Raw genomic sequence first — 57,671 nt, 5'->3', positions numbered from 1 at the left:
GGATTATCGGGCAGTTTATTACGCCATTGTAAAGTTGCTTTTATAAATGAATCTTGAACGGCGTCTTCTATAGTTTCGATATATGCAAGTCCGAAAAAACGAGTTAAAATAGCGACCATCTTTCCATAATGATGCCTGAAAAGATGGTCGATAATTTTATGCTCCATACATTATTGGTTAAAAACCATTACTTCACGGATTTCAACAGTACCACCTAAATCATAATCTGGATAGTCTTGTGCTATTGCCACAACAGCATCAGCATTTTCTGCGGTAACTATATAATATCCTCCTATTAACTCTTTGCTGTCAGCAAATGGGCCATCAGTTACAGTTCTGTCTTTACCAATAACTCGTTTTACAGTTGGCACCAATGCATCTCCTGCTTTAACAATGCCTTGGGCGGCCATCTTCTCATTCCAGCCAAACCATTTTCCCATTCTTTCTTGTAATTGCTCTGGTGACAACCCTAATTCTTGATAGTCTGCACCGATAAAAATCATCATAAAATCTTTCATGTCTTAAATTTATTAAATGTTATTAATTATTTACCCTTATGACGGTGTCAAAACTAAGAACTGGACATTTTTAGAAAAAAAAATGACATATTTTGCAAATTCGCACTAAAACAAGCAAATAATCGAGAGTTGAATATATTATTTTTTCCTTTCAGATTTTAATTCGTGTTTTCAATGCCTATTTTTGCAATCCGTTTTTAAATAATAGTAATGGCTCAATTTCATTCGCTTAGCGTAAAGCACATAAAACCTTTGACATCTAGTTCTGTGGCAATCACTTTTGAGATTCCCAAAGACTTATTGCAAACCTTCGATTTTATTCCAGGGCAATACATCACCATAAAAAAGGAAATTAAAGGTAAAGAATTGCGTCGTGCATATTCGATTAGCTCTTCTCCTAAAAAAGATTGCTTTACGATAGGAGTGAAAAAAGTAGATAATGGCGGATTTTCAGATTATGCGAATACTAAACTAGCTGCTGGTGATAGCTTGGAAATAATGCCACCAGAAGGACGCTTTGTTTTTAAGCCAAATGCTAACAAAACAAACATCGCCGCTTTTGCTGCAGGTAGTGGAATTACACCTATAATGAGTATTGCTAAAAGCGTTTTAGAGAGCAACCCAAGCAATAAATTTGTTCTTGTATACGGAAACAAATCTAGCAAAGACACTATGTTTTATACGGATTTGGTTAAATTACAACTTGAATATTCCAATCGGTTTTTTATATATTTTACAAACAGCCAATCTCGTGAAGACAATTCACTCTTCGGTCGTATTGATGTTTCTACTGTAAACTATGCCTTAAAAAATAAACATAAGGATATTGATTTTGATGGCTATTATTTATGTGGCCCAGAAGAAATGATAAATTTGGTTTCTGACACCTTAAAGGAAAATGAAGTTGCAGAAGACAAAATTCATTACGAATTGTTTACGACGACAGAAATTTTAGATGATTTACCTGAAAATGTTACGGGTAAAACTGATGTTACCATTATTCTTGACGATGAGGAGTTCAATTTCTCAATGGATAAAAAAGAAATTATTCTTGATGCTGTTCTTAAAGAAAACATAGATGCACCATATTCTTGCCAGGGCGGTGTATGCAGTAGCTGTATCGCAAGAGTAACTGAAGGAAAAGTAGAAATGGTTAAAAACCAAATTTTAACGGATAGTGAAATTGCTGAAGGTTTGATTTTAACTTGCCAAGCGCATGCCACTACACCAGCGGTTAAAATTGATTATGATGATGTTTAACCGCTAAACTTTTCATTTAAAACATTCATTGCATGGTCGTAACCGATATTAAAGGCTCGTTCAATACCCTTTTTATCTAGAACCCCAAAAGATTCCAATTGTTCCGGTTCAAAAATTAGATTGCAATGCTCAAGTTTTGCTTTATACGTGGCATAAATCATTAATGAGGTAACTCTATTCGCCAGTTTTAACGAGGAGTTAATTGCCTTCTTCGGAATTTGCTTAATAGTGGCCACATTACTTCCAATAATAAAATCGCATTCTCCAATTAATGGTTCCACAGGAAAGTTATTCATTATTCCGCCATCAGCATACAATTGCCCTTCAATTTCAATAGGACTAAAAACCGGTGGAAGCGCAGCAGAAGCAAGTAAAGCACTAATTAATTCTCCACTATGAAACAAACGCTGACTGCCCTCCTGTAAATTTGTAGCAGTTATAAAAAGCTTCTTACGTAATGCCTGAAAAGAATCTTCATTAAATCTTTTTAGAAAGAGGGCATGATACTTAACAGTATCTATTAACCCCGGTTTTGCAAAAGTTAGAAAATTATATTTAACCAAAGGCGTTTCTTTAAAAAAGGCTAACATCTGTTCTACGGTGCTGCCATTCGCATAAAGTGCGCCAACTAATGCCCCAGCACTAGAACCTGAAACTACTTCAACAGCTATTCCATATTCATTTAAAGCTTTTAGTAAACCGATATGCGCTATACCTTTTACCCCACCTCCAGAGAGTACTAAGCCAATTTTTTTGGACTGAACATCTTCTAAGCGCATAATTTTATATTTCTACTTCAAAATTAACATGTTTGGTTCTAAATTACCAATCATTAAAATTATTCAGATTAGTAAATATTCTTACATATTAAATAGTATATAACTCTGTTCAAAATCTAATAATGAATTAGTATTCAACCGTATATCTTTGTTTAAAGGCGTTTTAGGATAAAATAATTGGATAAAATAATTTGCACATTGGGCAAAATACAATTACTTATTAAACATAATTTGTCGTATTTTTAGCACAACAACAATCTAATGAGTAAGAATTCTACGCAATCAATAGCCATTTTGATTTTTGCGCAGTCTCCCCTACAAGACGCAAAACAAAAAAACATAATAGGAGGTGAAAAGCTTTTTGAAGCTTTAAACGAGCATTTTATTGAGCTTGTTAAAAATACCGACCTCCCCTATATAATTATAGATGATGAAAATCAAATTGGTGAAACATTTGGAGAACGTTATTCCAACGCCTTACAAAGTGTTTTTGATCAAGGTTTCGAAAAGATAATTTCAATTGGCAACGATACGCCTCGTTTGTCAACAAAAACTCTACTAGATGCGGCTAAAAATTTACAAGATAATAATGCCGTTATGGGACTCTCAGTTGATGGTGGTTTTTATCTCTTAGGTATAAATCGTTCTAATTTTGACCGAGAAAGATTTGTAAAATTATCTTGGCAAACACAGCGAATTGCTCGCGATGTTCAGAAATTATTAGAAGAAAAAGAAAAGAAGTACAAATTGTTCCCAACTTTATTTGATATTGATTGTCTTTATGACCTTAAAATTTTTATAGGTCAGAAGAACGACTGTTCTAAGAAACTTTATTCAATTGCAAAAGACATATTTGATACGACTACCAGCAAATATTTATTTGTTGACATTATTGATGAGCGGCTCCCTATGTTAGTTAGTGAGGAAAAAGAATACTTGAAATCTAAAAACAAGTAGCGTAATTATCATGCATTTAATAAAAACGTACTAATTACAATTAAGTTTGCTTTTTCAAATGCTTGCGGCCAATATTTGTATAAGTGTATGAACCAAGGTCATTGACTTACAGCAATGAAAAGTAGCGACACTTCTACCATCTTCAGTTTTAAGTGCTTAATTACACTGTAGCTATACTAAATCCATTTACATTTTCTATAATCGAGAGATTGTTTTCTTGCCCTTTTACACTTTAACGGTAACATTGACCGACTTGTCGGTTTGTAGTTTTTCAGCACTACCATTATTATAGCTAATTCATACCTTTCAACGACTATTTTGACCACACATCTCTTCATCAACAAAACAGCATCAATTTGAGGGTTTTATATATGACTCATCGGTCGGTTTAACCTAAAAAATAAAATGATGCAGAAAAATATAAAACGCATGGCAACCATGCAAAGAATGCAAGTAACAGGACTCGAACTGTTTTATAAAAATGGATTCTATAATACTAGTATAGACGATATTTTAAAGAAACTTGAGTTATCTAAAGGTGCTTTTTATTACCATTTTGAATCTAAAGAAGATTTCTTTGTTCAAATAATAGAAAATCTTCTAGTTAGAAAAGTATATAGCATGCTAATAGAACCTGTTGAAGGGCATGAAAACACTACAGATCTAATAATGCAATGTTATGACAATGCTTTAGAAACTGCTGTACATAATGAAATGGACTTTGGATTTATATTGGGTAATTTTATCTCTGAATTCAATGGCAGAAACCCTAAAATAATGAAGCACCTAAATGATATTATTAAAATTTGGGAAGTAAATCTTGTTTCAGTAATTCAACGTGGTAAATTCGAAGGCCATATTGATCGACATGCAGACGCTGAAGGAGTAGCTTTGTTTATTATGAGTTCTTTTATGGGTGTTCGCACTTTAATGGTTGAGACAGCTCCAAGTGCACGTAAATATAGATTTATGTCGCAATTAAGATTGTTCTTAAAATCTATTGAAAACAAACAGCCAGCTGCTTAATTCTTTGCAATTAATTTCTGAATGTTTAAAACAACTTCTTCAGAACGTATTGTTGACATTGCATTTTCATAACCTTCAGGCATTTTATTACCATAAATTGAGGTTGGAATCAAAGGATACAGTTCTCGATCAGCCAGTAACGCTTTATTCTTTCCGTAATTAAAAGGAGAAAATCCAGCATAGGGGTGGGTAACACCCCACAAAGTAAGCACAGGCACACCAAATATGGCTGCAAGATGACCATTACCACTGTCCATGGCGACCATAAGTTTTAATTTAGAAATAAGTGCTAACTCATCGGTAAATGAGAGCTTACCTGCACAATTTATAACCTTCTCAAATTTAGATTCAAATTCATTCAGCTTTTTAATTTCTTTAGCTCCTCCGCCAAATAAAAAAATCTGGTAAGCGTTGCTTTTATTAAGTTCGCTAATCACTTGCTCTATTAATTCTATTGGGTACATTTTACCCTTGAATGCTGCAAAAGGAGCAATTCCGATATTAATTATCGAGGTATCTCTTGTTAACTCTTGTACTTTGTCAGAAGAAGATAACCACTTTACTGGTACTGAATTAGACAAGTTAAACGAAAAACCCAATGCACTGAACACATCTACATAGCGCTGATGCGTAGTTTTTAATGGCGTATCAAAAACCTTATTCTTTAAAGCTATTAAAGCCTTCTTCTCAGCTCTTCCTTTGTCAATTTGTTCAAAAGAAATATTTGTAAATGAAAAAAAACGTTTCAATACATTACTTCTTAAAACATTGTGCAAATCGGCAACAACATCAATATTTAAACCTTTAAGCTCCTTATATAAACGCCATAAACCCAGAAAACCTTTATGTTTGCCATTAACATCTGCTCCATATACTGTAACATTTGGAAATTGCTGAAACATCGGTTCGAAAAATGAACGCGTTAAAAACGTTATTTTAACATCAGGATACTTTTTAAAAAATGCAGATAATACAGGCACCGTCATGGCAACATCACCCATAGCCGAAAGGCGAATAACTAATATATGTGTAGATTCTTTACTCACTTTGTGCCACGAAGAACAGGATTTAATTCTTCATCATTATACATTTTCATTTGCTTATAGACTTTCATGTATTTATCACCAGATTCAATATCAGCAAGAAGCTGATCTATTGCTGTAGACAAGTCTTTTTTTTGCTCCAATAGCACGTTTAATTTTTGTGAACACTTTTCTTTGTGAGCAGCATCAGCATCTTTTCGTTCAGCTTCTTCTCGCATATGATATATTTTTAGTGCAAGAATAGACAATCGGTCTATTGCCCAAGCAGGACTCTCAGTATTAATTGTGGCGCCCTTTTTTACTTCTACCGATTGGTATTTTTTAAGAAAATAACTATCAACATATTCCACTAAATCTGTACGATCTTGATTGCTAGCATCAATTTTGCGCTTTAAAACCAAAGCGGCAATAGGGTCTATATTTGGATCTCGAATAATATCTTCATAGTGCCATTGCACTGTATCAATCCAATTTTTACGATAAAGCAAATGATCTATATCTTTATCTTGATATGGGTTATTAAAATCTTGATTTACATCATCAACAACATGATACTTTGCAATACTTTCTTCGAAAATTGAAAATGCGTGTTCGCTAAACATAATTGAATTGTTTTGACAAATATACCCTTATTTAAGAATAAATAAATCTGTAATGAAGACCATAAAGGGCAAGAAAATGGAAATCATTAAAACTATTTCCTTAATATTTTCTTTATTAATTGACTCTACGTAATTGGTTAAAAAAACCACGGCTGGAAAAAATGTCAACATCAGTGGATGCATTTCTGAACCTGACAAAAGTACTTCAAGCACAAGGCCGATAACAAATGCCAAGGCAACTAGCCTTAAGGTAACAATTTTACCGACGCCAACTTTCGATAGTTTTAAAAATGACAGCAAACCAGTTATACAAATTAAAATTATATAGATTACTCTTTTTGCACTTTTAGCAAGGTCCATAAATCGTGAGGACTGAAAATCTAATTGAAAATCATAATACTCCCAAAGAAACTCCTTATTTCCGGCCAAAATGGTAATTGCATAAACAATCATAAAAAACGTAAAGATACTGGCAAATGGAACCATCCAATTTTTAATATTCTTCGGCTCATAAATATAAATAGCTATTAAAACCAAGATAAGGTATAATATAGCCCAGTCGTAACAAAGACTGGCAATCATAACCCATAGAGTAGCATCGAAAATCTTAAGTTTTATGTTTTTTAAAGAACGGATGCTTATCAACCTTCGTAAAGCTAAGAGAATACAAAAACTACAGCCAATTGCATAATTATCTGCTAACGTTTCAGGGAATACAACCATTAACAACACATAAAACAAAATAGCAAAGGAGTTTATGCCTGTCATTTTATTTCTTTTGACAATAAAATTCACCAAAATAAAACTGACCATAAGCACTGCCAAAACAGCAATCTGCAACAAGGTTTGCCCCATATCATAGGTGCCCCGAAACATGTATAATAGCACTAACCAATAAAAAAAGAAGAGAAACGTTAATACAATAATGAAGTTTATTGGCTTAGTTTTCCCAAAAATGCTTTGAATCATCTGAGGATTTTATACTTTTGTGTTCAAATATAGCAATAGACTGGGCTTCTAAAAAAGCTCAAATTCAAATAAAAAATATATGTGGCGTTCTTTTTTCGAAGGTATTGATGATTTATTCGTAAACGTACTGTTTGCTCCTTTTGATTTTTTCAGATTTATGGATAGTTGGTGGGCAGCAAATACAGTAAACTGGATTTTAGCTGTTGTAGGCATGGTAGCATTTGTTTACTGGATGCTTCAGTTAAAGGAATATGCTGCAAGTGGCGAAGAAGATAAAAGTATTACTTCGCATTCTTACCTATAGGTCGAACCCAATATCTTTACGATAATTAATCCTATCAAAATGTAGTTTTTCTATATTTTCATAGGATTTTTTTAGCGCTTCTTTAAAATCTTCCCCATAAGACGTAACTGCTAAAACACGACCGCCATTGGTTACTACCCTTTCGTTTTCCAGTTTAGTGCCTGCATGAAAAACGATAGAATCTTCGATATTCTCGAAACCAGTAATTTCCTTTCCTTTCTCGTATACACCAGGATATCCACCTGAAACAGCCATTACGGTAGTAGCGGTTCTTTCATCTATTTGTAAATCTATCTGGTCTAATTGCTGATTGGCAACAGCTTGAAACACCTCAACCAAATCGTTTTTAATTCTAGGAATAACAACTTCAGTCTCTGGATCTCCCAAACGAACGTTATATTCTATAACATACGGGTCATCATTTACTTTGATTAAACCAATAAAGATAAATCCTTTGTATGGTAATGCATCTTTCTTAAGTCCCTCCACAGTCGGTTTAACGACCCTCTCATGGATTTTATCCATAAATTCAGGGGTAGAGAAAGGAATTGGAGAAATAGCCCCCATACCGCCTGTATTTAAGCCTGTATCTCCTTCACCTATTCTTTTATAATCTTTTGCTGTAGGCAACACCTTATATCCTTTGCCATCGGTTAGAACAAAGACACTCAACTCAATTCCTGCTAAAAACTCCTCTATAACCACGGTAGTACTAGCATTTCCAAATTTTGCATCTGCCAACATCGCATGCAATTCTTGCTTAGCGTCTACTAATTCATTTAGTATTAAAACACCTTTACCGGCGGCCAATCCATCAGCCTTAAGTACATAGGGTGCTTTAAGTTGTTCTAAAAATCGATATCCTTCTTCTAGAGTTTCTACAGTGAAGCTTTGATACGCAGCTGTTGGAATATTATGTCTCACCATAAATTCTTTCGCAAACTCCTTACTACCCTCTAATTCAGCAGCGGCTTTCTGCGGACCAATTACTGGTATATCCTTTAAATTCTCATTACTTAAAAAATAATCATGAACACCATTAACCAATGGGTCTTCTGGGCCTACAACAACCAAATCAATTGCGTTTTCTAAAACTACAGTCTCAATTTTTTCAAAATCGTTTACACCAATCGGAATATTCTTAGCAATTGCTGCAGTTCCGGCATTGCCAGGTGCAACAAATAAATTTTTACATTTTGAGCTTTGATTAAGTTTCCAAGCTATAGCATGTTCACGACCTCCTGAACCTAAAATAAGAATATTCATTTGTAGAAAATTTGCCCAAAAATAATCCTATTATGAACAAATGCGTAAGGGCTACACTATTATTTTAAAAACTTGCCACAATTATTGGAAATAAATACGAAGAAAACCACTAAAAAGCCACTATTCAATCATGTCTACAATCAATGAAATTAAATTCCATCACAAAACCTCACAATTGTAATAAAACGCTGTCAATTCGCCGTTCTACTGCTCTTCAAATAAATCGTATACGATTATATAGCGAATGTTCAACCGTATATTTTATAGTACTTTACTACATATATTTTAGATTTAGGCAAAAAATAAGAGGTTAAGGAATTCAACTTCCCAAACCTCTTAAAAACAATCGAAATTGTACTTTTAATTCTTATTTCTGTCTTTAAAATCTCTGTGTTCTGTCTTTTCTAAATCTTCTTTAGAAAGTGATTTAAAATAATCAAATGTCTTTTTCATTCCTTCTTCTCTACCAACTTTTGGTTCCCAGTCTAAAATACTTTTAGCTTTAGAAATATCTGGTTGACGCTGCATTGGATCATCCTGTGGTAAATCTTTATAAATAACCTTTTGATCAGTACCTGTAAGCTTGATAATTTCTTCCGCAAAATCACTTATTGTTATTTCATGCGGATTTCCAATATTTACTGGATTACTATAATCACTTAATAAAAGCCTGTAAATGCCTTCTATCTCATCATCAACATAACAAAAAGATCGCGTTTGAGAACCATCACCAAACACTGTTAAGTCTTCGCCACGCAAAGCCTGACCCATAAAAGCTGGTATTACACGACCATCATTTAGACGCATTCGCGGTCCGTATGTATTAAAAATACGAACAATACGCGTTTCAACTCCATGAAAACGATGATATGCCATAGTTATTGATTCTTGAAAACGCTTTGCTTCATCATATACGCCTCTAGGCCCTATAGTATTTACATTGCCATAATACTCTTCGGTTTGTGGATGCACCAATGGGTCACCGTAAATTTCTGATGTAGATGCTATTAAAATTCTAGCATTCTTTTCTTTAGCTAAACCTAATAGATTATGCGTACCCAAAGCGCCAACTTTCAACGTTTGAATAGGAATTTTTAAATAATCAATTGGACTTGCAGGTGATGCAAAATGCAAGATATAATCTAAATCTCCTGGTACATGAACAAACTTGGTAACATCGTGATGATAATACTCGAAATTTTCGAGTTTGAACAGATGTTCTATGTTCTTTAAATCTCCTGTGATTAAGTTATCCATCGCAATTACGTGGAATCCTTCTTTTATAAATCGGTCGCAAAGATGGGACCCTAAAAATCCGGCTGCGCCAGTAATTAAAACTTTTTTCATAGTGTAATTAAGCTATAATGGGTTCTTTATTATGTTGGGATAGCAAATGTAGGTTCGAAATAAAATCCTACAAAAAAATACGGTTTAAAAACATAGATATTGGGCAACTTGCAAACAAATGCAATTATTAATAAGTCCTTTCATTTTCAGATTCAACTTTTTCTTCATAGCTGGCTTCATTAATGCTTTCTTTGGTTTTCATCCGGCCATTTTTACCAGCATCACCAACTTTTGTCTTATTCTTTATCTTATCTACTCTTCTTCTAAGCAATATTTTCTGCTTCATAGTAGTAAAATTATAGTTGTACTTAAAAAAGATATAACCTAACAAAATCACTACAGAGACCAACATTATGGCTAGGCCAAAATTTTTGGCTGTGCTACCCAGCACAATAAACAACATTACGAACATCAAATTAAAGCAACCAATGATGAAACTAGCTTGTTTATGACTTAACCCCCAATAATCTATTAAAACATGATGTGTATGATTGCGATCAGGCGAAAATGGCGCTCTTTTATTAGCAATACGTATAGCGAACACCCTTGCGGTATCGAAAAGTGGAACAATAAGAATACTTATAGCTATTAGTGGAGCGTTTTCTAATAAAAATGGGATTTCTGTATAATCCTGAGGTTTAAGCGCCAAGAATTTTAAAGTAAGAATACTTATTACAAAGCCTACCATTAATGACCCAGTATCTCCCATAAATATTTTTTTATCCGAGGAGAGGTTGAAGCCTAAAAATGCCATTAAGCTAGCATTCATTGTTATGGCTAATAAGGCAAAGAAATACTCTTCACTTAAATAGAAAATTGTTGTATAAATTACCATAATTACCATACCAACTACCGAGGCTAATCCATCGATACCATCTATTAAGTTATACGAGTTAATAATGGTCAACATCATAAACCCAGCAATAAATAAGTACAAGTAATAAGGGATTTCATTAATATTTAAAAATCCATTCAACGAGCCTATTACAAAACCTGGGTTGACTAAAATAAATGCTACAGCAAACACCTGAGCCATCAGTTTCGCTCCTGGGGATATAACCACCAAATCATCCTTAAGACCTACAATAAACAAAATTGTAAGTCCTGGTATTATATACATAGCTTCATCAAAGACATCTCGGTCTCTAATGAAAAATAGAGCAAAAATTAAGGTATAATAAAAAGACACCCCACCCAATGTTGGTGTTCTTTTAGCATGAGAACTCCGCCCGTTAGGGTCATCAGTAAGACGCCTAAACTCAACTACATTGATAATTTTTGGTATAGTTAAGTAGGTTAGCATAAATGCGCCTAAAGAGATTAAGATGGCTGTTTCTAGAAAAAACACGTTATAAAATTATTTGTTACGATTATTCTGACAGAAATTTCAAGTTACGCCAAAGTTATGGAAAAGCGGTTCAATTTCAATCTTTTAACCTGATGGAAAAACCATTTCTAGCTTACTTATGATATATATAAATAACAATTTACCCAATAAATTTATATTAAATTTAATGTCTAAATCAGATTAATCTAAGAATTAAAAAGAATACTATATTTCTGGCTTATTATTTTCCAGGTGTACCGCTCAAATGCTAATTCTTTCATGGATTCAGCAATATGCCTCAATTGTGCTTCATCATTTTCTATATTATTAAGAGTTTCGAGCATTTCTTTAACATCTTTAAAATATAATGCTTGATTATCGGTAGTAAATCGGTTATAGTTAACATCGAATGCTATTATGGGTAACCCAAGATACATTGCTTCTACCAAAGAAGGGTTTGTACCACCTGCACTATGTCCATGAATATATAAATGACAATTACTTCGTAATTCGTTTAGCTTTTGTTGGTCGTATATTGGATTTAATAAAATAATGTTCTTAAACGCATTAAAATTAATTTTCAAATTTTTACCATAATCACTGTTTTCCCAATTACCAACAATAACTATGTTTACATCAGACTTACTAAAAGCCTCTAATATTATATGAATATTGTTTTCAGGTTCTATTCGGCAAACTTTAAAAGCATATTTCTTTGGAATTTTCAGAGCTTCTCTAGAGGCTTCATTTATTCGTTCATGAGAGACATGGTCAGCACCATAAGCAATTAATACAGCCTCTTTATCATAGACATCATGAACATGCTCGGCTATTCCTTGGTTATCTACCACAGTATAATGACTTGAACTTACCGCAATTTTTTCTTGTAGTTTTAAATACCTTTTTGCAAAACCATTCCATTTATCTCGCTTCCATTCAAGACCATCAATATTTATAATAATCTTCTTTCTAGAAAAAAAACGCACTAAGGGTATCATAAAAGCACCGCTAACCCCTAATATTAATAAAGAATCTGCGTAAAAAAAAGCATGTATTATAGACCAAACATCATAAAGTATGCTAGACCCGCCATTTGCGCTTAGCGGAAGATATTTGAGCTTGGCTCCCAAGTAGGTTTTCTTTCTATCATTGCCATATTGCGAAGCACTGCAATAAACTGTAAATTCATAACTCTCATGAAGTTCTTTTACTAAATACTCTGCCAAAGTCTCGAATCCACCGTACTTAGCAGGTATACCTACGGTACCTATTATTGCAATTTTCAATTTATATATTTTTTATCACGACTCAATTAAACATAAACATACCAGAAAAAAGCCTTTAAAATTTCTAAGCACTCTCATATTATTAAGCCAATTCATACAAGTAGACTACCAGTATTTATAATAATTCTTTAATTTCACGCGCAAAATTATTCGGCTATGTGGCTAGAAAGGCTAAAAAATGTTTCTTTATTATTTCTAGTTATCACCATTCCATTTGCAAGACTCTATAATATCAATTCTTATGCAATTGCCATATTTGCAATTACAATTATGTTTTCAGCCAAAAAAAGGAATTTTAAAAGTACTTTTTCGTGGCTTTTAATAGCCTATTACCTACTAATTTTTTTTAATGTATTATTTATAGATCAAACTGAATCTATACTTAACATTTCTAAAAACATCCCGTTAATACTAATTCCGGCTGTGGTATTTTTTATTGATTATAAAAAAACAGCGCTTACAGCGTTTGTTTACAGTATTGCAATTGCTAGCCTTATTTCACTTATTTACACCTACATTAAAAGCAAAGGCTATATATTTTATTTTCACAACCCTACAGAAATAATAGACCTTCAAATAAACTACTTAAGTATTTTTATTTGCTTTTCACTTGCTATACTATACAATGAAATTTTGCAAACAAATATAGCCAAATTGCAACACTACATTCTAGTTCCTTTTTTCTTTTTCATCCTAGCAATTTTATTCAATCGTACTGGCATAATTACTAGTATTATAATTACGATCTATTTTGTTTTAATATATTTTAAGAAACAAGGAAATTTAAAATTCCTTATTGGATTTATTACTTTATTTTGCCTTTTAATAGGCTACATTTTCACTAGGCCCATTGTGAAACAAAAATTTGGAGAAATAGTTAATCAAGATTTTGTCGGTGAAACCAATTATTCTAATGGAATTAGTAGCAGACTACTAACTTGGGAATGCAGTCTTGAAACCTTAGAAGGTGCAGGATTTTTTGGATATGGTATAGATAAGTCTACATTGATATTAGCGGAATGTTACAAGTCAAAACTAAGTGCCGATTCAATTCAATATACAAACGAATATAATTCACATAATCAATTTCTTCAAACAATAATGAATTTAGGAATTCTAGGATTTATTCTCTTATTATCCATTTATGGATGTATACTTTATGTGGGAATAAAAAATAAGGACTCCCTATTAATATTCTATTTTATAATATTACTAATATTTGGCTTCACTGAGTCATTTTTAATACGACAATGGGGATTGGTGTTTTTTTCCTTTTTTACACCTTATCTTTTTTTAAAACATATATCGATTAAAGATTCTAAGTCAAATGAATTTTCAACCTGAACTATTATTCATTGATTATACTAAGATTCGTTTTAAATAATTCAACAATAAAATTATAACCCATTAATAAACAATGGTATTTAGCTCTACAGTTTTCATATTCCTATTTTTACCTTTTGTTCTTGGCGTCTATTTTTTATTAGATAAAAAATTTCGAAACCTTTTCTTGTTAATAGCAAGTTTATTTTTTTATGCCTGGGGCGAAGGCATTCTAGTATTATTAATGATGAGCTCTATTGGAGTGAACTATATTGCTGGCCTACTAATAGACAATAGCAACAAAAAACTTCAAACACGAAAATCTAATGCTTATCTCATCCTAGGAGTTACACTAAATCTATTAGTTTTAATCTATTATAAATACATACATTTCATATTTCAAAATCTACAATTTTTAGAGATAAAATTAAATTTCGACACCTCGAGTGTTACCTTACCAATAGGTATCTCATTCTTTACATTTCAAAGCATCTCATACTTAGTTGATGTGCATAGAGGGTCAGTTGAAGGCCAACGAAGTATAATTAATCTCGGAATGTATATTGCCCTTTTTCCACAGTTAATTGCTGGGCCTATTGTAAGATATATTGATATTTCAAAAGAAATAGAAAACAGAAAAGTAACTTCTTCGTTATTCAAAACAGGTATAAGTAGGTTTCTGGTGGGCTTTGCAAAAAAGGTAATCATAGCAAATAATGTTGGATTTATTGCTGATAAAATATTCGGCGTCCCTGTTGTTGAATTGTCATCATCAATGACCTGGATTGGTGCAATATGCTATTCCTTACAAATTTATTACGATTTCTCTGGTTACTCAGACATGGCAATTGGTCTAGGTAAAATGTTTGGTTTTAACTTTAAAGAAAATTTCGAACACCCATATATTTCTAAATCAATAAAAGAATTTTGGCGCAGATGGCATATCTCTCTTTCTTCATGGTTTAGAGATTACCTATATATTCCGCTGGGAGGGAATAAAAAAGGAAAGTATAGAACTTATGTAAATTTAATTATTGTTTTCTTATTAACTGGGTTATGGCATGGTGCTAGCTGGAATTTTATTATTTGGGGCTTATTTCATGGTTTTTTTCTAATACTTGAAAGAAGTGAGCCATTTATGTTGTCTTCAAAATTTAATATTCTAAAAAGAATATACTTATTGCTTGTAGTAATTGTAGGTTGGGTGATATTTAGAGCAGAAGACTTAGGGTATGCGGTCGAATATATAACTAGAATGTTTGCTTTTAAAGACGGTGTTTATACCTATCCGTATTTATTTCTAAACACTTATGTTCTTACTGTAATTTCAGTTGGAATACTGTTTGCAATGCCTTTTAGAGCATTCTTAGTTGAAAAATTAAAGATTCTTTTACCTAATAAAACTTGGGCATTAGCTATTGAACGAGGCGTATATCTTCTATTATTTTTATTTGCGCTTATGGAACTAGCTCAAACTACATATAATCCATTCATTTATTTTAGATTTTGATATGATAAAAAAATATAGCTTGCCCATTTTCATGTCAATCATTGTGTTTTTTTTCATTAAGTTTCTATTGGGAACACTTAATGAAAAACCCGAAGAATTAACAATTAAATTAAATGCCAAAATTTTGGCAGATGACACTTTTCAGCTTTTTTATTTAAATAATAAAGCAAAATCATTTAATGAAAAACTGAGTGTGATTAGTCAAGTTAAGGGTGACTCTATTATTCAATCCGTACGCTTTAAACTTCCGCTAGACACCACTATTAACAAACTTAGGCTGGATATTGGCACAAACAGAAAACAAAAGCCACTTGAAATATCATCGTTTATTATAGCGAATGAGTTTGATTCTCTAACATTCGATATTTCTAAAGATTTTAATAAAAATATCTGTATCGCAGAACAGAATGGAAAATTTGCGACTAAAATAGTTTCTAATAGTTATGATCCATTCTTTATATCTAACTTCAATTCCAGAGCTGCTATTTTAGAATTAACCAGTGAAAAGCCACAGGTAAATATTTTTGTGACTTATCTAATTTCTTTTGTTTTTGCTATTGCTTTCCTCCTCTCAGTAACTTTAAATAATTTAAGACTATATAGATTCGCCCCTAATGTTTACATTCTCTTTTTCGTATTAATTATTATTGCGCCTCAATTTGCCAAATTATTAGATACAGAAGTAGAAAATGATATTGAAAAAAGAAAGTTAGCAGAAAAACCAGAATGGTTATTTAAAGATAGCTACCCAAAAGCATTTGAGGCTTATTATAATGATAATTTTGGATTTCGCCCTCTGTTAATTAATTGGTCTAGTAAATTAAAAATTAAATTCTTTAAAGATTCTTCTAAACCAGAATTAGCACAGTTTGGCAAAGATGGATTTATTTTCTTTAATGAGTATGAAGAAAAAAGTGGAGGAATATACTCAAGTTACTCAAACACCAACTTAGCAACAGAAAAAGAGCTTGATAAAGCATTTCATATGCACGCTCAATTGAAAAAAGATTTGGCCAGTAAACATATTGAATATGTATTTGGTTTTTGGCCTAATAAACACACTATTTATAAAGATTTGCTACCGTATACTATGAAACTACAAGTAGCAAATAAAATGTCGTTAGCTGACCAAACAGTTTCTTATTTCGAAAAGGCAAAATTGCCCATGTTTGATGTTCGTAAGGAATTGTTAAACAACAAAAATAAAAAGCAGTTGTATTTTAAATTTGATTCTCATTGGAATGCAAATGGAGCATATGAGGCATATTTAGCTTTTTGCGAGCAAACTTTTAATCAATTAGGTCTTAATCCTTTTCCATTAGAAGATTTTGAGGTTACCTATACCCCAGTAAGAAAAGGTGATTTAACAAATTTAATGGGTATTGACAGCATAACTAATTACTATGATGAAAAACCTATTTTTAAGCTAAAGAATAGAAATAAAAGATATCATTTTATATATCCTGGAGGTATTTATAAAAATGCTTTTATAACTGAAAACAAAAACAGTGGAAACAATAAAACCGCATTGGTATTCAGAGACTCTTATGGAGCTTCTTTCATACAGTTTTTATCTCTTCATTACGCCAAAGTTACTTATGTTGCTAGAAGTCAAGTAGATATGTATTGGGTTGACAAAACGAAACCAGATGTAATTATTTTAGGAGTAGTAGAACGACGGTTGCCTTATATTTTAGATATGATTGAGTAATGTAATTTTCTAAATCATTTTATATCCTTCTAAAGTCTTTTTTGCAGTTTCTTCCCATATATATTCTTTTAGAATCTTATCTTTTAACTCATAATTAAAAGGCTCTGAAAAAGCAGTGTTTATCGCCTTACTGATAGAGTCTATATCATCAGGCTCACAATAGTAAGCGTAATCTTCGAAATAGTCTCGTGTATCCCCTTTCTCGGTAATTACAATATTAGTTTCCATTGCAGCTGCCTCTAACGACGATAGCCCAGGTGTCTCCATCCATGAAATAAGCGCGTGAACTTTAGCAAGTTTATAAAAAATTGGTAATTTATCGTGAGGAATGGGTCCTGTAAAATAAACATTATCCCCTGCAGTCTTATGAACTGCATTAGTAAAGGCAGGGTCGTTTTTCGTTTCATTCCCAATTAACACCAATGGGTATTTGTCTCCAACAGCCTTAATGAGATTAAGTGTAGATTTTCTACCTTCAATCCGAGCCACAGAAAGAATGCAATCTTTATACTTTAACATGTCTTCTTCAATACTATCATCAGACACAGCTTCTGGGTTAAAAAGAGTGGTGTCAACAGCATTCGGCACTACTACATAATTATAATTTTCTAATTTATACTCGCTAGCTACTCTCTTCATTTCAGACAAAGAATTGGGTAGAAAAACATCGACATCTTCGGTGACTTTTTTTGCTAATCGATAGTAACCTCGAAAAAGCATATAATATACCCCCTTATTCATTCGACCGTCTTTTAAATGTCGTAAGAACGTTTTTATATAATTAATGGTGTATGGAGAAAGCACATTCGCAACCTTTTGTGCAAAACCACCCCTTGCTTTTCTTTCAAATTCTGTGTACAATCCATAGATTGTTGATAATGCCACTTTTTTATTGTGTTTTTTTGCATGCTTAATTTGCATATAAAGCTCTTGCGGATCCATTAAGTTAAAAAGATGAACTAAATCATAACCCGTTAAGTCTGGTTCTAATTCGATACTTATATCTACCTCAACACCTAATTTTCCTAAATACTCTTTAGTTTTTTCTATTTGTGTTGTATCGCCACCTGGGGCGGAATATAAATTGCTTCTAGACTGGAATAATACTTTCATATTCAAATTTTCAATTTCGCAACAAAAATGAATGCTGCGCAAATTATTAGTTGTGGTAAAAGAAAAAACAAACCGGGCGCTACGATGCCTCCAACGGCTAGACGGGAGAAATTTAAACTAAACAATACAAGAATTACAAACCAACTTATTTTTCCACTTCGAATAATTAATTCATAGAAAAAACCAGCCACCGCACCCAAGAAGGATGCATGTAATATAATACCAATCCAGCCTAAATTCATATAAGCTTCACCTGGCGATGTTATAGTCATTCCTTCTCCCTCAAATGCCATATCGTATTTTGTCTTTAAAATCACCCCTGTAAATCCATTGTCGTGTAGCCCTAACGCTACTCCAAAATCACTTAATACTGTATAACCATAATACAGGTCATCATGTAAATCAGTATTGTATACAATGGCTTCTAAGTTACTTACATTTACTGCTGTCGTCCAAGCGGTAGACCCAATAGCCATAATTGAAAATTCACCAGTGTGTCGGTAATACCCTACAAGTGACAAAAACATAATAAACAACACTCCCCATATTATGTAACGATACGAAATTCCCTGCTTTTCTAAATATTTTTTAGTAAAAATGGAATATGCCAAAAAACAAGTGACAACCAAATATGCTGCTGGACCACGAAAACCAATTCCCATTACTAGGAACACACCGATAATTAAATAAAATACGGAAAGCAATTTTATTTTATTTAGAATAAACTTTTCAATCGCAAACCGATAAATCAAACTTACACTTATAAGTGCATTAGCAATTAATATGTATTTGCCTAGACCAGCTTTGGCACCAATACGCGCACTCTCCACGTTATCTAAAAATATGGGTATGGTACCCATCATAAATAGATAGACGAAAAGATATAATCCAACCCCAGATAGAAAAAAAAGATAAAATGCCCTTTTCCAATATTTTAAATCCATTCTAACAAATGGTACTACATCTTTTAATTTAGGAAATGTCTTTACCAATAAATAATGCGGAACTAAATGAGCAGCAATTATAAACACAAGTAAATAGGTAGCTAAAAGTGCCTTTGTTTTAAAGGTGGTCTCAAAAAATGGAAAGTAATATTCTAGAGCAAAAGGATATAAACACAAAAAAAACACAAATGCTACCAAAAAGAATATGGCCGGATGTAAAACATTAAAAATTCTAATCTTTCTCAAAAAAATTAATTTGTAGTTGAATTAGTCACTTGAGAATTAGAAATATTGCTTTTCTCAATTCCATCTAACAAGGTCTTACTCATAACATTATCTAAAATTCTAAAATGATTGATTATGGTAGCTTTTTCTAGCTTAGGATCTATATTTTCACTAGGTGTAATATAAGAAAGATCATTAATAACATTTAATTGTAACCATGCATTAACCTTGGCATAGCGCATTTTAATATAAAGTGCTATTAATCCGAAATCACTCCATAGAATTTCATTATTAAGATGATATCCTCCATAGTAAATGTTTCTTATTTTATTGTCATAAATCAATTTAATAAAACCACTTGGTGATATTTCTTTTTTATTTATATACATTTTGTCATTTGCAACAACTGCATAGAACACTTTGCTTCGATCTAATGAATTTTCAAACTTTTCTATTGCCTCGTCTTCTTCTCCATTTTTAAACATTACAATAATATTGCTTCCAGAATTAATTTTATCCTCGGTTTTTGCCGTTAACCCTGTTAATGTTTTTCTAGGGAAAATGAGTTCTGGTCCTTCAACGTAGGAGTGAATATAACCAACTCCATTTTTTTTTAGCAGTTCTGAGGCAACATCTTTCATCTCTTTAGTAAAAGAAAAAGAACCTCCATCAACTACGAATGATTTAACACCATCATTTCTAGACAAAAACGAATAAATACCATTTGGTTTGTCCAAAAGACAATAGAAATTATCTGCACCAACATAAAACAAGTTTTCAATATTATTTTTTAAAACAAATTGATCAATCATATCTTCATTGTAAAAAAAAACACCATCCTCTAAAATATTTAGATTTTTATTTTGGGGCAAATGTGACGGAGAATAAATAATTTTCATACCTAAATCAGCCAATTCCTTAACAATCGGATTAATTTTTTTAATTGTAATACTGTCTAAAAAACTATCTTCCCAAACGTCTATGAGAACCAAAGCACTGCGTTCTGGGTCTATTTCAATTTCTTTTTCTATGTCGACATAAAGATTCTTTTCCTTATTGTACTCGCTAAGTATATATTCAATAGTTATTCCGTTACTTAAAACATTTTTTTGATAGGCCAGTTGTTTATCGCTATCCATTTTGCAACCAACAAAAGCTGTACTACAGATTAGTGCAATAACAAAAAAAGTGATAGTCTTAAGGTTAATTTTCTGTAGGTATATCATTATAATTTCTGAATATCGAAGCCCGCTCTCAAAGGTACTATATTTTAGTTTTCATAAAAATAACCGGCAGAGCTTCGTGCAATTCAAATCTTTAATCGAGACCCAAAATAAATGAAGCTATATTCTCGTTGCTATTGGGTGTATTAAAGCCATTTGAATCATATGTATTCGTAAGTAAATCTATATTAGATAATCCGTGAATTAATTCATCCTTGTTATTTGCAATAGAAATACCCATTTCATCGAACGAAAAATATAAACCGCCTGACTCTTTTACATACTCTGCATAATCAAAAATATGGGCTATTATGGGTCTCTTCGTTATCATAAAATCGAATAATATAGAAGAGTAGTCCGTTATTAACACATCACTCAAACAAAGTAACTCTTGTGTGTCTTCTGATGACACATTTATTACGTTTTGTAATTGCTCAAAAAATCTAGAGTCAAATGTCGACTTGTCTAATGGGTGTGGTTTGAACAGCAATACTTGTTCCTCTTTTTCTTCAAGTAAAGTATTTAAACCAACAAGTGAATCTTTAATATAATTGGTGCTATTTATATTATTACGAAATGTAGGTGTGTATAATATTAATTTGCGGTCTCTAAAATCCTTCAAAAAAAGCGCATTGTTTTTTAAAGCATTCATTTGATTTTTATTAGCTACGGTATCATAAATAAATTGATTTCTTGGCTGACCTAGTGCTTTGAGCTTTGAGTCGTTTAAATGCATTGCTCCTTTAAATATAAAATTTGTATTTTCTGAAGCTGTAATGAAATAGTCCCATCGTTCATAAGGCATCTTTCTACCTGCTTTTAAAATTTTATCTATCCATTCGCGCTCTTTTAAAGAATCGTACCCTATTTTTTTGATTGGTGTTCCATGCCAAAGGTTTATAATGACCGTTCTTTTAGGCACAAAAGGAAAAACATCTGCTCCCTTATGAGAAACGATCCATTTAGATGCTCTAATTACAGCCCAAAAAGCCTGAAAACTCCATTTATAAAAACACTTAAAATCGTATTTCCGCATTTCTAATACTTCGGATCGATTTGAAGAAATCCAAACAGGATTATATAAATGATTCTTATGAAGATGAAGAAATAAAAACTTAGGGTTATCACTAAATTTATTAAAACCAGAACCGAACAGCACCAAGTTTTTGCGCACTGGGACAAAAGTACAAATAATGGAAAAGAAAATCTTTTCAACTAAATAAAATAGGAATCTTTTCATTGGAAAATTTCAATATATTCTGTTGAAGCACTAAAATAACTAAATCTGACCTTTCTCTTGTTTAATCTCTTTTCTCAACTTAATAGAACCAAATAAACGTATTGAAAAAACTATGGCCTGCGTAAATATTAATAAATACACAATTCTATTCATCGTTAAATATTTAAAAAAAACAACTAACAATAATACATGCAAAAGTGAGGCAAAAACAACGCTGTAATTGGCGTATTTTTCTTTACCAAGTGCTCCTAAATAAGGATAACCAATCATAACTGTAGGCACGAAAATTAATGCTAAAAAACAAAATAAGCGCAACACATTAACACTTAACATAAAGTCGGGTCCAAACACCAAAGCCACTATTACGTCGCTAAATATATAAACCAATGAAACAATTATTGTGTTTGCTATAATCACATATACTAGAATCTTTTTAAAAAGCTTAAGGTTTCTATTCTTTGCCATGTAAGGGTATAGCGCATCGCCCAAAGGAGCGTAGACTGCAACCATTGCCATAAATAATTTTTCCGCAGCTCCAAATATTCCAGCAAAATAAGTGCCTAGGGCAATACCAGCCACAAAAGTATTACTAGATGTATATAAAGCCGCCGCAGAACGTGAAAAAAAGTATTGGGTACTGTTTGAAATAAGCCTTTTAACTTCTCGTAGTTCTGGCTTTACCCATTTTATGTTAAAATGTTTAAACGCATAATACATCGAAAAGATGCCGCCAATAATAAAACCAATGGAATATAGTAATGGCACTTTATAGTAATCTGCTTCTATATTTATAAAAACAAATATAAGAGCCGTGAAGAGGCCCTTTGCGATTACATTAACACGAGTCATATATTTCATATTCTCCATGCCTTGAAACAACCAAATTGGATTTAAAACTTGCCCAATTACTATACCAAACCCCAACAAATAAGGCATTTTATGTTCTCCTAATTCTCCAATAGTTAATAAACAGACATACAAAACGATAAATGCAAGTATTACCAACACTAGTTTTATGTAATATATATTGCTAAAAATTCTATTTATCTTATGTTTATCATCACGAAAAATTGAAATGTCCTTAGTTGCTGATAGATTAAAACCATAATCACATAAAACAAAGAGATACTGCATTACTGCATACACCATAAGTACAACTCCGTACTTTTCTGCACCGAGTACTCTGCCCAAATAAGGAAGGGTTAGAAAAGGCAAAAACAAGTTTACGCCTTGTAAAGAGAAAAGCGATACAAAATTTTTAAAAAGTTGGCTCTTAACGAGCCTTTGGTATTTGCCGCTAGTGTCTAACAATATTATTCTACAAAATTAAATTTGATTTATAAGGAACTCTATGATACGAGCGCATGCTTTACCATCGCCATATGGATTATGTCTTTGACTCATTTGTTGATATGCAGTTTCATCATTAATTAATTTATTCGCCTCATCAACTATTTTTTTTGTGTCAGTTCCTGTTAAAATAACCGTACCCGCCTCAACAGCTTCTGGCCTTTCTGTAGTATCTCTCATTACTAATACGGGCTTACCCAAACTAGGCGCTTCTTCTTGAACACCCCCACTATCCGTTATAATTAGGTATGCCCTATTCATTAGCCATACAAAACCAGGATATGATAGTGGTTTAATAAGGTTAATACTACCAATACCATCTAAAATTTCATATACTGGTTTCTGAACATTCGGATTTAAATGCACTGGGTAAATGATTTGAACATTATCATTCTCATTTGCTAATTGTGCAAGTGCATTGCAAATATTAATAAAACCTTGACCATGATTCTCTCTCCGATGACCAGTAACGAGTATCAATTTCTTAGAAGGATCCCATAGGTTATTCAGTTTCTCTATTTCTTTGTCCGTATAACCAGATTCTGTTACTTTACCAACACTTAACTCCAATGCATCAATTACAGTATTACCTGTTACCTCAATACTTGTTGAATCTATATTTTCTGCTATAAGATTTTCTTTAGCTGTTTTGGTTGGAGCAAAATGGAAATCGGAAATTCGGCCGGTTATTGATCTATTCATTTCTTCAGGAAATGGAGATCTTTTATTAAATGTTCTAAGCCCAGCTTCAATATGGCATACTTTAGAGCCCGAATAAAAAGCCGCAATGCTTGTAGCCATTGTTGTTGTTGTATCACCATGAACAAAAACATAATCGGGCTTAAAATCTTCTAAAATAGGTTTTAAACCACCTATAATGTCAGATGTTAATGAATATAAGTTTTGATTCTGTTTCATTAAGTCCATATCAAAATGTGGCTCAATCTCAAAAAAATCTAAAACTTGGTCAAGCATCTCTCTATGCTGAGCTGTAATACAGACTTTTGTTTCAAATATATCTGAATGCTTATTAAATTCATTAACTAATGGCGCCATTTTAATGGCCTCTGGCCTTGTGCCAAATACTATAAGATTTTTAACTTTCATTTAGTGCTTATTTGGCTTTTAATTATTCTCTTAATTTCTTTAGAGTTTCATTAATTAAAGTTGATGAGGTACCTTTTGTGTACGGAAAATAGATAATCTTAACACCTACTTCTTTAAACTTTTCGTCTAACTCCTGCCATTTATCAGTTTCAAACCAATCGTCACCAACAAACATAATGTCGAATTTCAAACGTTGCCACATCTTAAATTTGTCCATGTCGTTTTGAGGCACCACTGAATCTACCTGTCTAATATTACGTACGATTTCCATACGCTCTAAATGAGGAATTACGGCTTTTTTGTTTTTGTAAGAAACCAACTCATCACTTGTTACACCTACAATTAATTTATCACAAAGACCTTTAGCATTCTTTATTAGGTTTAAATGACCAATATGAAATAAATCATACACCCCTGAAGTATAGCCAATTACAGACTTTTCATCTCCTCTTTTATACATTTTTATTTTTTTTCATTACCATAACCATTCTTTGTTAAAATATTGCCTCTTAAATAATTCAATATTAAGAAACATCCACAACACTTGTCCGGCTCGAGATTCTATTTTGCTCTTTTCTATTAATTGCTCTAATACTCCTTCTTTTAACCATGTGCACTCCGTCAATAAATTACGAGCCATTTCTTCTAAATTTTCGAACCACTCAGTTAGCGGCACAGGAAAACCAACTTTTTTACGCTCTATAATCTCTTTTGGCAAGTAATTGTATGAAATTTTACGAAGTAAATACTTAGGTATATCAAGGGTCTCACTGTATTCATTAGCGCTTATTTGTCTTGCTTCAATTTCAGATTTTTCATCTACCCATTTCAATTTTAAATCATATGGTATTTGATTGTAACTAAATTCTATAAGATTGTGATCTAAAAAAGGTACACGAGCTTCCACAGAAGTTTGCATTGTTGTCATGTCAACGCGCTGCAATAAACCTTTAACATGATAGGTATGAAAAAAACGAAAAACATTCTCTTCATTACTACCCTTATCAAAAAGGATATTTAGCTTATCATCGAACTCTTTTCTATATATTTTAGGGGTTACTATCAAATCATCTCTCATGTCCCTAGATACATACTCATATTTGTCTATCAAATAATCGTAAAAGCTTTTATCAGAACTACCATTTTCATAATCAAATGGAGCCCTAAAAATTCGTCCATAACCTCCCATCAATTCATCAGCGCCCTCACCCGAAAGCACCACAGTAATTTTTTCTTTTAACTTGGAGGACATTATTGCTAATGGAATTTCATTCGGCACGCCTAAAGGTGAATCTTTGTATGATATAAGTCTTTCCCAATTTTGAATATAATCCTCCTTATTCATGATAATTTCATGGTGCTCGGTTGAATATTTTTCTGCAATTACTCTTGCATATTCAAATTCATTGAGCTCTGGAAAACCTATAGTATAAGTGTTTACTTTATCTTTCTTTGCTTGAGCCGTAATCGCCGTAATAAGACTAGAATCTACACCCCCACTTAAGTATGTTCCCAAAGGCACATCTGCTATCAATCTATATTCTATAGCTTTCTTAAGTTCATTCTCAAACTTAATTGCTATTTCATCTTCCGAAAACTCCTCGCTAATATTAAACGCCTTTGGCAGGTTCCAATAGGTGTGCTCAAGAATCGATAAATCTTCATTAATTTTTAAATAACTACCAGGAAGCACTTGATAAATATCTTTAAAAAAAGAATACGGTGCCCTGATATATCTATTTGCTAAATATTCGTCTACTGCAGCTTCATTAAAAAGTGCTGGCACCAACCCACTGGCTAAAATCGCCTTTATTTCTGATGAAAAAACCAAATGATTACCATCATTAAAATAATAAAGTGGCTTGATTCCCATTCGATCTCTAACAATTATTAGTTCTTTTGAAGCTGAATTAAATAAAGCAATTGAAAACATGCCGTTAGCTTCTGCCAAAAACCATTCAATACCCTTTTGCTGTACTGCAGCTAGAATTACTTCGGTATCCGATTCACTGATAAAATCATATTCCAATTGATTTGCAATCTCCTGAAAATTATAAATTTCACCATTAAAGACTATGTGCCATTCTTTATTATTGGAATGCATTGGTTGATTTGCAATTTCTCGTAAATCAATAATACTCAATCGTCTATGACCCAATGCTAATTTATCTTCAAAAGTATAGAAAGCCCCAGAATCTGGACCTCGATGAATAATCGAATCATTCATTTGGATAATTCTTTCTTCTAATCGATTCACTGAATCTTTGCTGAAAACACCTGCAATTCCACACATATACTAACTGTTATTTTTTAGATTGCCTAAACATATTTTAAGACTATCTCTCCAATACGGAATTTCTATTTCTAATGTATTTTTAATTTTAGATTTATCCATCACACTATAAGCCGGTCTTTTTGCAGGAGTCGGATAAGCTTCAGAATTTATTGGGGACACCTTACACGCAGTATCGCTTTCATTCATAATTGCTATTGCAAAATCGTACCAGCTTGCTACACCTTCATTACTAAAGTGATATAATCCATATTCTGATTGGTCTTCCAGTATCAATTTTAAAAATAATTGCGCCAAATCTCCTCCGTACGTGGGCGTGCCTACTTGATCACAAACAACATTTAGATTATCGCGCTCTATTCCTAATCTAAGCATGGTTTTTAAAAAATTATTACCATACTCAGAATATAACCAAGATGTTCTTATAACAAAATGTTCATCTATTTCCCTAATAATTTCTTGCTCTCCCTTCAATTTTGTTTCACCATAAACACTTATTGGATTTGTATCATCTTCTTCTTTACAAATAGTTCCTTTTAAACCATCAAAAACAAAATCTGTTGAAACTTGTATAAACTTAACTCCACTTTTTTTTGATGCAATAGCTAAATATTTCGCCCCGATGACATTAACTCTTTTGGCAATTGCAATTTCCGTTTCTGCTTTATCTACAGCGGTATATGCTGCACAATTTATACACCAAGAAAGATCATTTTCTTTAAAAAATTGGTTTACAGCTTTTTCATCAGTAATATCTAAATCCTCTAGATCTACATATATAAAATTATACTCATCTAAGCCATTTGCCTTATCTTTAATACAGTTTGCCAACTGTCCATTGCCGCCTGTAATTAAAACATTTATCATATTTTGGCCTTCTCAATTGTTGGTAACACCATGTCTTTTTCAGAAACAATAAGTTCTTTGTGAGATAGTATCCAATCAATATTCAATGTTGAATCATTAAATATTATTCCTCCTTCAGATTCTTTATTGTAATAGTTATCACATTTATAGAAGAATTCTGCTGTATCACTCAAAACAACAAAACCGTGAGCAAAACCTCTAGGTATAAAAAGTTGCTTCTTATTTTCCGAACTTAATTGAATTGCAATATGTTCCATATAAGTTGGAGAACTCTTTCTTAAATCTACAGCTACATCAAGTACAACGCCACTTAAAACCCTAACTAATTTGGCTTGTGCATGTTCGCCAATTTGATAATGTAAGGCCCTAATAACCCCTTTTGAAGAATATGATTGATTATCTTGCACAAAATGTACTTCAGCACCAATTGCAGCATTAAAACGAAGTGCGTTAAATGTTTCCATAAAATAACCTCTTTCGTCTGAAAAAATTGCTGGTTCTAATACAAAACAACCCGACAGTTTTGTTTCTTTCGCTATCATTGATACTTGCTTAAAATACCCAATAAATTTTTACCATAACCACTTTTCATTAGTGGCTCTGCTAAAGTCTTAAATTGAGCTTTATCAATAAACCCCATTTCATAGGCCGCTGCTTCTATTGCTCCTATTTTTAAGCCCTGCCGTTCTTCAATTACTTCAACGAACTGGGAAGCTTGCATTAAAGACTGAAAAGTGCCGGTATCAAGCCATGCTGTACCTCTATCTAAAATACTAACACTTAGTTTACCTCTTTCTAAATAAACCTTATTTATGTCTGTAATTTCTAATTCACCTCTTGGGCTAGGAGGTATAGTTTTAGCAATTTCAATTACATCATTATCATAAAAATAGATGCCGGGAACTGCATAATTAGATTTGGGCTCCACAGGTTTTTCCTCAATACTTATTGCTTTTCCATCTTGATCAAATTCTACTACACCGTATCGTTCTGGGTCGTGTACTCGATATGCATATATAATTCCCCCATCAGGATTATTATTAGATTGTAATAATTTCGCTAAACCTGATCCATAAAAAATATTATCTCCTAATACCAAAGCTACCTTGTCGTTACCAACAAAATCTTCACCAATAAGAAAGGCTTCTGCCAAACCATTTGGAGCTTCTTGGACAGCATACGAAAATTCACAACCGTACTTTTCGCCATCACCTAAAAGCTCTTTAAACAAAGGCAAATCTTTAGGTGTGGAAATAATCAATATTTCCCGTATGCCTGCATACATTAATGTCGAAAGCGGATAATAAATCATCGGCTTATCATAAATGGGCATTAATTGTTTACTAACCGACAATGTAAGCGGATGTAAGCGAGTACCTGAACCTCCTGCAAGTATTATTCCCTTCATTTTGTACTTTTTTCTTTACTTATTGCGATTATTATAATAAGGCAAAATCTACCTTAGTTATACATATTATGATAATATTCTTGATAAGCCCCAGAGGTTACACTATTTAACCATTCTTTATTATTGAGATACCAATCAATTGTCTTCTCTAGCCCTTGTTCAAAAGTGACCGATGGTTCCCATCCTAATTCTTTATTAATCTTTGTAGCATCGATAGCATATCGTAAATCATGTCCAGGCCGATCTTTTACATAGGTTATCAATTTTTCAGATGTACCTTCTAATCTACCTAATTTAATATCCATTTGTTTGCATAACAACTTAACCAAGTCTATATTCTGCCACTCATTAAAACCGCCAATATTATACGTTTCAAGATTTCTCCCTTCATGTAAAACCAAATCAATAGCCCTCGCATGATCTTCTACAAAAAGCCAATCTCGCGTATATTTTCCATCCCCATATACTGGCAATGGTTGGTTTTCAATTATATTATTTATGAATAACGGAATCAATTTTTCTGGAAAATGATTTGGCCCATAATTATTTGAACAATTGGTAATCACATAAGGTAAGCCATAGGTCTCTCCATAAGCCCTTACAAAATGGTCAGAACTTGCCTTAGAAGCAGAATAAGGAGAATTAGGGTCATAGGCTGTTGTTTCTAAAAAAAGTCCATCTGCACCTAATGAACCATAGACCTCATCAGTACTAACATGGTAAAAGCGCTTTCCTAAATAATTACCTTTCCAAATTTCTTTTGCTGCATTCAAAAGATTTACAGTGCCAAAAACATTGGTTTTTACAAAAGCTAAAGGGTCTGTAATTGATCTATCTACATGAGATTCAGCTGCTAAATGGATAACAGCATCAAATTTATACTTGATAAATATGTCTTTGATATAACTTTCATCTACAATATCACCTTTTAAAAAATTATAATTTGGTGCATTTTCTATATCTCTGAGATTCTCCAAATTACCCGCATATGTCAAAGCATCCAAATTGTAAATATTATTTTTCGGATAATTGTTTACAAACCTTCTAACTACATGTGAACCTATAAAACCAGCACCTCCTGTTATTAAAATATTCATTTTATAATTAATTAAAACACTACCTTAATTCCTTTGATTTTCTATTTAAATAAGCAATAAATGAAACTAAAAAGAATAAGCCAATTAACAACAATGGGATTAATACAAAGTTCTTATTTAGTAGCTGTTTTTTAACCACATGAGTTTTCCCTAAACTTAATATACTTACTGGACTTTTCTGTTCAATTAGTTCTACTTGCTTAACCTCATTTTCTTTTATCAATCTATTTTTAAACATCAACAAACTTGGCACATTTAAACCACTTTCACTTTCCAGCAACACCATACTTTGCCCTGTGGTGTTTGTGTTTTCTTTTAAGCTTGCTGAAAAATTTAATACCATTTCATCAATTTGCTGAATTAATCCATCGTTTTGTTTAATTCTAAGCTTTGCATTCTGTGTATGTGCTTCTTGAAGCTCAATGAAATATGGATTTGCGTTAATATATTCCAAAATTTTTGACACATACTCTTCACCTTTTGCAGGATTTTTATGTGTGAAAGTGATACGATGAGTTCGGATACTTTTTTTCAATATTTCAGATTTGACTATATCAAGGATGAAATCATTGTCTTTGTAATTTTGCAAAATTTCCAAATATTTATTGTCATCTTCTGCATTGGTTTTTTCCAACTTAGACATATCTTCAATAGGTTCTATATCAATTTCAAACTTCTTAAAATTATTTACATCTATTTCTAAATCTTTGAAAAAAGTAGTATCCTTGGCTATCACCTTTGATTTTAACTCATCTATTACATCATATAAATAATCTTTACTCTCAAAATTTGGCTTTACTATAGCCTCAGTTTGTAATTTATCTTCCACCAGTGTATTTAAAACAAAGCCAATAACTACACCAATAATTATAAGGCCTAAAAGTTTAAAAGCATTTCTTTTAAGAAAAAGAAAAACACGAAGAACTCCAGAAAAAATACTACTTAGTATTTTACGAGTCAGTTTTAATAATTGCCCTAAATCTATTTCGTCTGAAGAAGAGGGTGAAGTGTTCGGTTGCATTTGGTATATACGATTATGAGTTGAAAATTTGAGTTAATATTTTATCTGTAATCAAATAAGTTGGCTTTACACCAGTAGTTCCTAAGCCTCCAGAAGCTAATGTGCTCCCTGTTTCTAATGGATTATCAGAAGCATAATATGCATATCTAACGGTTACATCTTCTCGAATACTCTTCCGGATTTTAGAAGCTGATTGAATTGCTTTCTGATAGTGAACACCTTCCATTTCAAGTCCTATGACATTCCAAGTTGACTTGTGAAAGAACTTCAAAATATCTTTATTCTGTAATGATGTCCCCAAAACTGTTATCATTGCTCCTTCAAAAACTTTTAACCCATAGCCTTCAAAATCTTCTGCGCACAACTGATTTTTAAAAGGATAATTATCTGCAGTACCTTCAAACACATGTGCAGAAGGTATCATAATATCTCCCTTTCCTCCCTCTAAAATACCAGCTTTCCCCATTATTGATATGGATGCAATATTTAGAAAAACAGTCTCTTTATTTACCTTATGTGGTTTGAGTAATTCATCTATTGTCTCAAAAGCCTGTTCGCCAAATGCGTAATCCATTACAAATATAACAGGTTTTTCTTCATCTGGAATTTCTTCATTAAGTTGATAACAACAAGCATCATCACCCAATTTTGCCAAATCAAAAATCTGAACATCTATATTAGTTCCTGATTTATCGTCAATACTTATCATTCCGTTCTTCTGTGCAAGCTTTAGCACCTTTTCTTGAAGTGTTTTGTTTTCTGAAGAACTCAAAGCCTCATATATCTCAAGCGAACTATTATCAGGAAATTCATTTAACAATGCTTTACCCGCATACAAAGAATTCATTACACTGTGCATATTGGCACTTATTATATGAATAGGCCTTTTTAACAATGAATAATTTGCTAAAATTTTCTTGATTGTATTGGCCCATTTTTCACCATGAATGTGGTGCCCTAAACGTTCTCTTAAAAGTGCGCTAAAAGTAATTGTTCTTTTATCACCATGAACCTCCTCTGCTATTGTTAATTTACCTAGCCAATATATAATCTTAAGAAAGCGTTCCGGATTATCCGCTGTAGCAAATTGCTCATGAACAGCCAATATTTCTACAAAGGACCTACCTAATATATTAGCTGTGTGAATAAGAGCAACTTCACGTTCTGCTTGACTTAATTCCTTTTTATTTACTGCACTTTCTAACTTTGCCCAATCGCGTATTGTCTTTTTGGTGTCCTCAATAAGTACGCGTTTACATATCTTCTCAGATTCAATAAATAAAAAGGTTAAATGAGTTAAAATATCATAAATATCTGAGCGCCCACGGGTAATCTCAATATTCATCTGCTCATCGTCAATACGATAACAATTACGTCTTCTTTTTGGTGGAACTATAGGCTTAAAATGTGAATCACTATACCCTTCATCTGATGTTAAATTTATAAATCGGCATTGCTCTATTCCTTCTGGCAGCCTTTCTAACACATATATTAATCCCTTCAGTTCTGCCTTTTCTTCCGCAATAGAACCATATATTTCTGGCCTTAATAATAAAAGAGCATTTTTTATAGCTTCACCAGAAACACCATTTGGTTTGTAAAAACCACGGTTAAACAAATGGCGCATAGTTATATACAACCTTTCAATGGCGTTAGTAGATTCTTGGGCTCTTGTAGTGGTAGATTCTTTCCCCATTAATGAGTTTCGGTTAAAATTACAATTAAAATTATGGAATTTGGAATTTACCTAAGTTATCGGCTACTTTTCTATCATTGCCCAGACGTTGCACCTTATTTTGCCCACCCAATTTGCCAATCGATTTCATGTATTCCTGAAAACCACCTTTTTTAATCTTTGTCACTTTCAAGGTTTGTAAAATTTTACCATCAATTAAATCAAAATAATAACTGTTTTGCCGTTGTAATGAGGCATCAATGACCGCTATAAATTTCGTTAGGTCTGTAGGTATTTCATCAAATTCTATAAGCCATTCATGATACGGCAACTCTTGTCTTTCCGGAGTGATTTGGGGCGCTACAGTAAACTCATTAACTCGCGCACCGGTAGCTTCGATTGCCTCTTGCATTGCCTGCTCAACCTCTTTAGCTATTACATGTTCGCCAAATGCCGAAATAAAATGTTTAATTCTGCCAGAGACTATTACTTTAAAGGGATTCAATGAAACAAACCGAATGGTATCTCCTAGATTATATGCCCAAAGCCCGGCATTTGTTGAGATAATCATAACATAATCAACATCGAGCACTACATCTTTAATGGTTAATCTATTCATATTTCCCTCAAGAAAATCACTCACCTTAACAAACTCATAGAAAATACCAGAATTCAACAGTAGAAGCATTCCCTTTTCTACTTGAGAATTTTGATAAGCAAAGAACCCCTCGCTAGCTGGAAACAATTCAATACTATCAACTCTTCTGCCAATCAATTCCTCAAATTTGGCACGATATGGTTCGTAATTAACACCACCATAAATAAAGAGTTGAAAATTTTCAAAAAGATCACCAATCTTTTTACCTTGCTTTCCTTTTAATTTTTCAAAATACATTTGAACCCATGATGGAATGCCTGCTATTACAGTCATATTCTCATTTATAGTTTCTTCTACAATTGCATTTACTTTGGTCTCCCAGTCTTCAATACAATTAGCCTCCCAGCTAGGTAATCTGTTTTTTTGCAAATAATTAGGAACGTAGTGTGCAGAGATTCCAGACAAACGACCAATTTTAATGCCGTTTTTTTCAATCATTTCAGGACTTCCTTGAAGGAAAATCATTTTTCCATCAACAAAATCAGAATTTCCTGTTTCATGTATATAATTCAAAATGGCATTCCTGGAAGCATCTACTTGATGTTTAATCGATTCCGCCGTTATAGGAATATACTTTACACCTGATGTAGTTCCAGAAGTTTTGGCAAAATAAACAGGTTTTCCCGGCCATAAAACATCTTTATAGCCTGCAACCACCTTTTCTACATATGGTTTTAATTCTTCGTAATCGCGAATCGGAACATTTTCTACAAAATCTGAATGTGAACTTATATTACCGAAATCATGGTCAACGCCAAAAGTTGTGCTTTTTGCTGAAGCAATTAATTTCTCGAAAAGTTTTTCTTGTGTATTTATCGGGTCATTTACCCAACGTTTGGTTTTATTATCTACTATTCTGGCAAAAATCTTGGCGGCAAACGATTTTACAGACATCTGGCTTAATTAAAATCAATAAAATCTTGAGGGTTAACAGGCGCTCCATTATTCCATAATTCAAAATGAAGATGAGGTCCTGTGGTCAATTCACCAGTATTTCCTACTGATGCAACCACCTCACCTGACCTAACAAGCTCTCCTTGAGATTTACTTAGCGAACCATTGTGTTTATAAACACTTAATAAACCCCTGTCATGTTCTATAATTATAACATAACCCGTTTCTGCAGTCCATTCTGAAAAAACCACTATTCCATCTGCAACCGCTTTAACTGGGGTATCTCTCTTAGCAACAATATCAACCGCATAATGCCTTTGTTCTGAATTAAATCCTTGTGATATTGTTCCACTTACAGGGGTAAATAACACTAAATTTTCACTCCGTCCATTAGTGTCAAAAAGGTTATACTTATCTTCTAAAGCAACTTCTAAGCGTAACAAAGAATCTTCTTTTATTGGAGTTAAATCAACTGTTGATGGGTCTAACTTAAATTTTTCATATAGTGAATCTCTATTAAATTCAGTGTTCTCAATATCACCCTTTAAAACCATTCGAATATTATCCAAATACTTATTGGTATAATTTAGTGTTCTAACCAATGAATCGGTTTTATAGGTAAGCTCTGTAGCTTCACGCTTTAACTTAGTAGATGAATAACCCGGTATGTATTCGCGCAATGGTGTAAACGCAATTAAGAGCGTCGTTAGCCCAATTAAACCAATAATACAAAGAGAGCCAGTAACAAATACATTTAAACGGCTAAGTTTAAAAGAAATCTTTTCTTCAAAAGTACTTTCATTAAGTATCACAAGACGATACTTATGTAGTAGCTTTCGTTTAATTTCTTTTCTCTTTTTCTTCTTTTTTGCCATACACAACAAAGATAATGTATGTATTGAATATCAGGTGAAATCAAGTGAAATTTCTGATTTCACCTCAAAAGGATCATTTCTTTTAAAATTACAGCACGAGCAAAATCGGCTAATAGCACCATATTAACAATATTAACAACATATCAATAGCACCATTGTTGAGTTTTTTGTACATTTGTTTTTCAATTAATAACATTAATATGACTGCATTATATACTTTCTTAGCTATCGGGGCGCCACAAATTATTTTAGTAGTGGTTGTAGTACTTCTTCTTTTTGGAGGAAAAAAAATTCCCGAATTGATGCGCGGCCTAGGTAGCGGTATTAAAGAATTCAAAGATGCTTCCAAAGAAGATGAATCTTTAGAAGAAAAAAAAGACTGAATATTTTTTTAAATATTTTATAAGAAACGCCCTTTAGAGGGCGTTTTTTTATGCACCAATCCTTTAATCTTAATTTAGAATACAAACCACTTTTATTTCCATAAAGCTTCACAACACCCAATATACTTAGTTCTAAAATTTAGCTTATCATTTTTTGAATATTATATTTTTGCGAGAGCCCGTATTAATTGACCTTGACACTCAATTCATTTATACGAAATAGCTAAATTCTTCGTTAACTTTAAACGGTGTAATTTTTTGTTCGTTCTAAGCAGTAACCTATTCGACTTAAAACAACGAATCGCCCTATTAATAACAATATAACATATCGAAATAAAGGAACTTAAACCTAATAAATAAGTTCTCCTACAAAACTCTAAGAACTCATAGTTTCTTAGCTTTTTAAATAACCCAAATCATGAAAAAGCTATTTTCAATCTACTTACTTTTTTCAGCGATTATGCTTTCTGCACAATTTGATGAAAGTAATTTGTTTGTTAGCAATACCTCAAGTGCAAATCTTTCTTTTGAAAATGACAAACAACCAGATTCTTATTCTTTCCTCATTAACACTTATGAAGAAACATTTGAAGAAGCCGCTGCTAAAAACAATATACCTTATCGCACTTTTGTAAATTTACCTTCTACCCCAAATGGGTATTATATAATTTCAGGTACATATGGTAAAGAACGAAATAGAGATAAAGCACTTAAAAGACATAAGAAAAAAGGCTTCGCTCCAGGTTCAGTAAAAAATCTTGAAAACGGACTTAATTATGTTTACCTAGAATATTATACCGATTGGAAAAAAGCTATTGATGTTTGTACCACCAATTTTGAAGGTCGCTATAAAAATGAAGTTTGGGTTTTACAAGTTAAAAATAGTGATCAACCTATAAACCCACCAATTTCTAATGAGCCAAGTGCATCAGAAATCTATCAATTAAGCAATCCTGTTAGCGGCTTAGACCTTGATTTAGATGAACCCACACCAACAAACACTTTAATTGAAACTCCAAATAAAAGCAAGCTTATACAAAAAGCTGATCTTTACTTTGATAAGATGTGGTATTCTGAAGCAGCAAATTTATATGAAGAAGCACTCTTAAAAGGTAAAAAATATTATTCTTCTGAGATTATTCAAAAGGCAGCCGATTCATATTATTACAACACTAATATGGAAAAGGCTTATGAATGGTATAATATTTTATACGAAAATTATGGCAAAGAACTTTCTGCAGACAATATGTTTAAATATGCTCATACTTTAAAAGGAACGGGTAAATATGGTCGTTCAAAAAGATTGATGCGATTATATAATAAAAAAGTTGAAGACGAAGCTTTATCCGCAAGTGCAGCAAGCCAGACAATACCGAATGAAATGGTATTAGATAATATCTTAGCAGCAACGAACGATAACATTGACGTTAAGAATTTGGAAATAAACTCGGAGTATTCTGATTTCTCCCCAATGTTTCTGGACTCCTCACAAGTAGTTTTCGCTTCTGCCAAAGATTCTTCCTTTTTGCACACTCGAAAATACAAATGGAACGATCAACCATACTTAGACCTTTACGTCGCTAAGCTAAATGAGGAATCACTTGATTTAAAAGACGCTATTAAATTTTCAAAGAAAATAAACACAAAGTATCATGAAGCTTCTGTAGCATTCACTCCCGATAACACAACCATGTATTTCACAAGAAATAATTATGGCAAAAAATTAAAAAGAGATAAAAACGGGGTAAACAATCTTAAAATATACATGTCTAAAAAGGTTGGTGAAGATTGGTCTGAGGCTGTCGAATTACCATTTGCTAGCGACGACTATTCTATAGGTCACCCTGCCTTAAGTCCTGACGGAAAACAATTGTATTTTATTTCTGATATGCCAGGAACAATGGGTGCTACAGATTTATTTGTTGTAGATGTTTTAGAAGGACATACTTTTTCTAAGCCTAGAAACTTAGGGCCAGATATCAACACAGACAAACGTGAAATGTTTCCTTATTTCAATGGAGAAAAATTATATTTTTCATCTGATGGCCATACCGGTCTTGGCGGTTTAGATGTTTTTGAAGCATCATATGAGGAAGAAAAAGGTTTTGGAGAACCAATAAATATTGGCCAGCCTATAAACAGCAATAAAGACGATTTTTCTTATATAATAGATAAGGATTCACAAAAAGGATTCTTTGCCTCAAATAGAGAAGGCGGCAAGGGTGATGATGACATCTACTCCTTTGAAAATCTACTTTTAGAAGAAGTTCCTACAAACATCAATGCTATTTCAGGAGTTGTCACAGAATTAGTTACTGGAGATCTTATGCCAAAAGCTTTGGTTGAATTATTGGACGAAAACAATGTTAAACTTAAAGAAATTGAAACCACTGACGATGGTAGCTTCATATTTGAAGATCTAGACAGTAACACAAAATACAATATAAGAGCTAACAAAAACCCTTACTTTGAAAATGTTATTCCTGCAAATACAACAGAGAACGATACCATTAACGCAGATATATCATTAAAGCGCTTAGAAGAGCTAATAGCGGTTGAAGATGGTATTAAAAAGCTTAAAACCGAAATGATTCATTTCGATTTTGATAAATCATACATACGTACAGACGCAGCAATAGAATTGGACAAAATGGTTGCTGTTATGAATGAATATCCCAACATGGTAATAAAAATTGAATCACACACAGATTCAAGAGGTTCACGCGCATATAACGAATATCTATCGGACCTCAGAGCAAAATCATCTAGAGATTATCTTATTAAGCAAGGTATAGCGCCCGAACGTATTGAAAGCGCAATTGGTTTTGGTGAGGCTCGATTAATTAATGAATGTGATGGAACAGTAAGATGTTCTGAACAAGCTCATTATTTAAATAGACGTTCTGAATTTATAATTACTAAAATGTAAATCGAAAACATATAATTAAAATAAAAAGACCGCAAAACAACGGTCTTTTTTTTTACAATCATAATAAATTAAGTCCTTCAATATTCATATACCCTACTTCAAAATACATTACGCAACAATTATAAATACCTTCACAACAAAGCCTGTTATATATATACAAAAAATTGAAATATCAGAGTTATACTTATAGAAAACCCAATGTCTTATCATGAAGAATACCCTACTTAACAAAGAAATATACATGGAGGCTTTAAAAGACCTAAGTAATTCCTTATTAAGTTCTTATGTGAAAGCATTTTTTTGGTTCACTTTACAAGATTCATAAAAACATTATGAGATTTACTTAACAGTAAAAAGTATTCGAATCAACCTAACCGAAAAAGCCCTGACTATAAACGTCAGGGCTTTTGAATTAAATTTAATATGCCTTTTAATCTAATTTTGCCGATCGTATTATCGCTTCCAACTCAAACATATAATCTCGTTTGTTAGCAGAAGGTGCAAAGGTAAAACCTTCTAAAACCAGCTTTCTATTTTTCTCTTTATCATTAATTATATAAGAAACAAAAGGTCCGGCCATTGGATAATTCTTAATATCCCAAATACCCCGTACTTCTACAGCTTTTTTACTTCCTATTTCTGTGGCATATACATGTGGCGCAAATGCTGGATCACCGCGCATATGAGTAATTTTACCAGGCACATCAGGACCAGGAATATAAACTGAGCCTATTGAGTCTCGCAATCTAACAATGTCTTTTACAAAAGTAGAATCGTTGTTAAAGCTATCTCCAGGTAATTCATACGCAATAACATTCATAGTTCCCTTAGGTATCTGGGTTTCCATCCAAACAAAATTATCTTCTTGTTTAACAACTTTAAACGCTGCCGGCATAGACAAGCTTACACCAAACTTATCTTTTAAAACTGTCTCTTTACTTAATGACCCCTTAAATCTAACTTGAGCTTCATTGATTTCAAGATTTTTAAAAGATGCTATAATCTCATTAGCTTTCGCTTCAATATTTTCAATTATTTCTTCTTCTGTACGCCCCTTTATTACACCTACCTTTTGTGGTTTAGAATACATATCCGTTTTTATATGGCCAAGGTTCAGTGTATCCTTTTCTACATAAAGAATAGCTCTCATATTTCTAATTGTGCCTGTGAAAACAGCAGGTGGTACGTGATTAATTGTGAAAATTGGCTCATCTAAAGTTAAACCAACCGCAGGTGCTGCAAAATATTCTCTAATTTTATCGCCAACTTTTCCCTGCCAAAGCTGATTATCAACTACAATGGCGATTGTGTTTATTCCACCTATTGATTGCGGCAAATAAGTTTGTTTTTTACCTTCTTTGCACGATAATATTATAGCAAATAGTATTATGAATATTCCGAGTTTTCTCATGTTTGTTAAATTGGATGGTTTAGAATGATTTTAAGACAATGAATACTACCACAAAAACAGTTCCAATTTATACATGAGCTCTAAAATAATTTGAACACATGTGTTTTATGAGGAGCACTCGCAAAGTTTAAGCCTTGTACCAGGCTTGAGCTTGCTGCTATTTAACCTGTTCCACTTTTTTAAATTGTCTATGGACACTCCAGGATATTTCCTAGAAATCGTCCATAAAGAATCGCCTGACCTAACCGTGTGAGTTTTTGCGCCATCAGGTATTTTTACCGTAGTTGCATTAGTAGTAGCTGCTTTACTTTTGGTTGACGAAACAGTAGCACCGCTATTACGAGGATAAATAGTAAGTCGCTGTCCTACACTTAAATTATTACTCCTAAGTCCGTTCCATTGCTTTAATTGACTTACACGAACTCCATATCGTTCGGCAATTTTACCCAAAAAGTCTCCACTTCTTACTCTATAACGTATGCGATTAGATTCCGCTTGTTTAACCAATTTAGGCAAAGGGCTTTCTTTACTCTCTAATTCATTTTTAACATGGGCATAAATTTGCTCTTCATTGTTAACGAACTTACCCATAGCTTTTTTAGGCAATCTTAAGGCGTAATTCTTTCCTTCGATATAAGGAATAACTTTCAATTTATAGGAAGGATTAAGCACCTTTAATTCTTCTTCACTAACACCTACCAATTCAGAAATCTGCTGAAAAGTAATTAAGCTCTTTACATGCACAGTGTCGGTTTCAAAATATGGTCTCTCAGCCCTTTTTCCTTTAAGGTTATGTTCTTCTGCGTACTCAAAAATATACATGGTAGCTAAAAAGGCTGGAACGTACCCAGCTGTTTCACGGGGTAAATTGCGTCTAATATTCCAATAATTACGATGCCCCCCAGAGCGTCTTATAGCCTTATTTACATTACCAGGGCCAGAATTATACGCAGCTAAAGCCAAATCCCAATCGCCAAAAATTCGATATAATTTAGAAAGAAACTGTGCTGATGCCTTTGTAGATTTTATTGGGTCACTTCGTTCATCTACATAGCTTGTAACATCTAATTTGTATTCTTTACCTGTTCCATACATAAACTGCCAAAGTCCAGTAGCGCCTACTCTTGACCTCGCTTTAGGATTTAATGCTGACTCTACTATAGAAAGATATTTCATTTCTAAAGGAATATCATGTCGATCAAATTCTTCTTCAAAAAGCGGAAAATAAAATTGACTTATAGTCAACATACGCTCCATTAAACCACGCTTTCGAGTCAAAAATGATTTAATCACACTCTCTAAAGACTTATTGTAAACTACATTAAAAGGTGTTTTCTTGTTTAACTTTTGCAGTCTTGCTTTTAAAGAGTCTGTTGGTAAATCGTAGACATAGACTTCTTCTTCAGTTGCAACAGGATTGCCATCAATAGTATTGGTACTACTAATACTTACTACCTCTTCTTGCATTTCGTCAAAAAGTCCATTAGCCTCATACATTTCGCGCATCCAAAGACTATCATAAAGCGCAGCTAAGGCATTATCTTTTAAATCATATTTACTTTTACTAGAATCTTTTGCTAAAACAAATGGAGTTTCTTGTTCTGACTCTGCATCCATTTCATCCATTTGCTCAATATTCTGCAAATCGATGGCCAAAGAATCAGCGATTGTATCTTTTACAGCTACTATTTTTTCAGACAACACGGCAGAAGCCGTAGAATCTTGTTCCTGTGCGCTAACACTCAAACATGAAAAGACACAAAAAAATATTACAAGTAAACCTTTTGTTTTTACAATCATAAACCTTCTAAAATTATACGAAGAAAGGCGAAAATCGACATTTCTTATCAAACCATAAAATCTTGCTATATTAAAGAATTCTTAGGGTTATAAATAAGTAACGACCTAATTATTCGATAATTGCAGCTATTCCGGGCAATGTTTTACCTTCCAAGCTCTCAAGCATAGCACCGCCTCCTGTAGAAACATAACTAACTTTTTCCTGAAAACCAAATTGCTTCACTGCAGCTACGGAATCACCCCCACCTACTAAAGAAAAAGCTCCAGCAGCTGTTGCTTCCACGATGGCATTACCTACAGAAATTGTGCCATTTGCGAAATTTTCCATTTCAAAAACACCTACGGGACCATTCCATAATATTGTTTTTGATTTAAGAATAACCTCTTTAAAGATAGCTAAAGTTCTTGGACCAGCATCCAAGCCTTGCCAACCATCAGGTATTTTATCTACATCTACAACTTGTGTCTGTGCGTCATTACTAAAATCATCTGCAGCAATTACATCAACAGGAATATGAACCTTAACACCCTTGGCTTCTGCTTGTTTTAGTATCTCTAAAGCAAGCTCCATTTTATCATCTTCACAAATAGAATCACCTACTTTTCCTCCATTTGCTTTTACAAAAGTATAAGTCATTCCTCCACCAACTATTAAGTGGTCAACCTTATCTAAAATATTCTCAATTATCGTGATTTTAGAAGAAACCTTTGCACCACCTAAAATAGCCAAAACTGGCTTCTCACCACTAGCCATTACTTTATCAATAGCCTCAATTTCCTTCGCCAACAATTGTCCAAAGCATTTGCGACCTTCAAAAAATTGAGCAACAATTGTGGTTGAGGCATGCGCGCGGTGCGCGGTGCCAAAAGCATCATTAACATATATATCACCTAACTTCGAAAGTTTTTCTGCGAAGTCTTTATCGCCAGAGGTTTCTTCTGAATAATAACGAAGATTTTCTAAAAGCAAAACTTCACCAGGTTGCAAGTTATTTGCAGCTTTCTCAGCTACTTCACCCACACAATCTTCAACAAATTTCACTTGTACCCCAATAATTTCGGAAACTTTATCTGCTATATGTTTTAAAGACATGTCTGGGTTTCTTTCACCTTTTGGTCTTCCTAAATGACTCATTAATACTGCCGACCCACCATCTTCAAGCACTTTAATTATTGTTGGTTTAGCGGCCTCAATTCTATTTGTATCTGTAACATTGAATTCAGCATCTAAAGGCACATTAAAATCAACTCTTATTAGTGCTTTCTTATTCTTGAAATTAAAATCATTAAGGGTCTTCATTGTCAATCTTTTTTTTAGGAAGCACAAATGTAAAGATTTATGCCCGTACATCGCTTTAAGACAGGTTTTTTTCTTAAAATAGGTTCAATTAATTCAACTATATTTGACCCATGCGCTTCTCAGAAATTTTAGGGCTCAATCATATTAAAAACCACTTATCTTCTAGTGCAGATGCTGGAAGAATTTCACATGCTCAATTGTTTATTGGCCCAGAAGGAAGTGGAACACTAGCAATGGCTCTTGCTTACGCCCAATACATAATTTGCAGTAATAGTAATGGGGAAAATAGTAATGGAAATGAAAGTTGCAATCTTAAATGTGACTCATATACACATCCTGATGTGCATTTTGCCTTTCCGGTTACAAATTCAGATAAAGTAAAAAGTCATGCAGTAAGTGACCATTATATTTCTGAATGGAGACAGTTTATTAAAGAGCAGCCTTATGGAAACCTTTTCGACTGGTATCGCTTTATTGGCATCGAAAAAAAACAAGGACAAATTGGGGTTGATGAAGCTCAAGATATTGTCAAAAAATTAGCGTTAAAGTCATATGAAGGTGGCTATAAAGTGATGTTAATTTGGATGGCCGATAAAATGAACATTGCAGCTGCTAATAAATTATTAAAGTTAATTGAAGAGCCTCCAGAAAAGACTGTTTTCATTTTAATTGCCGAAGACGAAGAACAAATAATTCAAACAATAAAGTCTCGTTGTCAACTACTTCATTTTCCACCATTATCAGAAGAAGCAATTGCAAAGGCACTAATAGAAAAAGGTTTGCAAAAACAAGAAGCTATGCGATTTGCCCATGAATCTAATGGCAACTTCAATAAAGCTCTTGATTTATTAAACAATGATTCTGAAGATTTAATCTTTGAAAAATGGTTTGTACAATGGGTGCGTAGCGCTTTTAAAGCAAAAGGCAATAAGGCGGCAATTCATGATTTAATTTCATGGAGCGAAGAAGTAGCGAAACAAGGTCGTGAAACGCAAAAGAACTTTTTAAACTATTGTCTTGCAGTAATGCGACAAGCTCTACTTATTAATTATGGAGCACGTGAATTGGCTTACATGAAGATTAGTGTTAATAATTTTCATCTCGACAAATTTGCGCCATTTGTACATGAGAATAATATCTTGGACATTACTGAAGAACTTGAAAGTGCTATTTACCACATTGAGCGTAATGGTAATGGTAAAATTATTCTAATGGACCTCTCCATTAAACTTACTCGTTTACTACACAAAGCACCAAGTAAAACTAATGTTGTTATAAAATCTTAAGCAATGAATCAATTAATGAATTTCCCTGCAGAGTTAATTCTTCTTGTGTTTGCAATCATTACATTCTTACAAAGCGGTATAGATAAAATATTAGATTGGAACGGAAACCTTTCTTGGTTAAAAGGTCATTTTAGTGAAAGTCCATTTAAAAACATGGTACCCTTTTTATTAGCAACTATCACTGTTCTTGAAGCAATATCCGCTATTCTTTGCGTTGTTGGCGTTATTCAGCTAATTACTAATGGCAGCAAAACTTTTGCTTTGTACGGAGCAATCACCTCATGCATAACACTTTTAATGCTTTTATTTGGTCAGCGTATTGCTAAAGATTATGTTGGCGCACAAACGATAGTAATTTATTTAATTCCAACAGTATTTCTAGTGTTTCTTTTACAATCGTAAACGCTTATCAGCCTTCCTTTTAAAACAAAAAACCCCAACTAAAAAAAGCCAGGGTTAATAATTTGAGAAGAAATCTTCTATTTTTTATATTTGTCATTCAGAAGTTTAACAACATCGTCTGTTACATCATTAGCGTCTGTGCCATACAATACACTTCCGCCATCGCCACCACCTAAAATATAGGTATATCCTTTTGATTTACCATAGGTTTTAATCTCAGTTTTTACAGTGCTAATTATGCTATCAAGAATTGTTTGATTAGCCGCTTGCGCTTGTTGCGCCTCTTGTTGCAATTGCTGACCTAAAAATTGACCTTTTTGTTGTAGTACACCGTATTCTTCTTGTGCCTTTTTTTGAGACATTTTTTGAGAATTAGTTTGAAAAGCTTGCATCTCTAACTGATATGCTTGAGACATACTATCTCTTTTTTTAGTCAAGACCTCTTCATCAACCTTAAATTTTGCATCGGCATCTATCTTTTCTTGATACTCATCCATCAATCTTACATTATCAACATAAGCAATTTTATTTTGCTCACATGATGCAAACAAAACTAGAGCTAGAATCAAAACTACATTTTTCATAAACTTAATTTAAATTGTCATTTCTATCTGAATAGAAATCTATTATTTATTATTACAAGGCTATTTTTTTAGCAGCGCTAAAATAGGAAAGCTTTTTGAATACAGGAGAATCTTGTTTGACTAATTTAAATTTGACAAAATAATACGCATAGACAAAAACAATTAAAGGCGTTTGTTTCAATAAATTAAATTTATAAATATCAGCACGCTAAAACCCGGTTAAATTCAATGATATTTTTAGCTAAATGTTAGCTATCATCTAAATAAGCGAAAATGCAGCAAATCGTTTTAAAATGCGAATTAGGCTTTTTTGACAATATAAATAAGAGAAGAATACTCTTTAGAAAACAAGGCCGAACAATTTGAGATTAAACCTATGAAGATGCCTTTGATAAAACCTAACCTACTCTTCTTATATTTTTCTGATAATAATGAAACATAAAAAGAATCAAAAAGCAAAGGTCTTTTGGCAACAACTTCCATTTGATACTTTGCAAAAAGTCTTTGTATGGAATCCTGAGAAAAATGCCACAAATGTCTAGGCACATCATAGGCCGCCCAATATTCTTTATAATATTTTGCATCATAAGATTTATAATTTGGCACCGCTATAACCATAGTGCCACTATCTTCCAATAAAGAACTCATTTTTAAAATCTGGTTTTCCAGATCTGTTAAATGTTCTAAAACATGCCACAATGTAATAACCTGATATTTCCGATTCATTACAGCTTCTAATTCACCACTAAGGTTTATTTCCTTTTCAGATGCTTTTCCTCTGGCATGCCAATTAGGCTCTACTCCAAAAACACTCCAACCTTTCTGTTTTGCTACAGCTAAAAAATCTCCGGTTCCAGCGCCGACATCCAATATTGTTTTATTTTTCTCAGAATATTTATTTATCAAATGCACCTTTAATTCCAAAGAGAATTTTTTTACTATTTGATAAATCTTTTCTGTTAATGTTCTGCTAGAATCTGTATGAGAAATATAATTCTCACTCTTGTAGTATTGATCTAATTCTTTTGGCTGTGGACGCGTTATTAGCATATCTAATTCCGCATCATGATAAAGTTCAAATTCTTCGCCGGTAACAGAGTGGTCAATAGTTTTTAAAAACAAGTTCATTATAATTGTTGGTGGTAAGGTATTCCTGTCTTAGATTGCTAAGGTACTTTAAAACTGATTCTTTTGAAAGTGCTTCTGAAGAAAGACAATCTTTTTCTATATCACTATAAACTTCTATGGCAATATAAAAATTATCTTTTCTTATTTCTTTTGGTTCTGCATCATTATCATCTTCAATATTTAAAGCCGCATTGAAAGCCTGCTCAAATAAAACTGGCAGAAAATTTACACTTTTATCAGGAATATCTATTTCATAAAATGAAAAAAAATATTCCTGACCAACAATTTGAAAAGGAATATCATCGTAAACATTAATATCATTTAAGTCGTACTTTACATTCACATATTCGTAAAATGCTCCTGCTTGTTTAGAATCTTCAAAAATGAACATTTGTCGCTTGGGTAAGCCACGTTTAAATTTCTTTCCTTTTGAAATTTTATAGGTTTGAATATCAGGAGCTATTCTAAGGGGTATACATGATTGAAAAATAAATAACACTAGAGTACAAATTAAAATATTTCTCATTAATGGTGGCGTTTGAAGTTAACCAAAGTGGTATCAAAAATCAGGCCAATCACTAAAATGTTCCACGTGGAACAGTGTTTACTTTTTTAATTTAACACCTAACAATTCGGATAGCTCCATAGCCTTTAATTTAGCATCACTTAGAGATTTAGTGCGATATATTGTAAAATGTTTTCTGCCACTAAAAAGCCGAACAACAAGACTATCACTTAATTGTTTTTTACCCATTGCGGCTACCGGTCCCCACTCCGCACTACGTTTATTAATTGCCGAAAAAACAGAAATGTAGTCAGGAAACACTATTAACAATTCACTCCTAAACAACGTGATTCCAAAAACTTTGAAATGTCTCCAATTTTTAAATTCCTTTGAAATTTCATATGAGATTGAATAGCTAAAAAGTACCGTTGAAATAGACAACAAAACAATAATTTTAATATAATCAATTTTAGCACTGATAATATCTATTAGAGAAATCAGTGGTAACATTACTCCTAAAATAGGGGCTATATTGGGTTTTTTTTGTTTGAAATACAAAGAAGTTTTCATCGACCCATATACACTAACAATACACTTATATCCGAAGGAGAAACACCACTTATTCTAGAGGCCTGTGAAATAGTAACAGGCTGAATAGCTTCTAATTTTTCACGCGCTTCATACGATAAAGACTTTAACTTACTATAATCAAAATTTTCAGGAATTCTAATATTCTCTAGTCTTGATAATTTGTCAGCATTATTCTTTTCTTTCGCGATATAACCAGAATATTTTACTTGAATCTCTGTTTGCTCAAGAACCTCTCTATCCAATGAATTATCCAATACAAAATTAGAAACTGTTTCTAATTCCAACATGTGCTCCATTGTTACTTTAGGTCTAGAAAAAACCTTAAACATTTTATCAGACTGCTTTACAATTGCAGAATTGACTCGTTCTAAAATTGGATTTATATCTTCAGGGAGAACACTTGTTTTCTTGAAAAAGTCAACAAAACTATCTGAATTACGTTTTTTCTTTTCCATTCTTCTCAGGCGTTCTTCTGAAGCTAATCCAATTTCATATCCTTTTGGAGTTAATCTTAAATCAGCATTATCTTGTCTTAATAACGTACGGTATTCTGCACGAGAAGTAAACATTCTGTATGGTTCTTCTGTTCCTTTAGTAATTAAATCGTCAATTAAAACACCAATATAAGCTTCATCCCGAGTCAATACAAAAGGATCTTTTTCTTGTAATTTCAATGATGCATTAATACCCGCCATTAATCCTTGTGAGGCAGCTTCTTCATATCCCGTAGTTCCATTAATTTGACCCGCGAAATACAAATTATCCACTAATTTAGTTTCTAACGTATGCTTTAATTGTGTAGGTGGAAAATAATCATATTCTATAGCGTAACCAGGTCTAAAAAACTTCACATTTTCAAAACCAATCACCGATTTTAACGCCTTGTACTGAACATCTTCAGGAAGAGAAGTTGAGAAGCCGTTAACATAAACTTCAACAGTATTCCAACCTTCCGGTTCCACAAACATTTGATGGCTATCTTTATCAGCAAATCGATTTATTTTATCTTCAATTGAAGGACAATATCTCGGGCCTATACTTTTAATTCTACCATTAAACATTGGAGATCTATCAAAACCTTCTCGTAGCAAATCATGAACTAATTTACTCGTATGTGTCATATGACAATCACGTTGATTAGTCAAGACCTCAGTATCTAAATAAGAAAATTTCTCAGGATTACCATCACCTGGCTGAACAATCATTTTGCTATAATCTAAAGAACGCCCATCAACCCTAGGCGGTGTTCCTGTCTTCATTCTTCCACTTTCAAAACCAATTTCAGTTAATTCTTCTGTAATGCCAGTCGCGGCCTTTTCACCAGCTCTACCCCCTCCGAATTGTTTTTCTCCAATATGAATTAATCCATTTAAAAATGTTCCGTTTGTTAATACTACGGCTTTACTTTTTATCTCAATACCTAAAGATGTTTTAACACCAACCACCTTATTGTTCTCAATAATAAGCCCTCTCACCATTTCTTGATAAAAGTCGCAATTTGGTGTGTTTTCAAGTGCCATTCTCCACTCTTCTGCAAAACGCATTCGATCACTTTGTGCTCGCGGACTCCACATAGCAGGCCCTTTAGATTTATTCAACATTTTAAATTGAATAGCCGATTTATCAGTTACAACTCCACTATAACCACCCAAAGCATCAATCTCTCTTACAATCTGACCTTTTGCTATACCTCCCATTGCAGGATTACATGACATCTGACCAATAGTTTGCAGATTCATAGTTACCAATAAAGTTTTAGAACCCATATTAGCAGCGGCAGCGGCGGCCTCCGCACCAGCGTGACCTCCACCTACAACAATTACATCATACTCTTCTCCAAACATAGTCTATTGTTCCACGTGGAACATTTTTATCTTTTCATCTTCCTTTAATCTCATTTGCACAGTATCCTCTTCTAACTTGTCTTTATAACCCGCAAGATGCAAAACTCCATGCACCATAACTCTAAGCAACTCATTGTTAAAATTATTGTCAAATTCTTTTGCATTTTCCTTAACCCTATCTACCGAAATAAAAATATCTGCAATAATGTTCGTGCCTTCGGAATAATCAAAGGTCAAAATATCGGTTAACGTATTGTGTTTCAAATGTTTAACATTCATCTTTAACAAATAATCATCATTACAAAAAATATAGTTTAATTGATTTATCTTTAAGTTTTCACTATCTACTACATCAAGAATCCAATTGGTATATCGTTCCTCGTACTCTAAACTAAAATTTAATTCGTAATGGTAATCAATCATTATTTTGAAAATACTGTTGCACCTTATTTTGGTACATTTGAAGCAAAGGTAGGTCTTGTCTATTTAAAATCTCAATTTCATTCTTGTAATCATCTAAAACAGCAGGCTTTGTGGTAATAGGGTTTTGGAAAATAGCCTTATTAGAATTACTTTCTCTTTCTTTCTTCTTTCCTTGCTTTAAGGCGGCATTCTCCAATTTTAAAAACTCATGCTGTATATTATTCATTTTATTTTGAGTACGCTGAGTAACACCATTTTCTATAAGGTCATTTTCGAAGTTTTCCATTTGTTTTAGTAATTTTTTGGCCAACTCTTTATCATTTTTATTGATTATATCTTTAAGTTGATTTTCCAATTGCTGCCGAATTAATTGTTGTTCTTTATAAATTTCATACAATTCCTGTAACTCTTGCTCACTTGGTTGACCCTGACCTTGACTTCCACCATTACCTTCACCTTGACCTTGACTTCCAGCATTACCTTTTTTTCCAGATTCACCTGGCCTTGCACCCTCACCTTGTTGTCCGTCCTGACCACTCTTACCGTCTTTACCCTTACCAGACTTGCCGCTCTCGCCAGGTTTTTTGCCCTCGCCTTTTTGCCCTTCTTGTCCTTCACCAGACTTCCCTTGGCCAGATTGTCCCATCTGCTCCATTTTCTTCTGTAAATCTCCTTGACCTTTTATAATATCTGGAAGCTGAAAATCTTGACCTTCTCCATCCCCTTGACCCATTTGCATGCTTTGCTGCATATTTTCGAGAATTCTAGCCAAAAACGCCGCTAAACTATTTGACGCACTTAAAACATATTTCTGGTAAGAAGCTCCTTGAATTAAACGACTCTCGGCCATGCTTTCCAAGGTTTTATCCATATTATAGTGCACTTCCGTTATTTGTTCATTCACAAACTCGGAAAGTTCCACACGCCTTAATGACAAAGAAAACAAACTGTCATCTACATACTCAAATAAACCCTTAAGCTCTTGTTGTTTACGAATGCTTCCAGAAAACTGAGATTCAGCACCTTCCGTTTCCTTAACAACATCATATAGATTTTCTTGTTTAAATGAAAAAATCACCAAATTATCTAAGATTTGTCGTAGCATCTCAGCATCTTCAGTAACAGCCGAATCACCACCTGCAGCTGATGAAGATTGCTGAAGATCTTTAGACATTTCTTGCATCTTCTGTGCTGCAGATTTTTGCTTTTGAGAAGTCTTTCTAGCAGTTTTATCTCTCGCATCAGAATTAGAACTATTTTCTAAACCTTCATGCTCACTAATTTGCTCCAATGCCTCCTCTTGATCTTTTTTAATTCCGCTTTTCTTCTCTTCATCAATTTTTAGCGGTAAAGGTTTCTTAAGACCTTCATTATCTTTATTCAATTCATCTAGTTCTTCTGCAATTTTATTAAAATCAACATTTAACTTTTCTTGCTCCCTATTAGAAAAATTTTCTCTAATTTTATTTTCCGACAAATACACTTGTCTTTTACCTAGTTTCTCAAGTTCCTTTGCCAATTGAGAAGCTTTTTCAGTTACATAATAACGTTTAGTTAATTCTAACAGCTGTTCTAAATTACGCTCGTTATTCTGTTGCTTTTTCCCTAAATCCTCCAGTTTTTTCTTTAAATCATCTATATTTATCTTATCTGCCACCTTTTGCAACTCTTCTAACAACTTTTGGTTTTTCTTAGCCTGCTGCTCCTGTCTTTCAAGTCTTTCTTTAAGCATTTCGCTCATTTGACTATCCTCTTGTCCCTGCTCTAGGTTCTCTTTTAATTGCTTACTATATTTTTGCATTAAACCTTCTTGTCGCTCTTGTTTTTTAAGAAAGTCTTTAATTTGGTTCTGATCATTAAAATTTAAAGCACTTTTCTCTTTCTGGTCTTTATTAATATCTTCTAAAGCCTCTTTTTGCTCTTTTAAAGCATCCAAAGACCTATCCATATTATCTAAAATAGTCTCCTGAAACTCTAGTTGTTTATCAAGTAACTGATCTTCGTCTAAAATAACATTGGAAAAAACCTGGCTCTTACTCCTTTTACCTCCATGCACTGCATCATTATCTGTAGCTTCAAAATAAAAATTATAGGTTTTTCCTTCTTGCAGCTGCAATCCAGATGGAAAAGTATAATAAAATTGACTTATTCCTATTTTCGATGAACTTAAATCAATTTTCTGAATATCATTCGGACTTTCCAATGGATAACAAACCAATTTTATACTCTTTAGTTTATAATCATCTGAAGCCTCACCAACATAATACAGTATATTAGGTTTAACCGAGTCCAAAACTTGAGCAACTTCAATCTTAGGATATTCGTCCTCTATTACTTCAATCAAATATCCTAGTTTTTCATAATTACTTATATTCTCATTAGAAGTTGCCAATTCATATTTAAGATCAGCATAAATTCTTTTTGATAAATCAAACTCCTTTTTAATCCTGTTAAAACTTAAAATAGTATCTTTTGTAGTCAAGTGAATTGAATTCGTATTGTCTCCGAATATTTTCCAATTTACTTGCGTGCCTTCAGGTAAAACTGCATTACCAGTGCCTTTTAAAATTTCAGACTTTCTATTCGTATAACTTGGATACAATAATTCCATTTCAAAACGCTGAATAAATGGAGTTTTTTTTGCATTTAGATGGTAGTTTCTAGATCGAACTTCACTTCCTTCAAAATAAAAGTCAAAAGAACTAATTGGAGGCATAAAAGTGTGCTCAAATCCATTCTTTCCGCTTTTCATCATCAACTTCTTTCCATCAATTACAACAAACACTACGTCTGGACGTACATCACCCTCAGTCTTAACGCGAATCGTATACGATTCTGAATCTAAAACTTCGTACTCATTAGAAAGCATTTTAAAGCGAAATGGAGCAGGCGGATCGTATGCTAAGTCATAATTGACAACTCGCTCATAAGACCCAATAAAAGAGCTTAAATCACCCGTAAACCATACTGTAAAAAATAAAACTATTGGAACTAATAAATACTTAGCGTATCCCAATCCTTCAGCAAAATTAACAGCCTTAACAAATGGTATATTCTGTAATTTGCTTGAGCGTTGATTAATACTCGCAAGTAGTAATTCTGATTCTTTTTCACTTCCTACTAAATCCAATAGATTTAACAAACGGTCATTAATCTCAGGAAAATGTTTGCCAATCAACCGCGATGCTTCTTTATTTGATATTCCCCTTTTTACCTTAATCAAAAAGAAAACAGGAGTAATTATGTATTTATAAAACAAGTAGCCCGATAGAAGGACAAACATTGAAAACAAAACCAACCTTCCAGTCGAACCTAACCACAAAAAATACTCAATTCCCATGACACTAAATATCAAGATAACACCAATGCTTAAAAACAACAACATACCTTTTACAAGCATATTTGAATAATAGCGCTTTGTAAACTGGTTTAACTTTGTAAGAATCTGTTGATAACTATCCAATCTTTACGTGTTTTAGTACAATATAAACTAAGCAGTAAATTTAGCTAAGAAAATTTTGTTAAAAAGCTTTATTCACATGTTTTGCGGTCCTATTCAAGATGTATCTTTGCATTCTAAAAATTTAATGATGAGTTCAAATGTAAGAGTTCGATTTGCGCCTAGTCCAACAGGTCCTTTACATATCGGAGGTGTAAGAACAGCTTTATTTAATTATTTATTTGCTAAAAAACATAATGGTACTTTTATTCTTCGTATTGAAGATACTGATCAAAATAGGTATGTAGAAGGTGCTGAACAGTATATTATTGATGCTCTTAATTGGTGTGGAATACCTTATGACGAAGGCGTGGCAAAAGAAGGAAAATTTGCGCCATATCGTCAAAGTGAGAGAAAAAATCTATATAAAGAATATGCAGAACAGTTAATTGAAAAAGGGAGCGCCTACTATGCTTTTGACACTGCGGAAGCGCTAGATGATCACAGAAAAGATCACGAAGCAAAAGGAAAGACCTTTATATACAATTGGCACAACAGATTGAAGTTAACTAACTCATTAGCATTAAGCGAAACTGAAACGAAATCTAAACTAGCAGAAAACATTCCCTACGTTGTTCGTTTTAAAACTCCCCAAGACCAAAAAATAATTCTTTCGGATATAATTAGGGGTACCATTGAAATAGACACAAACGTACTTGATGATAAGGTGTTATTTAAATCTGACGGTATGCCCACTTATCACCTAGCTAATATTGTAGATGACCATTTAATGGAAATCTCTCACGTAATTAGAGGCGAAGAATGGTTGCCTTCTTTGGCGCTACACAAACAATTATATGATGCTTTTGGATGGCCAGCCCCAGAATTTGCTCATTTACCATTAATTATGAAGCCTGTTGGTAAAGGTAAACTAAGTAAGCGTGATGGAGACAAGCTTGGTTTTCCTGTATTTCCTTTAACTTGGAACGAATCTATAGGATATAAAGAGGCTGGTTATTTCCCAGAGGCTGTTATTAACTTTCTAGCTCTTTTAGGCTGGAATCCAGGAACAGAACAAGAAATATTTAGCCTTGACGAACTAATTGAGTCCTTTGATTTGCAACGTGTTAACAAATCTGGAGCACGCTTTGATCCAGATAAAACCAAATGGTACAATCAACACTATCTACAAGAGAAAAGCGACAATGAGTTAGCTCAATTATTTATACCAACATTAAAAAAACACTTAGAAGTCGATTTTAATTTACTTAAAATAGAAACTATTGAGAGAATAGTTTCTATGATTAAAGAGCGCGCCTCTTTTATTACTGATTTCTGGAACCTTGCTGACTATTTTTTTAAAACTCCGAATACTTACGGAGAAAAGGCTGTAAAAAAACAATGGAAAGAAAACACAGCCGAATTAATGGAAGCTGTGGGCAACATAATTGCACCGATTGAAAACTTTACATCCGAACATATTGAAACAGCGATTAAAAATTGGATTACATCAAAGGAATTGCCTTTTGGAAAGGTAATGGCTCCCTTAAGACTCGTAATTGTCGGTGACATGAAAGGTCCACACCTATTCGATATTATTGAAATAATTGGAAAAGATGAAAGTCTTATTAGAATAAATAACGCTATTGATAAACTCGGCAAGAAATAATTCCTTTATTATGGCATTGTAACTGTAACAAACTCTCAATTAATACTACAGATATTATAAACTCTTAGTATATTGATAATCATTAACTAAACACACTTAATTATGGGAAGTTTTATATGGATTCCAATTTTGCTTTTTATTGCTGTTGCTTTTATATCAACAGTATTTATAGTAAAACAACAAACTGCGGTAATAATTGAAACCTTTGGCAGGTTTACAAGTGTTAGAAATTCCGGCATACAATTTAAAATACCATTTGTACAACGCATCTCGGCACGTATTGGTTTAAAGATTCAACAGCTTGATGTAATTATAGAAACAAAAACTTTAGATGATGTATTTGTAAAGCTTAAAGTTTCTGTACAATATGTGGTTATCAAAGAAAAAGTTTATGAGGCATTTTATAAGCTAGAGTACCCACATGATCAAATAACTTCTTACGTATTTGACGTTGTACGCGCTGAGGTACCAAAGATGAAGCTTGATGATGTTTTCGTTAAAAAAGATGATATAGCTATCGCTGTTAAATCGGAGCTACAAGAGGCTATGTTAGACTATGGATACGACATTATTAAAACCCTAGTAACTGATATAGATCCTGATGCGCAAGTAAAAGAGGCTATGAATCGTATAAACGCTTCTGAAAGAGAAAAGATTGCCGCACAATTTGAAGGTGATGCGGCGCGTATTCTAATTGTAGAAAAAGCAAAAGCAGAAGCCGAAAGCAAAAGATTACAAGGACAGGGTATTGCCGATCAACGAAGAGAAATAGCCAGAGGTTTAGAAGAATCTGTTGAAGTTTTAAATAAAGTGGGTATTAATTCACAAGAAGCCTCTGCATTAATAGTTGTTACTCAACATTATGACACCTTACAGTCTATTGGTGAAGAGACCAACACAAACTTAATTTTACTACCCAATTCACCTCAAGCTGGTAGCGACATGCTAAATAATATGGTGGCTTCCTTTACCGCAAGTAATATGATAGGTGAGTCGATGAAAAAGACAAACAAACCGAAAAAAGAATAAAATAAAATAAACGAGTCTCACTATATCAAAAACATTGAGACTCGTTTATTTTATAGCACTTAAGATAAATATTCCTATTGGTCTATTTTGGAGCAACTAATCTTTTTGTTGAATTTTCGCCCAAGAATCTCGTAGACCAACTGTTCTATTAAAAACTAATTTATCACTAGTAGAATCTTTATCTACACAGAAATAGCCCAATCTTTGAAATTGAACTCTATCTTCTGGTTGAGCATATTTCAAACTTGGTTCTAAATAGCCCGTAATGGATTCTAAAGACTCTGGGTTGACGAATTCTATAAAATCCTTGTCTTTATGCGTATCCGGACTTTCATCCGTAAATAGTCGATCATAAAGCCTAATTTCGGATGATATTGCATGCGCAATAGAAACCCAATGCAAAGTACCCTTGACTTTTCTTAGACTTTCTTCAGTTCCACTACCACTCTTGCTATTAACATCATAAGTACATTGAACCTCAATTACGTTTCCTTCTTCATCTTTAGTACAACTTTCAGCCTTAATAATATATCCATTTTTTAAACGAACTTCTTTGCCTAATTTTAAACGAAAAAACTTTTTATTCGCCTCTTCTCTAAAATCCGCCTTTTCAATATAAATCTCTCTTGAAAATGGTACTTCTCTTGATCCAGCTGCATCGTCCTCAGGATTATTTTCAGCTGCTAACCATTCTACTTCACCTTCAGGGTAATTTGTTATAACGACTTTTAGCGGGTCTAAAACAGCCATAACTCTTGGGGCCTCCTTGTTCAAGTGCTCTCTTACGTGAAATTCTAATAACGAAACATCTATAAGATTGTCACGTTTTGCAATTCCGATGGTATCTACAAAGTTACGTATTGACTCTGGCGTATAACCTCTCCTTCGCATTCCTGATATTGTCGGCATACGGGGGTCATCCCAACCATTTACCACACCTTCCTCGACCAACTTTAAAAGTTTACGTTTGCTTACAACTGTGTGGCTCAAATTTCTTCTAGCAAACTCTCGTTGTTTTGGTCTAACTTTTTTCGAATCTATAATCTGATCTAAAAACCAATTATACAATTTGCGATGAGGAAGAAACTCCAGTGTACAAAGTGAATGTGAAACCTGCTCTATATAATCACTTTCACCGTGTGTCCAGTCGTACATTGGATAAATACACCAATCGGTATTAGTTCGATGATGTGCACTATGCAAAACGCGATAAATAATAGGATCACGCATCAGCATATTTGTTGATGCCATATCTATTTTAGCGCGAAGCACATGCTCACCTTCTTGAAACTTTCCATCTTTCATTGCCTGAAACAATTCCAAATTCTCTTCAATAGTGCGATTTCGAAAAGGACCATCTATTCCAGGTTCTGTAGGTGTTCCTTTTTGAACAGCCATTTCTTCTGAACTTTGGCTATCAACATAAGCCTTATTTGCCTTTATTAAATCAACAGCCCAATCATAAAGTTGTTGAAAGTAATCAGACGAATACCGCTCGGTATCCCAATTATAACCAAGCCATTGAACATCACGCTTAATAGCATCTACATATTCCTGTTCTTCTTTAGCTGGATTGGTATCATCAAACCGGAGATTTACTGGAGCTGAATACTTTTCACCAAGACCAAAATTCAAACATATTGAACTCGCATGACCAATGTGCAAATAACCATTTGGTTCTGGTGGGAAACGAAAGCGCAAATCATCCTTAGAGAAACCATTTTCTAGGT

51 protein-coding genes (2 of these 51 cut by a window edge) are annotated in these 57,671 nt (G+C 33.1%); 14 read left to right on the top strand and 37 right to left on the bottom strand.

Going from position 1 to position 57,671, the window contains the following annotated elements; genetic code table 11:
* Together UH7x_RS07775 and UH7x_RS07770 are read right to left on the bottom strand one after the other, a co-directional pair.
* Positions 1-167 carry the start of an RNA polymerase sigma factor gene (locus UH7x_RS07775; protein ID WP_482363159.1) on the bottom strand. The gene continues 1,072 nt to the left of window position 1, outside the view, so the window shows 167 of its 1,239 coding nt (coding positions 1-167); its start codon is at positions 165-167; the stop codon falls past the left edge of the window.
* Positions 168-170: 3 nt separating this feature from the next.
* Positions 171-518, bottom strand: coding sequence for a YciI family protein (locus UH7x_RS07770; protein WP_482363158.1), 348 nt, complete (start codon positions 516-518; stop codon positions 171-173).
* Between the two features lie 210 nt (positions 519-728).
* On the opposite strand from UH7x_RS07770, the gene UH7x_RS07765 reads away from it, so the two are divergent.
* Positions 729-1,778 (top strand): 2Fe-2S iron-sulfur cluster-binding protein, encoded by a 1,050-nt coding sequence (locus UH7x_RS07765; RefSeq protein WP_482363157.1) that lies wholly within the window; start codon positions 729-731, stop codon positions 1,776-1,778.
* On the opposite strand, the gene UH7x_RS07760 is transcribed toward UH7x_RS07765, so the two are convergent.
* Positions 1,775-2,557, bottom strand: coding sequence for a patatin-like phospholipase family protein (locus UH7x_RS07760; protein WP_482363156.1), 783 nt, complete (start codon positions 2,555-2,557; stop codon positions 1,775-1,777). The two genes, UH7x_RS07765 and UH7x_RS07760, sit on opposite strands and share 4 nt — an antisense overlap.
* A gap of 261 nt (positions 2,558-2,818) precedes the next feature.
* Between UH7x_RS07760 and UH7x_RS07755 the strand changes: the two genes are divergently transcribed.
* A complete protein-coding gene (locus tag UH7x_RS07755; protein WP_482363155.1) occupies positions 2,819-3,514 on the top strand; it encodes a TIGR04282 family arsenosugar biosynthesis glycosyltransferase in 696 nt (231 codons plus the stop codon).
* A gap of 405 nt (positions 3,515-3,919) precedes the next feature.
* Positions 3,920-4,540, top strand: coding sequence for a TetR/AcrR family transcriptional regulator (locus UH7x_RS07750; protein WP_482363154.1), 621 nt, complete (start codon positions 3,920-3,922; stop codon positions 4,538-4,540).
* Here the strand turns inward: UH7x_RS07750 and UH7x_RS07745 are convergent.
* From UH7x_RS07745 to UH7x_RS07735, 3 genes are read right to left on the bottom strand one after another with little or no spacing between them, the layout of a single operon-like run.
* Complete coding sequence (locus UH7x_RS07745; RefSeq protein WP_482363153.1) at positions 4,537-5,586, bottom strand: glycosyltransferase family 9 protein; 1,050 nt, start codon at positions 5,584-5,586, stop codon at positions 4,537-4,539. The genes UH7x_RS07750 and UH7x_RS07745 overlap by 4 nt on opposite strands.
* The gene (locus UH7x_RS07740; RefSeq protein WP_482363152.1) at positions 5,583-6,185 is read right to left on the bottom strand and encodes a DUF4254 domain-containing protein; all 603 of its coding nucleotides are present in this window, start codon (positions 6,183-6,185) and stop codon (positions 5,583-5,585) included. Before UH7x_RS07740 ends, UH7x_RS07745 begins: the two co-directional genes overlap by 4 nt.
* 27 nt (positions 6,186-6,212) lie before the next feature.
* Positions 6,213-6,953, bottom strand: coding sequence for a hypothetical protein (locus tag UH7x_RS07735; protein WP_482363151.1), 741 nt, complete (start codon positions 6,951-6,953; stop codon positions 6,213-6,215).
* A gap of 280 nt (positions 6,954-7,233) precedes the next feature.
* On the opposite strand from UH7x_RS07735, the gene UH7x_RS07730 reads away from it, so the two are divergent.
* The gene (locus UH7x_RS07730) at positions 7,234-7,458 is read left to right on the top strand and encodes a DUF6341 family protein (RefSeq protein ID WP_482363150.1); all 225 of its coding nucleotides are present in this window, start codon (positions 7,234-7,236) and stop codon (positions 7,456-7,458) included.
* Here the strand turns inward: UH7x_RS07730 and purD are convergent.
* From purD to UH7x_RS07710, 4 genes are all read right to left on the bottom strand, one after another.
* Positions 7,453-8,724 carry a phosphoribosylamine--glycine ligase gene (gene purD, locus UH7x_RS07725; RefSeq protein ID WP_482363149.1) on the bottom strand — a complete coding sequence of 424 codons (1,272 nt, stop codon included), beginning with the start codon at positions 8,722-8,724 and terminating at the stop codon, positions 7,453-7,455. The two genes, UH7x_RS07730 and purD, sit on opposite strands and share 6 nt — an antisense overlap.
* A gap of 360 nt (positions 8,725-9,084) precedes the next feature.
* Complete coding sequence (locus UH7x_RS07720) at positions 9,085-10,071, bottom strand: UDP-glucuronic acid decarboxylase family protein (RefSeq protein WP_482363148.1); 987 nt, start codon at positions 10,069-10,071, stop codon at positions 9,085-9,087.
* A 127-nt stretch (positions 10,072-10,198) separates the two neighbouring features.
* Positions 10,199-11,419, bottom strand: a complete 1,221-nt coding sequence (locus UH7x_RS07715; RefSeq protein ID WP_482363147.1) for a glycosyltransferase family 4 protein — start codon at positions 11,417-11,419, stop codon at positions 10,199-10,201.
* A 185-nt stretch (positions 11,420-11,604) separates the two neighbouring features.
* A complete protein-coding gene (locus tag UH7x_RS07710) occupies positions 11,605-12,684 on the bottom strand; it encodes a DUF1972 domain-containing protein (protein WP_482363146.1) in 1,080 nt (359 codons plus the stop codon).
* 156 nt (positions 12,685-12,840) lie between these two features.
* On the opposite strand from UH7x_RS07710, the gene UH7x_RS07705 reads away from it, so the two are divergent.
* The 3 genes from UH7x_RS07705 (at position 12,841) to UH7x_RS07695 (ending at position 17,228) form a co-directional block, all read left to right on the top strand.
* A complete protein-coding gene (locus tag UH7x_RS07705) occupies positions 12,841-14,028 on the top strand; it encodes an O-antigen ligase family protein (RefSeq protein ID WP_482363145.1) in 1,188 nt (395 codons plus the stop codon).
* A gap of 166 nt (positions 14,029-14,194) precedes the next feature.
* Complete coding sequence (locus tag UH7x_RS07700; protein ID WP_482363144.1) at positions 14,195-15,517, top strand: MBOAT family O-acyltransferase; 1,323 nt, start codon at positions 14,195-14,197, stop codon at positions 15,515-15,517.
* A gap of 1 nt (position 15,518) precedes the next feature.
* On the top strand, positions 15,519-17,228 hold the full coding sequence (locus tag UH7x_RS07695) for an alginate O-acetyltransferase AlgX-related protein (RefSeq protein WP_482363143.1): 1,710 nt from the start codon (positions 15,519-15,521) through the stop codon (positions 17,226-17,228).
* 9 nt (positions 17,229-17,237) lie between these two features.
* On the opposite strand, the gene UH7x_RS07690 is transcribed toward UH7x_RS07695, so the two are convergent.
* From UH7x_RS07690 to UH7x_RS07615, 16 genes are all read right to left on the bottom strand, one after another.
* Positions 17,238-18,341 (bottom strand): glycosyltransferase family 4 protein, encoded by a 1,104-nt coding sequence (locus UH7x_RS07690; protein WP_482363142.1) that lies wholly within the window; start codon positions 18,339-18,341, stop codon positions 17,238-17,240.
* Between the two features lie 2 nt (positions 18,342-18,343).
* The gene (locus UH7x_RS07685; RefSeq protein ID WP_482363141.1) at positions 18,344-19,531 is read right to left on the bottom strand and encodes an O-antigen polymerase; all 1,188 of its coding nucleotides are present in this window, start codon (positions 19,529-19,531) and stop codon (positions 18,344-18,346) included.
* Between the two features lie 5 nt (positions 19,532-19,536).
* Positions 19,537-20,736, bottom strand: coding sequence for a hypothetical protein (locus UH7x_RS07680; protein ID WP_482363140.1), 1,200 nt, complete (start codon positions 20,734-20,736; stop codon positions 19,537-19,539).
* Between the two features lie 91 nt (positions 20,737-20,827).
* Entirely contained in the window at positions 20,828-21,973 is a 1,146-nt protein-coding gene (locus UH7x_RS07675; protein ID WP_482363139.1) for a CDP-glycerol glycerophosphotransferase family protein, read from the bottom strand.
* Positions 21,974-22,012: 39 nt separating this feature from the next.
* Positions 22,013-23,284, bottom strand: coding sequence for a flippase (locus UH7x_RS07670; RefSeq protein WP_482363138.1), 1,272 nt, complete (start codon positions 23,282-23,284; stop codon positions 22,013-22,015).
* A 15-nt stretch (positions 23,285-23,299) separates the two neighbouring features.
* Positions 23,300-24,430, bottom strand: a complete 1,131-nt coding sequence (gene wecB / locus UH7x_RS07665) for a non-hydrolyzing UDP-N-acetylglucosamine 2-epimerase (RefSeq protein WP_482363137.1) — start codon at positions 24,428-24,430, stop codon at positions 23,300-23,302.
* A 22-nt stretch (positions 24,431-24,452) separates the two neighbouring features.
* Positions 24,453-24,890, bottom strand: a complete 438-nt coding sequence (locus tag UH7x_RS07660) for an FAD synthase family protein (RefSeq protein ID WP_482363136.1) — start codon at positions 24,888-24,890, stop codon at positions 24,453-24,455.
* 15 nt (positions 24,891-24,905) lie between these two features.
* The gene (asnB, locus tag UH7x_RS07655; RefSeq protein WP_482363135.1) at positions 24,906-26,723 is read right to left on the bottom strand and encodes an asparagine synthase (glutamine-hydrolyzing); all 1,818 of its coding nucleotides are present in this window, start codon (positions 26,721-26,723) and stop codon (positions 24,906-24,908) included.
* Positions 26,724-26,726: 3 nt separating this feature from the next.
* Positions 26,727-27,590: a dTDP-4-dehydrorhamnose reductase gene (gene rfbD / locus UH7x_RS07650; protein WP_482363134.1), complete on the bottom strand. Its 864-nt coding sequence runs from the start codon at positions 27,588-27,590 to the stop codon at positions 26,727-26,729.
* Positions 27,587-28,132, bottom strand: coding sequence for a dTDP-4-dehydrorhamnose 3,5-epimerase (gene rfbC / locus UH7x_RS07645; RefSeq protein ID WP_482363133.1), 546 nt, complete (start codon positions 28,130-28,132; stop codon positions 27,587-27,589). The genes rfbD and rfbC overlap by 4 nt, the downstream gene beginning before the upstream one ends.
* Positions 28,129-28,998: a glucose-1-phosphate thymidylyltransferase RfbA gene (gene rfbA, locus UH7x_RS07640; RefSeq protein ID WP_482363132.1), complete on the bottom strand. Its 870-nt coding sequence runs from the start codon at positions 28,996-28,998 to the stop codon at positions 28,129-28,131. The genes rfbC and rfbA overlap by 4 nt, the downstream gene beginning before the upstream one ends.
* 53 nt (positions 28,999-29,051) lie before the next feature.
* Positions 29,052-30,095, bottom strand: coding sequence for a dTDP-glucose 4,6-dehydratase (gene rfbB, locus UH7x_RS07635; protein ID WP_482363131.1), 1,044 nt, complete (start codon positions 30,093-30,095; stop codon positions 29,052-29,054).
* A gap of 19 nt (positions 30,096-30,114) precedes the next feature.
* A complete protein-coding gene (locus tag UH7x_RS07630; protein ID WP_482363130.1) occupies positions 30,115-31,116 on the bottom strand; it encodes a hypothetical protein in 1,002 nt (333 codons plus the stop codon).
* A 13-nt stretch (positions 31,117-31,129) separates the two neighbouring features.
* Positions 31,130-32,812: a DUF6909 family protein gene (locus UH7x_RS07625; protein WP_482363129.1), complete on the bottom strand. Its 1,683-nt coding sequence runs from the start codon at positions 32,810-32,812 to the stop codon at positions 31,130-31,132.
* Between the two features lie 31 nt (positions 32,813-32,843).
* Positions 32,844-34,343: a GH3 family acyl-acid amido synthetase gene (locus UH7x_RS07620; RefSeq protein ID WP_482363128.1), complete on the bottom strand. Its 1,500-nt coding sequence runs from the start codon at positions 34,341-34,343 to the stop codon at positions 32,844-32,846.
* 5 nt (positions 34,344-34,348) lie between these two features.
* A complete protein-coding gene (locus UH7x_RS07615) occupies positions 34,349-35,218 on the bottom strand; it encodes a M23 family metallopeptidase (protein WP_482363127.1) in 870 nt (289 codons plus the stop codon).
* A gap of 200 nt (positions 35,219-35,418) precedes the next feature.
* On the opposite strand from UH7x_RS07615, the gene tatA reads away from it, so the two are divergent.
* From tatA to UH7x_RS07600, 3 genes are all read left to right on the top strand, one after another.
* Positions 35,419-35,601 (top strand): twin-arginine translocase TatA/TatE family subunit, encoded by a 183-nt coding sequence (gene tatA / locus UH7x_RS07610; RefSeq protein ID WP_482363126.1) that lies wholly within the window; start codon positions 35,419-35,421, stop codon positions 35,599-35,601.
* 418 nt (positions 35,602-36,019) lie between these two features.
* A complete protein-coding gene (locus UH7x_RS07605; protein WP_482363125.1) occupies positions 36,020-38,530 on the top strand; it encodes an OmpA family protein in 2,511 nt (836 codons plus the stop codon).
* Positions 38,531-38,738: 208 nt separating this feature from the next.
* Complete coding sequence (locus UH7x_RS07600) at positions 38,739-38,855, top strand: DUF6747 family protein (protein WP_482363124.1); 117 nt, start codon at positions 38,739-38,741, stop codon at positions 38,853-38,855.
* A gap of 105 nt (positions 38,856-38,960) precedes the next feature.
* Here UH7x_RS07600 and UH7x_RS07595 read toward each other — a convergent pair whose 3' ends face one another.
* The 3 genes from UH7x_RS07595 to UH7x_RS07585 all read right to left on the bottom strand — a co-directional run bounded on the left by UH7x_RS07595 (position 38,961) and on the right by UH7x_RS07585 (position 43,041).
* Positions 38,961-39,941 carry a DUF4837 family protein gene (locus UH7x_RS07595; RefSeq protein WP_482363123.1) on the bottom strand — a complete coding sequence of 327 codons (981 nt, stop codon included), beginning with the start codon at positions 39,939-39,941 and terminating at the stop codon, positions 38,961-38,963.
* Between the two features lie 105 nt (positions 39,942-40,046).
* Positions 40,047-41,741 (bottom strand): LysM peptidoglycan-binding domain-containing protein, encoded by a 1,695-nt coding sequence (locus UH7x_RS07590; RefSeq protein ID WP_482363122.1) that lies wholly within the window; start codon positions 41,739-41,741, stop codon positions 40,047-40,049.
* A 109-nt stretch (positions 41,742-41,850) separates the two neighbouring features.
* Entirely contained in the window at positions 41,851-43,041 is a 1,191-nt protein-coding gene (locus UH7x_RS07585) for a phosphoglycerate kinase (protein WP_482363121.1), read from the bottom strand.
* A 110-nt stretch (positions 43,042-43,151) separates the two neighbouring features.
* Here UH7x_RS07585 and holB point away from each other — a divergent pair, with 110 nt between their 5' ends.
* On the top strand, positions 43,152-44,327 hold the full coding sequence (gene holB, locus UH7x_RS07580; protein WP_482363120.1) for a DNA polymerase III subunit delta': 1,176 nt from the start codon (positions 43,152-43,154) through the stop codon (positions 44,325-44,327).
* Between the two features lie 3 nt (positions 44,328-44,330).
* Positions 44,331-44,729: a DoxX family protein gene (locus UH7x_RS07575; RefSeq protein WP_482363119.1), complete on the top strand. Its 399-nt coding sequence runs from the start codon at positions 44,331-44,333 to the stop codon at positions 44,727-44,729.
* A gap of 77 nt (positions 44,730-44,806) precedes the next feature.
* Here UH7x_RS07575 and UH7x_RS07570 read toward each other — a convergent pair whose 3' ends face one another.
* The 7 genes from UH7x_RS07570 to UH7x_RS07540 all read right to left on the bottom strand — a co-directional run bounded on the left by UH7x_RS07570 (position 44,807) and on the right by UH7x_RS07540 (position 53,267).
* A complete protein-coding gene (locus UH7x_RS07570; RefSeq protein WP_482363118.1) occupies positions 44,807-45,313 on the bottom strand; it encodes an OmpH/Skp family outer membrane protein in 507 nt (168 codons plus the stop codon).
* Between the two features lie 300 nt (positions 45,314-45,613).
* Positions 45,614-46,441, bottom strand: coding sequence for a class I SAM-dependent methyltransferase (locus UH7x_RS07565; RefSeq protein WP_482363117.1), 828 nt, complete (start codon positions 46,439-46,441; stop codon positions 45,614-45,616).
* A complete protein-coding gene (locus UH7x_RS07560; protein ID WP_482363116.1) occupies positions 46,416-46,967 on the bottom strand; it encodes a hypothetical protein in 552 nt (183 codons plus the stop codon). Before UH7x_RS07560 ends, UH7x_RS07565 begins: the two co-directional genes overlap by 26 nt.
* A gap of 78 nt (positions 46,968-47,045) precedes the next feature.
* Positions 47,046-47,516: a hypothetical protein gene (locus UH7x_RS07555; protein WP_482363115.1), complete on the bottom strand. Its 471-nt coding sequence runs from the start codon at positions 47,514-47,516 to the stop codon at positions 47,046-47,048.
* Positions 47,513-49,381, bottom strand: a complete 1,869-nt coding sequence (mnmG, locus tag UH7x_RS07550) for a tRNA uridine-5-carboxymethylaminomethyl(34) synthesis enzyme MnmG (protein WP_482363114.1) — start codon at positions 49,379-49,381, stop codon at positions 47,513-47,515. The genes UH7x_RS07555 and mnmG overlap by 4 nt, the downstream gene beginning before the upstream one ends.
* Positions 49,382-49,384: 3 nt before the next feature.
* Positions 49,385-49,804, bottom strand: a complete 420-nt coding sequence (gene ybeY / locus UH7x_RS07545; protein ID WP_482363113.1) for an rRNA maturation RNase YbeY — start codon at positions 49,802-49,804, stop codon at positions 49,385-49,387.
* Complete coding sequence (locus tag UH7x_RS07540) at positions 49,797-53,267, bottom strand: hypothetical protein (RefSeq protein ID WP_482363112.1); 3,471 nt, start codon at positions 53,265-53,267, stop codon at positions 49,797-49,799. The genes ybeY and UH7x_RS07540 overlap by 8 nt, the downstream gene beginning before the upstream one ends.
* A 127-nt stretch (positions 53,268-53,394) precedes the next feature.
* Between UH7x_RS07540 and gltX the strand changes: the two genes are divergently transcribed.
* Positions 53,395-54,912 carry a glutamate--tRNA ligase gene (gltX, locus tag UH7x_RS07535; protein ID WP_482363111.1) on the top strand — a complete coding sequence of 506 codons (1,518 nt, stop codon included), beginning with the start codon at positions 53,395-53,397 and terminating at the stop codon, positions 54,910-54,912.
* A gap of 102 nt (positions 54,913-55,014) precedes the next feature.
* Positions 55,015-55,941, top strand: coding sequence for an SPFH domain-containing protein (locus UH7x_RS07530; protein ID WP_482363110.1), 927 nt, complete (start codon positions 55,015-55,017; stop codon positions 55,939-55,941).
* A 96-nt stretch (positions 55,942-56,037) separates the two neighbouring features.
* Here UH7x_RS07530 and UH7x_RS07525 read toward each other — a convergent pair whose 3' ends face one another.
* Positions 56,038-57,671, bottom strand: the 3' portion of a protein-coding gene (locus UH7x_RS07525) for a glutamine--tRNA ligase/YqeY domain fusion protein (protein ID WP_482363109.1). Its footprint extends 52 nt past the window's final position; the window shows 1,634 of its 1,686 coding nt (coding positions 53-1,686); its start codon lies beyond the right edge, outside the window; its stop codon occupies positions 56,038-56,040.

This window comes from Aurantibacter sp. UH7 (assembly GCF_056839165.1).
Note: the sequence above shows the minus strand (reverse complement) of the source record. Positions and strands in the feature narration are given on the sequence as shown.

Coding starts and splice junctions, on each gene's coding strand:
- UH7x_RS07585 (WP_482363121.1), bottom strand. CDS start 43,041: ATGAAGACCCTTAATGATTTTAATTTCAAGAATAAGAAAGCACTAATA.
- purD (WP_482363149.1), bottom strand. CDS start 8,724: ATGAATATTCTTATTTTAGGTTCAGGAGGTCGTGAACATGCTATAGCT.
- UH7x_RS07740 (WP_482363152.1), bottom strand. CDS start 6,185: ATGTTTAGCGAACACGCATTTTCAATTTTCGAAGAAAGTATTGCAAAG.
- UH7x_RS07730 (WP_482363150.1), top strand. CDS start 7,234: ATGTGGCGTTCTTTTTTCGAAGGTATTGATGATTTATTCGTAAACGTA.
- UH7x_RS07565 (WP_482363117.1), bottom strand. CDS start 46,441: ATGAACTTGTTTTTAAAAACTATTGACCACTCTGTTACCGGCGAAGAA.
- UH7x_RS07720 (WP_482363148.1), bottom strand. CDS start 10,071: ATGAAAAAAGTTTTAATTACTGGCGCAGCCGGATTTTTAGGGTCCCAT.
- gltX (WP_482363111.1), top strand. CDS start 53,395: ATGAGTTCAAATGTAAGAGTTCGATTTGCGCCTAGTCCAACAGGTCCT.
- UH7x_RS07575 (WP_482363119.1), top strand. CDS start 44,331: ATGAATCAATTAATGAATTTCCCTGCAGAGTTAATTCTTCTTGTGTTT.
- UH7x_RS07595 (WP_482363123.1), bottom strand. CDS start 39,941: ATGAGAAAACTCGGAATATTCATAATACTATTTGCTATAATATTATCG.
- UH7x_RS07680 (WP_482363140.1), bottom strand. CDS start 20,736: ATGATATACCTACAGAAAATTAACCTTAAGACTATCACTTTTTTTGTT.
- mnmG (WP_482363114.1), bottom strand. CDS start 49,381: ATGTTTGGAGAAGAGTATGATGTAATTGTTGTAGGTGGAGGTCACGCT.
- UH7x_RS07695 (WP_482363143.1), top strand. CDS start 15,519: ATGATAAAAAAATATAGCTTGCCCATTTTCATGTCAATCATTGTGTTT.
- UH7x_RS07530 (WP_482363110.1), top strand. CDS start 55,015: ATGGGAAGTTTTATATGGATTCCAATTTTGCTTTTTATTGCTGTTGCT.
- holB (WP_482363120.1), top strand. CDS start 43,152: ATGCGCTTCTCAGAAATTTTAGGGCTCAATCATATTAAAAACCACTTA.
- UH7x_RS07755 (WP_482363155.1), top strand. CDS start 2,819: ATGAGTAAGAATTCTACGCAATCAATAGCCATTTTGATTTTTGCGCAG.
- UH7x_RS07630 (WP_482363130.1), bottom strand. CDS start 31,116: ATGCAACCGAACACTTCACCCTCTTCTTCAGACGAAATAGATTTAGGG.
- ybeY (WP_482363113.1), bottom strand. CDS start 49,804: ATGATTGATTACCATTACGAATTAAATTTTAGTTTAGAGTACGAGGAA.
- rfbD (WP_482363134.1), bottom strand. CDS start 27,590: ATGATAAATGTTTTAATTACAGGCGGCAATGGACAGTTGGCAAACTGT.
- UH7x_RS07735 (WP_482363151.1), bottom strand. CDS start 6,953: ATGACAGGCATAAACTCCTTTGCTATTTTGTTTTATGTGTTGTTAATG.
- UH7x_RS07590 (WP_482363122.1), bottom strand. CDS start 41,741: ATGATTGTAAAAACAAAAGGTTTACTTGTAATATTTTTTTGTGTCTTT.
- rfbC (WP_482363133.1), bottom strand. CDS start 28,132: ATGATAGCGAAAGAAACAAAACTGTCGGGTTGTTTTGTATTAGAACCA.
- UH7x_RS07605 (WP_482363125.1), top strand. CDS start 36,020: ATGAAAAAGCTATTTTCAATCTACTTACTTTTTTCAGCGATTATGCTT.
- UH7x_RS07555 (WP_482363115.1), bottom strand. CDS start 47,516: ATGAAAACTTCTTTGTATTTCAAACAAAAAAAACCCAATATAGCCCCT.
- UH7x_RS07615 (WP_482363127.1), bottom strand. CDS start 35,218: ATGGCAAAAAAGAAGAAAAAGAGAAAAGAAATTAAACGAAAGCTACTA.
- UH7x_RS07660 (WP_482363136.1), bottom strand. CDS start 24,890: ATGTATAAAAGAGGAGATGAAAAGTCTGTAATTGGCTATACTTCAGGG.
- UH7x_RS07560 (WP_482363116.1), bottom strand. CDS start 46,967: ATGAGAAATATTTTAATTTGTACTCTAGTGTTATTTATTTTTCAATCA.
- tatA (WP_482363126.1), top strand. CDS start 35,419: ATGACTGCATTATATACTTTCTTAGCTATCGGGGCGCCACAAATTATT.
- UH7x_RS07705 (WP_482363145.1), top strand. CDS start 12,841: ATGTGGCTAGAAAGGCTAAAAAATGTTTCTTTATTATTTCTAGTTATC.
- UH7x_RS07675 (WP_482363139.1), bottom strand. CDS start 21,973: ATGAAAAGATTCCTATTTTATTTAGTTGAAAAGATTTTCTTTTCCATT.
- UH7x_RS07750 (WP_482363154.1), top strand. CDS start 3,920: ATGATGCAGAAAAATATAAAACGCATGGCAACCATGCAAAGAATGCAA.
- UH7x_RS07570 (WP_482363118.1), bottom strand. CDS start 45,313: ATGAAAAATGTAGTTTTGATTCTAGCTCTAGTTTTGTTTGCATCATGT.
- wecB (WP_482363137.1), bottom strand. CDS start 24,430: ATGAAAGTTAAAAATCTTATAGTATTTGGCACAAGGCCAGAGGCCATT.
- UH7x_RS07770 (WP_482363158.1), bottom strand. CDS start 518: ATGAAAGATTTTATGATGATTTTTATCGGTGCAGACTATCAAGAATTA.
- asnB (WP_482363135.1), bottom strand. CDS start 26,723: ATGTGTGGAATTGCAGGTGTTTTCAGCAAAGATTCAGTGAATCGATTA.
- rfbB (WP_482363131.1), bottom strand. CDS start 30,095: ATGAATATTTTAATAACAGGAGGTGCTGGTTTTATAGGTTCACATGTA.
- UH7x_RS07765 (WP_482363157.1), top strand. CDS start 729: ATGGCTCAATTTCATTCGCTTAGCGTAAAGCACATAAAACCTTTGACA.
- rfbA (WP_482363132.1), bottom strand. CDS start 28,998: ATGAAGGGAATAATACTTGCAGGAGGTTCAGGTACTCGCTTACATCCG.
- UH7x_RS07620 (WP_482363128.1), bottom strand. CDS start 34,343: ATGTCTGTAAAATCGTTTGCCGCCAAGATTTTTGCCAGAATAGTAGAT.
- UH7x_RS07600 (WP_482363124.1), top strand. CDS start 38,739: ATGAAGAATACCCTACTTAACAAAGAAATATACATGGAGGCTTTAAAA.
- UH7x_RS07625 (WP_482363129.1), bottom strand. CDS start 32,812: ATGGGGAAAGAATCTACCACTACAAGAGCCCAAGAATCTACTAACGCC.
- UH7x_RS07760 (WP_482363156.1), bottom strand. CDS start 2,557: ATGCGCTTAGAAGATGTTCAGTCCAAAAAAATTGGCTTAGTACTCTCT.
- UH7x_RS07690 (WP_482363142.1), bottom strand. CDS start 18,341: ATGAAAGTATTATTCCAGTCTAGAAGCAATTTATATTCCGCCCCAGGT.